The 41,231-nt window shown below is 50.2% G+C and carries 49 protein-coding genes and 3 pseudogenes; 2 read left to right on the forward strand and 50 right to left on the reverse strand.

All coding sequences use genetic code 11. The features are described from left to right. Nucleotides 1-268: 268 nt before the first annotated feature. From J3352_RS12315 to J3352_RS12340, 6 genes are all read right to left on the reverse strand, one after another. On the reverse strand, nt 269-2,647 hold the full coding sequence (locus J3352_RS12315; RefSeq protein WP_156066963.1) for an FtsX-like permease family protein: 2,379 nt from the start codon (nt 2,645-2,647) through the stop codon (nt 269-271). A 14-nt stretch (nt 2,648-2,661) separates the two neighbouring features. After that, nucleotides 2,662-3,327 (reverse strand): ABC transporter ATP-binding protein, encoded by a 666-nt coding sequence (locus tag J3352_RS12320; protein WP_005927557.1) that lies wholly within the window; start codon nt 3,325-3,327, stop codon nt 2,662-2,664. A gap of 5 nt (nt 3,328-3,332) precedes the next feature. Beyond that, a complete protein-coding gene (locus tag J3352_RS12325) occupies nt 3,333-3,593 on the reverse strand; it encodes a hypothetical protein (RefSeq protein WP_005927561.1) in 261 nt (86 codons plus the stop codon). Between the two features lie 129 nt (nt 3,594-3,722). Then, nucleotides 3,723-5,756, reverse strand: a complete 2,034-nt coding sequence (locus J3352_RS12330; protein ID WP_156066960.1) for an ABC transporter permease — start codon at nt 5,754-5,756, stop codon at nt 3,723-3,725. A 165-nt stretch (nt 5,757-5,921) separates the two neighbouring features. Continuing rightward, complete coding sequence (locus J3352_RS12335) at nt 5,922-6,953, reverse strand: sensor histidine kinase KdpD (RefSeq protein WP_005927720.1); 1,032 nt, start codon at nt 6,951-6,953, stop codon at nt 5,922-5,924. After that, nucleotides 6,950-7,642, reverse strand: coding sequence for a response regulator transcription factor (locus tag J3352_RS12340; RefSeq protein WP_148448617.1), 693 nt, complete (start codon nt 7,640-7,642; stop codon nt 6,950-6,952). The genes J3352_RS12335 and J3352_RS12340 overlap by 4 nt, the downstream gene beginning before the upstream one ends. A gap of 222 nt (nt 7,643-7,864) precedes the next feature. On the opposite strand from J3352_RS12340, the gene J3352_RS12345 reads away from it, so the two are divergent. Then, nucleotides 7,865-8,230, forward strand: coding sequence for a helix-turn-helix transcriptional regulator (locus tag J3352_RS12345; protein WP_004064252.1), 366 nt, complete (start codon nt 7,865-7,867; stop codon nt 8,228-8,230). A gap of 169 nt (nt 8,231-8,399) precedes the next feature. Here the strand turns inward: J3352_RS12345 and J3352_RS12350 are convergent, their stop codons facing one another. The 25 genes and pseudogenes from J3352_RS12350 to J3352_RS12470 all read right to left on the reverse strand — a co-directional run bounded on the left by J3352_RS12350 (nt 8,400) and on the right by J3352_RS12470 (nt 27,535). Next, nucleotides 8,400-9,815 carry a relaxase/mobilization nuclease domain-containing protein gene (locus J3352_RS12350; protein WP_156066957.1) on the reverse strand — a complete coding sequence of 472 codons (1,416 nt, stop codon included), beginning with the start codon at nt 9,813-9,815 and terminating at the stop codon, nt 8,400-8,402. Nucleotides 9,816-9,894: 79 nt separating this feature from the next. After that, entirely contained in the window at nt 9,895-10,185 is a 291-nt protein-coding gene (locus J3352_RS12355; protein ID WP_009901657.1) for a CD1845 family protein, read from the reverse strand. Nucleotides 10,186-10,360: 175 nt separating this feature from the next. Next, complete coding sequence (gene mobC / locus J3352_RS12360; RefSeq protein WP_156066954.1) at nt 10,361-10,702, reverse strand: plasmid mobilization relaxosome protein MobC; 342 nt, start codon at nt 10,700-10,702, stop codon at nt 10,361-10,363. After that, on the reverse strand, nt 10,702-10,884 hold the full coding sequence (locus J3352_RS12365; protein WP_003500078.1) for a DUF4316 domain-containing protein: 183 nt from the start codon (nt 10,882-10,884) through the stop codon (nt 10,702-10,704). The genes mobC (J3352_RS12360) and J3352_RS12365 overlap by 1 nt, the downstream gene beginning before the upstream one ends. A 12-nt stretch (nt 10,885-10,896) precedes the next feature. Then, the gene (locus J3352_RS12370) at nt 10,897-11,520 is read right to left on the reverse strand and encodes a hypothetical protein (protein ID WP_055194529.1); all 624 of its coding nucleotides are present in this window, start codon (nt 11,518-11,520) and stop codon (nt 10,897-10,899) included. Nucleotides 11,521-11,619: 99 nt separating this feature from the next. Next, the gene (locus J3352_RS12375; protein WP_012741674.1) at nt 11,620-12,021 is read right to left on the reverse strand and encodes a cysteine-rich VLP protein; all 402 of its coding nucleotides are present in this window, start codon (nt 12,019-12,021) and stop codon (nt 11,620-11,622) included. Then, on the reverse strand, nt 12,022-12,219 hold the full coding sequence (locus J3352_RS12380; RefSeq protein WP_015553880.1) for a hypothetical protein: 198 nt from the start codon (nt 12,217-12,219) through the stop codon (nt 12,022-12,024). It lies immediately after the preceding gene. Further along, on the reverse strand, nt 12,216-12,863 hold the full coding sequence (locus tag J3352_RS12385; protein WP_156066951.1) for a DUF4366 domain-containing protein: 648 nt from the start codon (nt 12,861-12,863) through the stop codon (nt 12,216-12,218). The genes J3352_RS12380 and J3352_RS12385 overlap by 4 nt, the downstream gene beginning before the upstream one ends. After that, a complete protein-coding gene (locus tag J3352_RS12390) occupies nt 12,850-13,116 on the reverse strand; it encodes a DUF4315 family protein (RefSeq protein ID WP_005927622.1) in 267 nt (88 codons plus the stop codon). The genes J3352_RS12385 and J3352_RS12390 overlap by 14 nt, the downstream gene beginning before the upstream one ends. Before the next feature lie 22 nt (nt 13,117-13,138). Next, a complete protein-coding gene (locus tag J3352_RS12395; protein ID WP_156066948.1) occupies nt 13,139-14,806 on the reverse strand; it encodes a CD1108 family mobile element protein in 1,668 nt (555 codons plus the stop codon). Nucleotides 14,807-15,085: 279 nt separating this feature from the next. Further along, complete coding sequence (locus J3352_RS12400) at nt 15,086-17,515, reverse strand: VirB4-like conjugal transfer ATPase, CD1110 family (RefSeq protein ID WP_370569105.1); 2,430 nt, start codon at nt 17,513-17,515, stop codon at nt 15,086-15,088. Continuing rightward, nucleotides 17,433-17,819 carry a PrgI family protein gene (locus J3352_RS12405; RefSeq protein ID WP_003500106.1) on the reverse strand — a complete coding sequence of 129 codons (387 nt, stop codon included), beginning with the start codon at nt 17,817-17,819 and terminating at the stop codon, nt 17,433-17,435. The genes J3352_RS12400 and J3352_RS12405 overlap by 83 nt, the downstream gene beginning before the upstream one ends. Before the next feature lie 44 nt (nt 17,820-17,863). After that, a complete protein-coding gene (locus tag J3352_RS12410) occupies nt 17,864-18,484 on the reverse strand; it encodes a hypothetical protein (RefSeq protein WP_370569106.1) in 621 nt (206 codons plus the stop codon). A gap of 42 nt (nt 18,485-18,526) precedes the next feature. After that, nucleotides 18,527-18,949 (reverse strand): SpoVG family protein, encoded by a 423-nt coding sequence (locus J3352_RS12415; RefSeq protein ID WP_117613993.1) that lies wholly within the window; start codon nt 18,947-18,949, stop codon nt 18,527-18,529. Between the two features lie 43 nt (nt 18,950-18,992). Further along, the gene (locus J3352_RS12420) at nt 18,993-19,859 is read right to left on the reverse strand and encodes a VirB6/TrbL-like conjugal transfer protein, CD1112 family (RefSeq protein WP_156066942.1); all 867 of its coding nucleotides are present in this window, start codon (nt 19,857-19,859) and stop codon (nt 18,993-18,995) included. Between the two features lie 40 nt (nt 19,860-19,899). After that, nucleotides 19,900-19,983, reverse strand: a pseudogene (locus J3352_RS12425) (Maff2 family mobile element protein); the annotation flags it as partial. A 91-nt stretch (nt 19,984-20,074) separates the two neighbouring features. Next, on the reverse strand, nt 20,075-21,745 hold the full coding sequence (locus J3352_RS12430) for a recombinase family protein (RefSeq protein ID WP_005335872.1): 1,671 nt from the start codon (nt 21,743-21,745) through the stop codon (nt 20,075-20,077). Next, nucleotides 21,746-21,943, reverse strand: a complete 198-nt coding sequence (locus J3352_RS12435; RefSeq protein WP_002595102.1) for a hypothetical protein — start codon at nt 21,941-21,943, stop codon at nt 21,746-21,748. A gap of 241 nt (nt 21,944-22,184) precedes the next feature. Further along, the gene (locus J3352_RS12440) at nt 22,185-23,522 is read right to left on the reverse strand and encodes a virulence-associated E family protein (protein WP_156067015.1); all 1,338 of its coding nucleotides are present in this window, start codon (nt 23,520-23,522) and stop codon (nt 22,185-22,187) included. Then, nucleotides 23,491-24,135, reverse strand: a complete 645-nt coding sequence (locus J3352_RS12445) for a CHC2 zinc finger domain-containing protein (protein ID WP_097777468.1) — start codon at nt 24,133-24,135, stop codon at nt 23,491-23,493. The genes J3352_RS12440 and J3352_RS12445 overlap by 32 nt, the downstream gene beginning before the upstream one ends. A gap of 65 nt (nt 24,136-24,200) precedes the next feature. Continuing rightward, the gene (mobQ, locus tag J3352_RS12450; protein WP_156066939.1) at nt 24,201-25,781 is read right to left on the reverse strand and encodes a MobQ family relaxase; all 1,581 of its coding nucleotides are present in this window, start codon (nt 25,779-25,781) and stop codon (nt 24,201-24,203) included. A 185-nt stretch (nt 25,782-25,966) separates the two neighbouring features. Continuing rightward, nucleotides 25,967-26,416 (reverse strand): hypothetical protein, encoded by a 450-nt coding sequence (locus J3352_RS12455; RefSeq protein ID WP_007886470.1) that lies wholly within the window; start codon nt 26,414-26,416, stop codon nt 25,967-25,969. A 303-nt stretch (nt 26,417-26,719) separates the two neighbouring features. After that, the gene (locus tag J3352_RS12460) at nt 26,720-27,016 is read right to left on the reverse strand and encodes a DUF3847 domain-containing protein (RefSeq protein ID WP_002594808.1); all 297 of its coding nucleotides are present in this window, start codon (nt 27,014-27,016) and stop codon (nt 26,720-26,722) included. Further along, nucleotides 27,009-27,350, reverse strand: a complete 342-nt coding sequence (locus tag J3352_RS12465; RefSeq protein WP_015524256.1) for a DeoR family transcriptional regulator — start codon at nt 27,348-27,350, stop codon at nt 27,009-27,011. Before J3352_RS12465 ends, J3352_RS12460 begins: the two co-directional genes overlap by 8 nt. Next, the gene (locus J3352_RS12470; protein ID WP_002304353.1) at nt 27,347-27,535 is read right to left on the reverse strand and encodes a hypothetical protein; all 189 of its coding nucleotides are present in this window, start codon (nt 27,533-27,535) and stop codon (nt 27,347-27,349) included. Before J3352_RS12470 ends, J3352_RS12465 begins: the two co-directional genes overlap by 4 nt. Before the next feature lie 482 nt (nt 27,536-28,017). On the opposite strand from J3352_RS12470, the gene J3352_RS12475 reads away from it, so the two are divergent. Further along, the gene (locus J3352_RS12475) at nt 28,018-28,824 is read left to right on the forward strand and encodes a helix-turn-helix domain-containing protein (RefSeq protein WP_008372835.1); all 807 of its coding nucleotides are present in this window, start codon (nt 28,018-28,020) and stop codon (nt 28,822-28,824) included. A 61-nt stretch (nt 28,825-28,885) separates the two neighbouring features. Here the strand turns inward: J3352_RS12475 and J3352_RS12480 are convergent, their stop codons facing one another. The 19 genes and pseudogenes from J3352_RS12480 to J3352_RS12565 form a co-directional block, all read right to left on the reverse strand. Further along, on the reverse strand, nt 28,886-29,848 hold the full coding sequence (locus tag J3352_RS12480) for a DUF3658 domain-containing protein (protein ID WP_005601707.1): 963 nt from the start codon (nt 29,846-29,848) through the stop codon (nt 28,886-28,888). Nucleotides 29,849-29,877: 29 nt separating this feature from the next. Then, the gene (locus tag J3352_RS12485; protein WP_005335912.1) at nt 29,878-30,255 is read right to left on the reverse strand and encodes a TnpV protein; all 378 of its coding nucleotides are present in this window, start codon (nt 30,253-30,255) and stop codon (nt 29,878-29,880) included. Beyond that, the gene (locus J3352_RS12490) at nt 30,215-30,577 is read right to left on the reverse strand and encodes a helix-turn-helix transcriptional regulator (RefSeq protein WP_005335920.1); all 363 of its coding nucleotides are present in this window, start codon (nt 30,575-30,577) and stop codon (nt 30,215-30,217) included. Before J3352_RS12490 ends, J3352_RS12485 begins: the two co-directional genes overlap by 41 nt. 190 nt (nt 30,578-30,767) lie before the next feature. Further along, nucleotides 30,768-32,381, reverse strand: coding sequence for a recombinase family protein (locus tag J3352_RS12495; RefSeq protein ID WP_009255332.1), 1,614 nt, complete (start codon nt 32,379-32,381; stop codon nt 30,768-30,770). A 110-nt stretch (nt 32,382-32,491) separates the two neighbouring features. Next, a complete protein-coding gene (locus J3352_RS12500; protein WP_009255333.1) occupies nt 32,492-32,686 on the reverse strand; it encodes a transposon-encoded TnpW family protein in 195 nt (64 codons plus the stop codon). A gap of 13 nt (nt 32,687-32,699) precedes the next feature. Continuing rightward, the gene (locus J3352_RS12505; RefSeq protein WP_055247163.1) at nt 32,700-33,542 is read right to left on the reverse strand and encodes an ATP-binding protein; all 843 of its coding nucleotides are present in this window, start codon (nt 33,540-33,542) and stop codon (nt 32,700-32,702) included. Then, nucleotides 33,539-34,285, reverse strand: coding sequence for a phage replisome organizer N-terminal domain-containing protein (locus tag J3352_RS12510; protein WP_009255335.1), 747 nt, complete (start codon nt 34,283-34,285; stop codon nt 33,539-33,541). The genes J3352_RS12505 and J3352_RS12510 overlap by 4 nt, the downstream gene beginning before the upstream one ends. Next, the gene (locus J3352_RS14350) at nt 34,275-34,481 is read right to left on the reverse strand and encodes a hypothetical protein (protein ID WP_009255336.1); all 207 of its coding nucleotides are present in this window, start codon (nt 34,479-34,481) and stop codon (nt 34,275-34,277) included. The genes J3352_RS12510 and J3352_RS14350 overlap by 11 nt, the downstream gene beginning before the upstream one ends. Before the next feature lie 188 nt (nt 34,482-34,669). Continuing rightward, nucleotides 34,670-36,292 (reverse strand): relaxase/mobilization nuclease domain-containing protein, encoded by a 1,623-nt coding sequence (locus J3352_RS12515; RefSeq protein WP_207700516.1) that lies wholly within the window; start codon nt 36,290-36,292, stop codon nt 34,670-34,672. Continuing rightward, nucleotides 36,264-36,659, reverse strand: coding sequence for a plasmid mobilization relaxosome protein MobC (gene mobC, locus J3352_RS12520; protein ID WP_009255338.1), 396 nt, complete (start codon nt 36,657-36,659; stop codon nt 36,264-36,266). Before mobC (J3352_RS12520) ends, J3352_RS12515 begins: the two co-directional genes overlap by 29 nt. Next, complete coding sequence (locus tag J3352_RS12525) at nt 36,646-37,125, reverse strand: hypothetical protein (protein WP_197036546.1); 480 nt, start codon at nt 37,123-37,125, stop codon at nt 36,646-36,648. Before J3352_RS12525 ends, mobC (J3352_RS12520) begins: the two co-directional genes overlap by 14 nt. A 68-nt stretch (nt 37,126-37,193) precedes the next feature. Beyond that, nucleotides 37,194-37,619 (reverse strand): hypothetical protein, encoded by a 426-nt coding sequence (locus tag J3352_RS12530; RefSeq protein WP_005921288.1) that lies wholly within the window; start codon nt 37,617-37,619, stop codon nt 37,194-37,196. A gap of 42 nt (nt 37,620-37,661) precedes the next feature. Then, complete coding sequence (locus J3352_RS12535) at nt 37,662-37,859, reverse strand: helix-turn-helix domain-containing protein (RefSeq protein WP_156066934.1); 198 nt, start codon at nt 37,857-37,859, stop codon at nt 37,662-37,664. Continuing rightward, a complete protein-coding gene (locus tag J3352_RS12540) occupies nt 37,837-38,337 on the reverse strand; it encodes an RNA polymerase sigma factor (protein ID WP_156066931.1) in 501 nt (166 codons plus the stop codon). The genes J3352_RS12535 and J3352_RS12540 overlap by 23 nt, the downstream gene beginning before the upstream one ends. Before the next feature lie 116 nt (nt 38,338-38,453). Then, on the reverse strand, nt 38,454-39,158 hold the full coding sequence (locus tag J3352_RS12545) for a zf-HC2 domain-containing protein (RefSeq protein WP_005946129.1): 705 nt from the start codon (nt 39,156-39,158) through the stop codon (nt 38,454-38,456). Beyond that, nucleotides 39,151-39,663, reverse strand: coding sequence for an RNA polymerase sigma factor (locus J3352_RS12550; protein ID WP_003533443.1), 513 nt, complete (start codon nt 39,661-39,663; stop codon nt 39,151-39,153). The genes J3352_RS12545 and J3352_RS12550 overlap by 8 nt, the downstream gene beginning before the upstream one ends. Before the next feature lie 257 nt (nt 39,664-39,920). Further along, a pseudogene (locus tag J3352_RS12555) lies at nt 39,921-40,049 on the reverse strand (Maff2 family mobile element protein); the annotation flags it as partial. Between the two features lie 89 nt (nt 40,050-40,138). After that, nucleotides 40,139-41,017 (reverse strand): annotated as a pseudogene (locus tag J3352_RS12560) (VirD4-like conjugal transfer protein, CD1115 family); the annotation flags it as partial. 41 nt (nt 41,018-41,058) lie between these two features. Further along, nucleotides 41,059-41,217: a transposon-encoded TnpW family protein gene (locus J3352_RS12565; protein ID WP_081731980.1), complete on the reverse strand. Its 159-nt coding sequence runs from the start codon at nt 41,215-41,217 to the stop codon at nt 41,059-41,061. Nucleotides 41,218-41,231: the final 14 nt, after the last annotated feature.

The following is a 41,231-nucleotide window of genomic DNA, read 5'->3' on the forward strand; positions in this document are numbered from 1 at the left end:
AAAACCGCCGTATCGTCAGTGATATAGGAAAGCACACGAAATCCTCTGCCCGTCAGCGGTTTTTTTCTTTTCCCCGCTGTGGGGGCAGATGTTTCTTAATTGATTTACCACAAGCATAAACTACAAATGTTACACAAATGTCCGAGGCGTCTTTGATTTCGACAGAAAAACAGGCTGAATTGTTACAAAGCTCGGACATTTCAAAAATTTCTTTGAGAAATGACGAAAAAAGCGGGGCAGCACACGCCGCCCCGCCGATCCCATACGGTTATTCCATTGCCCGCATTTGTTCAATCAGAGATTGTTTTTTCTGTCTGCGGATTGTCCATACAGACAAGATCAGCTCCATTCCGAACAATACCAGAATGAACAGCCCCATTTCCAAAACCGGGAATTGATAAGGCACTACATTTCCGGCAAAAGCACCTACACTCATTTTTCTGCAAGCAAAGATGGAAGCCGGAAGCCCAACGATCAGCGTTGCCAATGTTGCAAAGAGCGCATAGCACAGCCCCTCACAGATGTTCATTTTACATAGCTGTTTTTGTGTTAGGCCGATAGAACGCAGAATACTGTTTTCCTGCTTTCGGGCGATCTGGTTAGAGAGTGTCGTGTTAATCAGGTTGATAACGCCAAAGAGAAATACCAGCCATGACAGTACCTCCATACTGCCAAACGCAAAAGAATTTGTCATTTCTTCATATTCAATCACTGTATTGATTTCATCTAAGGCAATATTACTATGGCTGGCAACAATATTTTTCAATTCAGCTCCCACATAGTCCGTTTTTTTAGGGTCATTTACAATGCTCCATGAATAGTCAAAAGAGGTGATTTCCGGGTGCAGTTCGTGGAACAACGCTTCTGGTGCAAAAAGAGTTGCCCCATCTAAGTGCATCCTGCCATGTCCTGAATATACCTTTGCAGGAGCGTATAACCCCGATATGGTAACAGAAACGGATGGCTGTTCTTCTCCCAAAGAAATCTCAACCGTTGAACCAACACCCATATCCTCATTCTGCTTTAGCACATTATAGTCAATTACAATACTACGGGAATCTGTTGGCATGGTTCCCTCTGTCAGAGCCGCTTCAACTACCGCATAATTCTGGTCGGTCAGCATATCGCACATACCACCAGCTTGATGAATCTCTGTTTTATAAGTTGCATGGAGAGATTGCCTGCTTGGAATTATATCTGTAACGCCATCAATAGATAAGATTTCCTGCTTTAATTCCTCATTCAATGGATTTCCCGCTGCCATAACCTTTTCTTCTGTCATTTCAGAATCCAAATAAATTTTATAGTCGCCGTCTGGGAAAAACTGTCTTGCAAGCGCCTCTGGTGAGCGCAGCAAAACAATGGAGGATACCACAAGCAGGATAATTCCGCCCAAACTCAATGAGGCTACAATAGCAACGGTCTTTTTTCGGTCACGCCTAAAATTTGCAATTCCCATTGAAACAGGATTGAGCTTGATATTCTTTTTCCGGCTGCGGATGTCCTTTTGCGCCGGGGTAAAATGGACGGCTTCAATGGGGGAAATCCCTGCCGCAATTTTCACCGGCTTACGGATGGAAACAGATACCATGATCCAACTGCTTATAAGCGTTAAAATAACCGTTGCCACATAGGAAACAGCGTTAAAACCCTTGGAAAACAGGAGGAAACCGCCGCATACGCCCAGCACTGTGCCAATCAGAATCCCGATACTGCCGAGTTTGCGTCCCTCGTTCTTTACAATCCGCTTGATTTGCTTTGGTGTCGCACCAATCGTCCGAAGCTGCCCGTAGCTTTGGATTTTGTCATTGATGGAGATACGGAAGATACTCTGGATCACAATATAGCCGCCAATCAGAACAAGGGCAATCACACCTGCCATCAGTGCAAAATCAAAGGATTTAGAAGCATAGGCAAAATACTTACTGTTCATTTTGGGCATAGGAAGCTGATATTCCTCCGCAATCTCCCTGCAATAAGAGGTCATCAGTTCTTCGCCCAACTGGTCGCTGTTTTTGAAATGGACATAGGCGCGATAGCCAGTCGGGTCAAACCCTTTCCATTCTGTCAGGGCAGCGTTGGAAAGAATGATAGCGCAGGTATTCGCTTCTTTTTCATTTACGCTGTCCATAATGCCGGTAACGACATAATCACCATGAAAACTCTCTGTATCTAAGGTCACAGTGTCCCCAATTTTGGCATTGTTTCCATAGGTGGAAAGAAAGTATTCGCTTACGACAACTTCATTTGCTTTTTCAGGAACCCTCCCCTCTAACAACTCCATCTGCGCCTTGGTAATCTCCATCATTTGCGCGTCGCAATACACATAAGACGCATGATAGCCCTGTTCCGAAAGTTCCTCACCCAGCATATAGTAGCCGCCTACGCGCTCAAACTCCGGCAGTCCTTTCAGGGTTTCAATGTCGTTTTCCTCCACGCCCAGCCAGACCGCCTCATAAGTATCGACAACCTGATTGCGTTGCATTTGTGTCAGGGAAGTAGACACAATTCCCGTAAAGCAGATCAGAAACGCCGCCAGTGCAACGGCAATCACCACCATCAGATTCCGGCGCTTCTCGCTTTGCAAACTTTTCTTTGCCAGCTTCTTTGTAATGGCGCTGGTATCATTCTCAAAAGGCCATGTCATAGCCTGCCACCTCCTTACTCCACAATCTTGCCGTCCTCAATGCGGACAATCCGATCTGCAAGGCGGGCAATGTCGTTGTTGTGGGTAATCATCACAACAGTTTGCCGGAACTCTGCACTGGTGCGCTTGATAAGCCCCAGCACCTCGGCGCTGGTCTTGCTATCAAGGTTGCCGGTTGGCTCGTCGGCCAGAACAATAGCCGGTTTGGTAATCAAGGCGCGGGCGATAGCCACACGCTGCTGCTGGCCGCCGGAAAGATTGTTCGGCATATTTTTCAGTTTATCTTCCAGCCCCAGCAGGTGAACGATCTCGTCCAAAAACTTCTGATCCACCGTGTCCCCGTCCAGCTCCACCGGCAGGACGATGTTCTCATACACATTCAGGATAGGAACAAGGTTATAGTTCTGGAAGATAAAGCCGATGTTGCGGCGGCGGAAGATGGTAAGCTGTTCGTCGTTCATTTTCGACAGTTCTTTGTCCCGGACAATCACATTGCCGGAAGTAGGGGTGTCCAGCCCGCCCATCATGTGAAGCAGGGTGGACTTGCCGCTGCCGGAGGTTCCCACAACGGCCACAAATTCGCCGTCATTTACAGAGAAGTTCACGCCGTCAAGGGCGCGGGTGATATTCGGCTCTGTACCGTAATACTTTTTCAGGTCGATAGTCTGTAAAATTCTCATAAAATTCAATCCTTTCTTTGTTTGTTGTAAATGCGGAACGCTGCTGCGCCGGTGGCCGCCAACTGTACCAGAATCAGCACAGCGAACAGTCCGAAGCTCTCATAGTAGAACAGTTCATCCCAAAACAGGAGAACATCACAGAGGGCAGTCAAGGCAACCGTCCAGCGGATGTGCTGGGCCAGCCTTTGCCAGAACGCCAGCACAAGGGCAACGGGCGGGACGATCAGCAGCGCCAGATTCAAAATCATGGTCGGGGTCAGTTCCATTGCAACGCCTCCTCACTTTTGTTGATAAGGTCATTGCAAAACCCAAATGTCCGCGAAATGTTACAGCGGCCAAAAAATTTCATCGAAAATCGGGGTGAAATGTTACAACGCTCGGACATTTCAAAATTATTATTCAACTACCCTTAATCGAGCTACAATACTTGTTTTTCTAAAATAGCGAAACGAAACATGAGGAACTATAATCGCCACAACGCAAATAACAATTCCCTCTAATATCAACGGGAAAATCGTAGGCTGTATTGTAAACAGCCATAAGTCAGGTTGATTAAAGAAAGTAGGAAGAATTGTATTTGCAACAATAAGAGAGAGAGGTAAACCCATTACACAAATCAGAAATGCGTAAAACAATCCCTCCAATACGGTCAATTTGTTAATTTGTTTTTTCGTCATTCCGATGCTCTCTAATGTAGCAAATTCCCGTTGCCGGTTTATAATGCCCGTTATAATGATGTTGGAAAAATTCACAAGCCCGATACTTCCTAATAGAAACCCAATAAGGCCACCTATGATAAAAATAGTTTGTTTTAATCCATTCATAGTTTGTGCCAATGTTTCAGACGATGCGTATTCAACGGTAGGCAAAGAATTGATGTACTCGGTCGCTGGCAAAAAGTGTTCTTTTTCCACATCAAACACATAACTCATTATGGCTGGATTGTTATACAATTCCACAAACATCTCATTACTCATATAGAAAATAGGACAATCGCCGCCAACATCAGTGTAGCCAACATTCTTACCCGGAGATTCTACCAATGAAAAATCAACCACTGCACGCGCAATTACCGAAACCGTTTTATAAGGCAATCCATCTTTGTAAATGGTAACTTCCTGATTGAGCGGACAAAGAAATTCAGGAGATTCATTTGGGTTGATCGCTGAAATTTCTATAACAGAGTTTCCACTTTCCAAATATGAGGTTAGTTGCTGTATATCTGTTTCTCCCTCAATGAAATTCAATTTAGGAAGTATTGATTTTTCTACCCCGTAAATATTGCAAAGAGGTCGATAATCAACACCGAGTTTTACTGGATAAGTTCTGCCATCAACCATACCACTTCGTATAAGGTGATTATCTTCTGTGTATTCGTCTAATACTTCCGTGACCAAACTACCATAATCATAAGTAACACTGACATCATCCAAAGTGTTTTTATAAATTCGACTTCCGTTCAGCACAGGAATATTATTTTCAATATCAGATATGATTTCATTACTAACAGAATCATCTTTAAATCGAAAACCTTGCACATTAGAAAATGTGTTTGGGCTTGCCACAACAAAATCAAATGAGGTAACAGAAGATACATATTTTTTAACATCAACACTATTTCCGATTGCGATTGCACTGTTTAGGAGAATAATGCAGAGTATCATGGATAAGACGATAAATATGGTACGCTTTGAATTTCTTCTTAAATTTCTCCATGCCATTTCTGTTATTCTATTCTTAAACGAAAGACGATTCTTGTTGGCACTATGATAATTGTCTTTTTCATAGTATCTGGTTGCCTCAATGGGCGAAATCGTAGCTGCAATTTTGAATGGTTTCTTTATGCTCACCCAAACAGTAATCGCACTAAATATCCCGGCAACGACAAAAATAATAGGATTAAAACTCAAGTTCACAGAAAGATTGTGATACTCGCCTTTCATAAAATTAAGAATCCACGGAAGCATAAGTATTCCTACTATATATCCTAAAATCAACCCAATAGATATACCAATTATAGACAGCCAAAATGCTTGCTTATAAACAATTCGCTTGATTTGCTTCTCCGTTGTTCCGATTGTTCTTAATAAGCCATATTTCTTTATTTCTTGAACAACAGAAATCTCAAAAATATTGCGAATGAGCAAATAGCCCGTTATTACAAAAATCATAATAAAAAACAGGGCTGCTATTATGGCAATCCAATTTACAGATGTACCAGTGGATGGGCTGGTTCCCCTAATTTGCAAAATAGTTGTCTGTATAGACTGGATCGCTCCAACACATAAAGTCGTTACAGAAGTAAAAAGCATTGATGTTAAAACGATTGCTATTACAGCAACAATATTTCGTAATTTGTTGGCTTTGAAGCTTCTTTGCGCCAGCTTCTTTGTAATGGCGCTGGTGTCATTTTCAAAAGGCCATGTCATAGTTGTATCACCTCCATATTTGATAAGGGTATTGTAAAACCTAAATGTCCGCGAAATGTTACAGCGGCCAAAAAATTTCATTGAAAATCGAGGTGAAATGTTACAACGCTCGGACATTTCAAAAAAATTTACGGCGGGCAGCCGGAAATGGCCGTCCGCCGCGTTTTATTTTGTCGGCAGCATAATGGAAAATTCTGAACCCTTGCCCGGCTCCGAAACCACTTTGATATAGCCGCCTTGCCGCGTTACGATCTCGCGGGCCAGATACAGGCCAATGCCCACGCCCTGCTGTTCGTGTACTTCTTCCTCACGATAGAAGCGCCGGAAGATGGCAGCCTGATTGCTTTCGGAAATGCCCTTGCCGGTGTCGGTCACTTTGACCTCCACATACATTTCCCACAGCACCACTGACACGGCGATTTTCCCGCCTGCCGGGGTGTACTTCACTGCATTGTCCAGCAGGTTAAAGAGGGCTTCGGATGTCCACTTGCTGTCATGGAAAACGGTCAAATCCTCCGGGCAGTCCACGGACACAGCGATTTCCTTTTTCTCCGCTGCATACACAATCCCACTCATGGCCTGCGCCACGGTATCAAAGAGGCGACCCGGTTTCTTATCCAACTGGATCACGCCCGTTTCCAGCCGTGAGGTTTTCACAAGGGCCTGAAAGAGAAAGTCCAGCTTATCCGTCTGGCTGCGGATTCCCCGGATAAAGTCGGTGCGCTCCGCCTCGGTCATGGGCTTTTCCAGCAGGGTGTCCGTCGCCATTTTCAGATTGCTTACCGGCGTTTTCACCTGATGGGAAATATCCGATACAAGGGTCTGTAACTCCTGCCGTTCCTCGTCCACCCGGCGGCGGTTCTCCTGCATGATCTGGTAAAGCCTTGCCAGCCGGTGTCCGATTCTGGCAAGCTGGGTTTCGCTGTCCTCTGGCCGCTGGGGCGCTTCATTCCCGGCGATCATGTGGTCTAAGGTCTGGCACAGGTCAGCGGTAAACTGCGACAGCCGCTTTCCAAACGCCTGCGTCAGTACAAAAATTCCCACAAGGGCGCACAGCAGCAGCGCCCCGCCCGTCAGCAGCACCGCCGTCTGTTTTGTCACAAGAAACAGGGCTATGGTGATCCCGGACATGGAGAGGACAAGCCCCATTGCCACCCGGCCAAACAGCCGCTTTACCGAGAGGTTTTGAAACTTCATTTTGCCTCGCCTCCCGTCCATTGATAGCCCATGCCGTAAACGGTCTTAATGTAGGGCGCGCCGCCGTCGGATTCAATCTTGCTGCGAATCCGGCTGATGGAGGTTGTCAGGGTGTGTTCGTCTACAAACCTCTCGTCTATATCCCACAGCTTTTCCAAAAGCTGCCCACGGGTCAGCACTTGCCGGGGATTTTTACGGAACAGGTTCAGCATTTTGTACTCCATCGGGGATAGGGTCAGGGGCTTGCCGTTTAAGGAAGCCGTCTGCTCCGAAAAGTCCAGAAACAGCCGCCCGTCGTCGTAAATATCCTTGGCCGGTTTGTGGTGTTCCAGCATGGCGAACATGGCTTTGATTTTCCGCTGCAAGGCCCCAATCACAAAGGGCTTTGTGATGTAGTCCACCGCGCCCACCTCATAACCCCGTATCTGGTCGCTCTCCTGATCGTTGGCGGTCAGGAAAATCACGATGGTATCCGGGTGCTGGGGCTTTATCAGCTTGCACAGTTCAAAACCGTTCCCGTCCGGCAGGTTGATGTCCAGCAGCACTAAATTAAATTCCCGCTGGCGGATGGCGTCGGCTGCGGTTCTGGCATTTAGGGCAGAAGTCACGCCATAGCCGTCTGCGGTCAGGTTATAGGCCACCATCTTATTCAAAAAACTGTCGTCCTCGACAATTAAAATCTGCTTCATATCCTCACTTCCTTTGCTTTTTGCAGATAGTATAACAGGCAAATGTCCGCGAAATGTTACAGCGGACGGATTTTTCAAAAAATTATTTCTCCATAAATTATATAGCCTGTTGGCTTTTACATCAAGATTTTACAAGTGAATAGTGAAATGAAATACTACCTTACATAAAGTTTCATTACATTCTCATAATCCAGCCCGAAATGTACAATGATATAGGGTGATATGAGAATGAACCAAGATGAAAGAAGGTTTGACTTTCACGGCCTCGGGGCAGCTCTCAAAAGAGCCAGAGAAGAAAAGGGCTGGACACAAGCCTACGTTGCGGAATTAGTAGACCGTGACTCCCGTACCATTATGAATATTGAGAACAAAGGTCAGTATCCCAGCTTCGACCTTTTTGTTAAACTCATTACCATGTTTGACGTTTCAGTTGACCAGTTTATTCATGCGGACGGAGGGGCAAGGTCAAGTTCTTGCAGAAAGCACATTGATGTGCTCCTAAATTCTATGAATGAAAAAGAGCTTGTTGTAATAGAAGCCACAGCCGAGGGCATTAAGAAAGCCAGAGAAACGGAGGTTCCAGAATAAGGGCCTCTGTTTTTTTGCGCCATTTTAGGGGCTGTCGCTAAGTGGCAAGCAATGCCTCTGTGGCCACAAGTGGCACAAAGGCGGCTTGTTGGGGCTCGCCCCAAACCCGTATCTTCGGGCCAACATGGCCCGAAGTGTCAGCGTCGCTTTGCTCCTTATTTTCATAACCTTAACGCTCCTTTTCCTGCTTTCTTCCCGGCTCGGTGTAGCCCATCAGAGTGTCAATGTTCGCCTTGATCGTGACGAGCTCCTGCATATCCCGTCGTGCCTTCTGGTATTCTCCATAGAGCTGTTTTTTCTTTGCTGTGAGCTTGCGGCCTTCCTCCTTCAGCACATCCATTTTAGGGAGCTTCGCCCCGCCCAGCAGAGAGCGCATTTCCGCTTGTGCAGCCCGGTACAGTTCAAGGTCGGCCTCATGCTCCGCAAGGAATTTCCGGCTGTACTTCGTCGCCTTATACTGCTCAAAGACTGGGCGGATTTTGGCATACTGAACCGTTGCGGCCTTTAGCCCGGCATTGGTTTTCATGGCCTGTTCCGTCTGCTTGACCTGTTCGGAAATAACATGGAAACGGTCTGCCGCCTCGGTGGCTTTCTTCGCCAACTGCTCATAATCGGTCAGGTTATTGTCCTGTATATAGGCAAGAGCGGCGGCCATCTGCTTAATGTTAAATACCTTCGCCCAGCGTTCATATCCCGGCCCCTTACCGGCAGCCAGCTTTGCTTGAATATCCACCGCCAGACTGATTTTCCGCTCCGAGCGCCCGGGGCGTTTTTCTTTGCCCTCAATGGCGGACAGAACATCTTGCAAGTCGTAGCCGTCCCCCAGCGTGGAGGCACGCAGACGGGTGAAGCGTTCCTGTCCCTGCCCGGTCAGCCGGAAGCTGATACCGCCGCCCCGAACCGTCTTGACCTCATACCCGGCCCGCTTCATCAAATTGAGAAATTCGTCCAGATCAGCGGGGCGTTCCGCCAGCGCAGTATCAATAGCAAGGCGCAGTCGGTCCTGATAGGAAAGCGGCCCTTTCCGGTCTTTCTGCCACTCCCCATAGTTCCGATACTTGCTCTTGCTCCGGGGCTTCGGGTTCTCCACGATGGACAGCCCGTTTTCAAGGCACAGCCTGTCAGAGAGCCGCCGAAGGGCGAAGCTGGAGCCCCAAAAATTTCGGAATTTCCGGGTGCAGTCAAGGGTGGTGGAGTTGTAATAAATGTGACAATGGATGTGCTGCTTATCGGTGTGCGTGGTAACGATAAAAGCGTGCCGCCCCTTTGTCCAGCGCATAGCCAGCTCATAGCCGATACGGTTCGCCTCCTTCGGGGTGATCTCGCCCGGATAGAAGGATTGTCGTATCTGATAGCACAGCACATTATTTTCTTTCTTCTGTTCCCGGCCCGTCATAGCGGCATAGCTGGCCTTTGCCAAAAGGAACTCGTCCGCCACGGTGGCCGGATCACATTCATAAGCGGAGATATACTTTCCGCTTTCTGTTTTCTCCGGGTTTTTGCCATAGTCCAGACAATCCCGGATAGCCTCAGCAATCGTTTCGCCTTCGCCCGCATGGCGCTGTAACAAAGTTGTGGTAGCCAAAAATCATTCCTCCTTTCCATGAGAAAGGGGCGGCCCATTCAGACCGCCCCGACTTCGGGCCAGTATGGCCCGAGGCTGCTTAACTTGCCAGAAACCGGTACAGAGCGGATTTGCCTCCGTCCAGCGCCCAAAGAAGGGAGCCCGCCGCCGCTTGCAGTCCATACGGCGAAAGAAGGAAGGCAAGAAACAGAAATACAATCCCGCCTATGGGCGTCGGCGTGAAAAAGAGAGCGACACCCAGCACCGCCAGGATCACAGAGGCAATCGTCAGCAGGACGGCACAAATATCAAACAGGAACACCAGCAGAGCCGCCAGAAGGGACAACGCTAAAGCAAAGGGAGCAACCAATATTTTCAGCAGTATCTTCATCTTCAAAACCTCCTTTATCTATCCTTCCTACCTCTATTTTATCATGCCTGCCCGGGGACATAAATGTTGCGAAAGATTAGTAAATCCTGTCCCAAACCTTCGGGTCATACTGGCCCGAAGTGGTAAAAAAAGAGCAGGGCGGCAAGCCCCGCAACGGAAGCCTGCCGCCCTCGTCTTACTTTGCCACCAGCTCGGAGAGCTCCCGCAGCACCTTTGACACCTCGCCCCACAGCTTTTCATAGTCCCGCTTCAATCCGTCGATTTCCTCCGGGTACACGCCATAGGTATGTGCGTGTATGGCAACCTGATTGAGATTGTTAGAACAGCGCCGTTGCAGAGAGATCAGCTCTTTTACGGGCGCAAGGTCGAGGTGCAGGATATACCCATTCAGAGCCATTTTCCGTACATAAGCCCCGGCGTTGGAAATGCCCGCTTCAGCCATCCGTTCATGGATGGTTGCCAGCTCGTCCGGCGTTACCATGACGTGCAGATGGACATTCCGCTTGCGGTTCTCCATCAGCGTTCCAGCTCCCGGCCTTTCCGGCGCTCTTTGGGTTCCTTTACCTTATCAAGCGGTTTTGCGTCCAGCTCCGGGGGCGTGGGTGGGATGGGCGTGTTGTTGGGTACGCCGTCGATCATGTTGCAGTTCTGCTCCGTGGAGAGCTCGGCGGTTTTCAGATAGTTGTCTTTTTCGTGCATGGCGTTCCTCCTTTATCGTTCCTCATGGTTTTTATGGCTCCGCTTCTGGCCGGGCTCCTTCGGGGGTTCCTGCCCTCTGGTTCCTTCTTTGAGCCGGGCGGTAATGGATGGGCGCACCCGGTCAGGATTGCCCGGTGCTGGTTTCAGTTCATAATCCTCCATCTGCTTTTCGGTCAGCGGCTTTGCGTAGGTCAGTTCGCCCCATGCCATCAGACTGCCGTCTGCCACAGGACGCCGCCTGTCATCATCGTAGTTGACGATGGAAAGAGGCTGGTTATCCGGCAGCTTCGGGTAAGTTCCTATGTCCACGGGCCGCTGGGTGGAATAATAGCGGTAAACGCCCTCCGGTCCGAGCTCGGTATGCTTGACCGCCGCATGGTAAAGCTGCTGATAGTCGTCCACCCGGCGGTCAAAGTCCCTCTGCGCCCACGCCTGACTGGTTCCATAGCGACCCCAGTAGTAATCCCGATGGCCGTTTTCCCCCTCGGTAAACTGCCAGGTCACAAAGGGGCTCGGCGCTCCCGGATTATGCCCCAGCGCAAAGCCGTGTCCGGTTTCAAAGGTGGCAGCTTTCAAAATCACATATCCTTGTACTGTCTCCAAGAGATCCCTCCTTTCTGTGCCTCGGGTCAACATGACCCGAAGTGCTGGATGTTACGAAATAAGAGGGCAGACCGGGGAGAAATGTAATAAGATATTCCCACCCCGGAAACACCCTCAAAAAAGCCCGGAATGTCAAGCCTTTGGTGGCGGCAAATCGTAACAGCCGCCCGGCCTTTTCTCCCGCATTTTCCTCATGCGTTCCCGGCTTTTTCGGCGGTTCCCTTCGGCCTTGCAGGCGTCGGAACAGTAGGCTTGACGCCCCTCGGGCAAAAACGCCTTTCCGCAGACCGCACAGGCTCGCAGCTCCGGGGAGATGCCTTCCGTTGTCAATGACGCTTGAAGCTCCGGGTTAAGAGGCAGGACAGCCTCACGGAAATAACGGCAGTACGCCCCTGTCCAGCACTTGTGCAGCATATAGCAGGCACAGTCAAGAGGAAGGCACAGGCCGCTTTCCCGGTCATAGTTGGCGCACATCCCCGTGACAAGAGAACGGATTTTCTTCTTCTCGTCACGGGTCAGCTCCCGGGCGTCCATTTAAGACTTCGGGCCACGATGGCCCGAAGGGCGGGACTCCACGATCAGCGCCCGGAACTTCTTCCGGCACTGCTTTTTCTTTCCTTTGCACTCCTTGTAGTAACGGCATCCCTTACAAGGGTCGTCATTGTCCCAGCCGGGGTGCGGTACTTCCTTCATCATTCGTTCAAAAGGGCTGCTTGTAAAATTCATTCTCATTCCTCCGTATCTTCCTCCCACGGCGGGGTATCTTCGTCATCGGGTTCCTCTGCGATCTCCTCCAGCTCCCCGTCCTCATATTCGCAGTAATCATCTTCCAAATCCGGGGCCTCATGCTTCGGCTTGTAAATCTTGAAATAGTAACCAATCCCACCGCCGGCCAGCACCACCGCACCGATCAGGAGCAGAGAGAGAAGGGGGCTGTCCTTTTTCTCCGGCTCGGGTTCCGGTACTTCCTCCACAGGTTCGGTGGGCTTTGGCTCTGGCTCCGGGGGCACTTCTTTGGGCGGTTCCTTACCCTGTTCGGCAAGAGGCAGAAGGTCGTCTGTGGTAACGGTATTGAGGAAATAGACGTTCTCGCTGGTTTTCTGTTTGTCGATCACCAGATAAAACACGCTCTCGTCTGCTGTGGTAATGGTGTAAAACTCTTTACCGTCCTCGTCGGTGGCGTTGTCCACCACGGTTCCCGTCCCGTCCGGGGTAAAGGGGTTCTGTGTTTCCGGCTCCGCTTCGGTTTCCGCCGGGGCGGGAGCTGCCTCCGGCTGCGGCTCGCTGCTCTGGGCGTAGGCCGGGACCGTAAAGATCAGGCAACACAAAAGGCTGGCAGCCATCGCCGCCAGCCTGCGAAATTTAGTTTTCTTCATGGGCCGTGTCCTCCTTTTCGGGTGCCTCCGGCTTCGGGTCAGTATGGCCCGAAGCGGTAAGGCTGTTTTTGGGGTCATTCAGAAAAGCCATAAGCTGGGCGGGCGTCAGTTTAAGGGAGCGCACCGCCTGCACGATCTGGCTGTTTTCTTCCTCCTGTTTCTGCTTTTCCAGCTCCCGGATTTTGGCCTGCCATTCGGCGGCCTTCTCCCGGGCTTTTTCCAGTTCCTTATCGAGCTTGTCGATTTTGTTCATGCAAGGACTCCTTTCCTCTGGCTCACAAACGCCCGAAGGCATAGAAATGTGTCTGCCAGTAGCTTGAATTGATGTTTGCGTATTGGATGGGCGAACCACAATGGAGCATCATCCCGTCGCCCACATAAATCCCCACATGGGATACAGGGCCGGGGCTGTCATAGGTTCCCGTGAAAAAGATAATGTCGCCGGGCTTTGCCTCGGAGGGGGAAATGATAGCACAATGATTATAAATGCCCTGCGCCGTGGTACGGGGCAGGTTGTGGACGCCGCTGGCCGTGTACACCCAGCAGACAAAGCCCGAACAGTCAAAGGAGGTGGACGGGCTGGAGCCGCCCCACACATAGGGCCAGCCGATGTACTTTGTAGCTTCTTCCATGAGCGCCGCAAAAGCCGGGTCATCCAGCGCCTCGCCGGGTATCTCATAGCTGGGGCCGGTATCTTCGCCGCCGTTGTAAATCCCTTCCCACAGATAGGGTTTGTTGCCTTTGAGCTGCTGCATAACGGTGTAGATTTCCCGCTGCTGTTCGTTAAGCCTCGGCAGGATCACGGCGGGCAGCGTTTTGTTTGTGAGAGTCACATTGAGAATGTAATACTCATAGGGGACTTCCTCGGTGGTGGTTTCCCCGGTCTCCGGGTCAGTGCTGGTTTCGGTGCGGTAGCGTATCTCGACTTCCTCCGTCAAGGTCAGCTCATACTGTGCCTCGAAGATTTCCCGCAGTTCGTCCTGCACCTGTTCCCGGAAATACACATGGTACTTTGCCGAGAGATAGGACGCCAGCTCATAGGGGTTATGGCCGATCTCGTCCACCGAATAGCGGTACTCGTCATAGCCGGGATGGGTGCTTTCGATGTTTGCCACCGTCTGCGCCAGCTCGTTTTCCAGCGCCGTGTAGTCCTCGTCCACCCCCAGCAGATCCGTATCCTCCGAGGCGTAGGAGGTGCCGGATAACGCATTGGCAAGACCGCTGCCAAGCGTGGGAAAGATAGAGCTTACCGCCGACACAAGAAAACAGAGCAGCAACAGCAGGAGCAGGACCAGCACCGCCACGGGATGACGGGTCACAAACTGCGCCGCCCGACGGGTCGCAGTTCCCGAAGCGGCAGCGGTTTTCTTTGCGGCCTTTGCGCCCTGTTTTGTAGCCGCCTTTGCTTCTTTGGAATACCGGCGTTTCAGTTTCCATTTCTGCTGCACACGGGAAAGCGGATTGCTGGCAAGTTCCGGGTGCTCGGAGGCCATCTTCTGAAAATCCACATTGGCCCGGGCTTTTATGTCCTTCCGTTCCCACTTTGCCACCTTCCGGGCTGGGTGTTCCCGCCAGCGGCGTTTGGCATAGCGGGTCAGTTTCCGGGCTCCGGCCTCTGCGGCCAGCTCGGATTTATGGGCTCCTTCCACACCCACATTTTCATGCTCAACCTCGTGTATCTTGTTGTGGACATAGAACCACGCTTCTGTACGGGCTCCCCGGACTGCCTTTTTTGCAAGCCCCGGCGGCTTCTTCGCTGCCCGTTTTGCCTCGGTCTTGTCCAGTTTCTCCCGGGCCTTTCCCAGCTTTTCCCCGGTGTGTTCCGCTTTTGCCTGTGCTTTCTGGTACTTGTCCTTTTTGCTCCCGGCCTTCTCAGCGGAGCCCTCCGGCTCCTGTGCCTTGCCGGTATCCTGCGGCCCGCCCGCTTCATCTTCCTGCCTCATGCGGTCAGAAGGGCGGGCTTTCCGGCTGTCCTCTTGAAACTTGCCGCTTTTGGACTTCGGGCCATCATGGCCCGAAGGACTGTCCTGCCCGGCATCCTCGTCCTCAAACCGTAGACGTCGGGACGGTGCGGGGGAAGGTCCTTCCCGTTCTGCCGGTCCGGGGCGATTGTCCCCGGTATCCTCCGTCGGCCCCGGCCTTTGAAAATTCCGTTTGTCCGGTTTCTTTCCGATAATGTATCCCTCCTTTCCAAACCTCGGGCCATCATGGCCCGAAGTGTGTTACGCCCGGTTCATTTCCTGTTTTTTGTCCTCCGGGCGGGTGGTCATAATGGCGTACAGCTCGGTATTCTGCGGGAAGCGGTCAACAAACGGGATGGTGGTGTTCCCGAAGAACAGCAGCCCTTCGCCGGAATTGGTATGGGTCACATAGGAAAGCTGGTGGGGGCTGATCCCAAGCTGTTTGGCTAAAATCTGCCGGTCCCCCTGCGCCTGCGAGAGCAACACAAGGAAGTCCGAGTTTTCAAAGATGTTCTCGATCTCCGGGCTTGCCAGAAAATCCTTCACGTTCTGCGTTAAAGCACTGGGAACGCACCCTTTTTTCCGCAGCATTTTCCAGATCGCCACACAATAGCTTGCCGTCAGACGGTCACGGAGCAGCACATGAAATTCGTCGAAGTAACACCATGTGGCGATACCGCGGAGGAAATTCATGGACACCTGCGAGTTTACCAAGTCCTGCATAATGAGCATGGCAATCGTCCGAAGCCCGGCCCCCAGCTTTTTTAAGTCAAGGCATACCAGACGGCGGTTTAAGTCCACATTGGTTTCATGGTTGAACACGTTAAGGGAACCCGACACATAGATTTCAAGGGCAGTTGCCAGCCGTACCGCCTCGCCCTCCGGCTGGGAACAGAGCAGGTCATACAGGGTTTGGAGGATCGGCATTTTGCTTGTTTCCGGGTCCTGCAAATGTTCCCGGTACATCTGGCGTACACAGCGGTCAATGACGGTCCGCTCCACCGGCTGCAAGCCATCCTTGCCGCCAACGATCAGCTCCATCAGCGACAGGATAAAGTCGGCTTTCAGCGCCATCGGGTTTTCCTCGTCAAAGCTCAGGTCAATGTCCATCGGATTGATGTGGTGGGGGCTGTCCGGGGAAATCTCGATGACCTGTCCGCCCAGCCGCTTGATAAGGGGCGAGTATTCGCCCATCGGGTCCACCACAATGATCCGGTCACGGGTGGCAAGGAACACGTTCACAAGCTCCCGCTTTGCGGCAAAGGATTTGCCGGAGCCCGGCACGCCGAGGAACAGGCCGTTGGGGTTTTTGAGCTTTTTCCGGTTTGCCATGATGACGTTATGGGAAAGTGCGTTGAGCCCGTAATAGACGGCTTCGCCATCCATGCGGAGCTCCTGCGTCATAAAGGGAACGAAAATGGCCGTGGAGCTGGTGGTCATGCCGCGCTTGATCTCAATGCCGTTATGACCCAGCGGAAGGCTGGAAAGAAAACCGTCCTCCTGCTGGAAGTCCAGCCGCTTCAAGGTGCAGTTGTATTTCTGGACGATACCCGACACCGTGAACAGGTCATTGTCCAGCTCCCGGCGGGTCGGGGCCATGTTTACCACAAGGAAGGTCAGCAGGAACATTCTTTCATTCCGGCTCTGTAAATCTTCCAGAAGGGTCTTTGCGTCGTTGCTGTACGTTACAAGGTCGGGCGGAAGTATGTCCATGTCGTACCCTGACCGGGCTGCCTTCTTTTGTTCCTCCACCTTCATCTTGTCAATGTCGGAGACTTTGGCCTTGATAGATTTTACGGCGGCGGCCTGATCGACGGTTTGGATATGGAGAGTGATGGTCATTTCCGCATCCATTTCCAAAAGCTCCGCCAGCAGCTTGTCCGAGAGCTCTGAGGCCAAAATCTGTAAGTAGGAGGCAGCGCCCCAAGTCGTCCCCACCCGGAACAGACGGCTGAAACGAAAATCGAAGCTGTCCGGGGCGATAAAGTCTTTGGTGGAAAGCCCGGTTTTGGGGATCATATCCCATGAAAACCGGAAGGGGGAGCCGCTGCCGGGGTGGAGTTGCCCGTGAAGAAGCTCCAGCCGTTCCAGCCCCGAAAGGGAACGGCACTTGACGCCCAGCTTTTTGAAGTTCCCGCAAATGTCCGCCTCTACACGTTCCAGCCTTGCCCTGGCGGTGGGAAGGTCGTCCACGTTCACGCCGAAGGTCAGGAGCTTTGTGCGGACAATGCCGTTGTTGCTTTTGGCGATCTGGTTTTCCAGCATTTCCACATACTCACACCGGACGCTGTTGTAATCATCGTCCTGCATGGGGATGTTCACGCTGTACCGGCTGCCCGGGCGGCTCCGGTGGTTGAGGAAGGAAAGCTGGAACGGAAGGCTGCTGTCAAAGTAGTTGAGGCAGGCGCTCCACCCGTCAAAGATGGCTGCCTGATCTTCGGACTGTGCGAGCTGGTAGTTGATGTCCTCGTATTCAATGGTTTTGGTGTAATAGCGGTCCGCTACCCGGCACACCCCGTCCCGGTACATTTCCCGGTAAGGGAGGGTCTGCTGGGCGGTGGTGGGAATGTTCTTTCCTTTCGTGAACAGGCCGGTAAGGCCCTGCTTTTCAGGCTTTCTGCCTGCGGGCTTTCCGGCCCTTCTGCTGTTTCGCAATCGGCTGCGCCTCCTTTCTGGCGCTAAGCAGCGCATAGAAGTTTTCGGTTTTGTAAGGCCGCACACGGGGATAGAGGAACCGGGTGCGGATGATGTTTTTCAGCACTTTTTCCAGCGGCAGACCGTCTCGTTCATACATAGCCAGAAAGAAGAACGGGAGCATGAGGCCGATCATCAGGAACATGGCGGCACTGTTCCCGATACTGCCACGGGAAAACAGGTAAGCCGGGAGGCCCACCGCCGCCGCGCTGGAAAAACAAACAAGCTGGCGCTTCGTTAGGTTGAAGGCCAGCTTTGTTTTGATTTTGGAAAGGTCTTTTGGTACTGGCACATAGGCCATTTTGGTACACCTCCTTTATTGCTTCGGGCCAGCATGGCCCGAGGTTATCTTGCGGCCTCTTTGGCCGGGGCTGTGCTGCGGGCAGCTTCGACGGCTTCTCGTCCGCTCTGCCTTGCCCGCCAGTATTCGGGGTGATACTGCCGGATGGACTGATTGAGTTTTTCTTCAAACTGTCCTTTGTCCTTAATGCGGTCAGGGATTTTCCACAGCTTTTTGTCCAGCAGCTCCCGGAGCACTACGCTTTCCTGTGCGTCCTCCTCATAGCAAATATAGCCCTTGTCCTTGAAGCCGCATTTTTTGGCCGCTGGGGAGAGAACGGCGGCTACCTCGTTTGCCACCATCGTTCCGCCGTGGCTGGCGGTAGATACCAAAAACACCCCCGGACAGAGGGTTTCACAGCTCTGCACCTCGCCCCACGGGGAGCTTTTTGGCGCATGGAACATTCCGCCCGTCCGGCTCCGGTCCGCCTGCATGAGCGCCGCCTTTTCCAAGATGGCCTTCAGCTCCGGGGAAAAGTAGGCGTATTCCCGCAGGACACGGGCGGCCTCCCCGCCGCAGGCGTTCATCAACAGGGTATAGGCGTCGCTGTCCGCTTTGGTACAGCGGCCCAGCAGTCTTCCGTCGTAATAGCAGGCCGCGTCATAGCCCATCCGTTTACGTGGCATGGTTCCCGCCTCCTTTCTGCTTCGTGCCAGCATGGCCCGAGGTCAACGCTCTGCACTGCGGCTGGGCTTTTCCTTCGGAGGCCGCTCTGCCTTTGCCTGTTCGGCAGCCGCTTTTCCGGCTTTGAGTTGGTCGCTAATGGACGCACGCCCCACAGAGCCGCGCTCCGCCATCTGTTCCAGCTTTGCCTCATAGGCTTGCAGAACAGCAGTATTGAGCTGTTCCCGGAACTCCTTTGTGACAGGGTAGGCCATATCCCGATAGCCGCCTTTGCCGTCCGGCTGGCTGGGCATCCCAAGAAAGAGGCCCTTGCTGCCCTGTACGATTTTCAGATTTTCTACCACAAAACAATCATTGAATTTCACGCTGGCAAAGCCCATTAGATTTTTCACAGGTTCGATGACCCGCACGCTTACATCCAGTTTTATAGGGGCGGCTGGTGTCCCGCCCGCAGTTTTTTCCTGCATGGATTTCTCCTTTCCGCTTCGGGTCAGCATGGCCCGAAGTCTCTTAATGGCAGCCGAAGATGGATTTTGCAAGACTGCCTGTTTTGAATAAGGTAAAACACAGCAGCACCGTATATCCCACGCAGCCCCAGATCGCCCCGATGGGGTCGCCGTCGGTGGCGATACTCTGGATCAGCACCGCATAGATGGCGACACAGACTAAGATCAATAGACCTTGAAAGCCCACCGCAAAGAGGGAGCGGAAATAGTTCTGCCCCATGTGTCCGGTTTCCCTGTTGGGGACTGTGGCAAACGGGATAGGCGCTAAACTTGTGAGTAAATAAATTTCAATCATACGGCCATATACGATGACGAAGATCACGATGTTTAAGGCAATCATGGTAAGCTGGATCAGGAAGGACTGGAGCCAGAGTCCGAACAGAGGGCCTAACTCCATCGCCTCAAGCTCTGTCCGCAGACTGTCCAGCACATCCGGCGTGATCTCTGTCCCGTTCTGGATAATGCCCGCTGACTGCTGTATCACATGCTGGCTCACATCAAAGACCGCCAGCACGATATTGAAGGTATTCGTCAGGATCATCACAGCCACAAAGGTTTTGAACACCCACTTAAAAAACATCCATGTGTCAACTTCATGGAGGTTGTTGCGTTCTATGAGCATCTGTATCAGTTCATAGGTCATAACAAAAGTGAGGATGCCCCCGGCGATTGGCAGAATGGCAGTTTCGGAGATCTGTCGTATCATGGAAAAGACCCCGGCGTTCCAGTCCGCCGGGGTCGTGCCTACCTGTGTGGCGATCTCGCCAACGCTCTGATTGACGTTATCGAAAAGGCCATCCAGATTTCCCATGATACCATCGACGAGCAGACCTTTCAGCCATTCAACGATTGCGTCGATGATAAAGTCCATACATCAGCTCCTTTTCTGGAAAAGGGACAACGGGTGACACTTAGCTGAACAGGCCGGACAGCAGAGGGATAAGCTGAAGGCCGATCAGAACGACACCGCCGCCCGCCATGAGCTGTTTTATCCCCAATTAGGTGTAAAACTCTGCTCGATGGCGGGCGGCGGCGTACAAAAAATCTATATGGTATTTTTTAAGAGAACCGTCCCGGCGGGACAGGTCAGGCAGTGACCTGTTCCACCTCCGGGATGGGTTTGAGATTAAAATGAATTTCGATAGAAATGTGTCTTGTTTTATCTTCGTCAATGCGCTCATGCACGACGATTTCTTTGATTAAGCGGTTGAGGGTGGCTGCGTCCAGCTCTGTGATGTTGGCGTATTCCTGAATGGCTTCCACCCATTGTTTTGCGTCATTGGCAAGCTGGACTTCATCGGACAGCCGCTTTCTGCCCTCGGACACTTTTGTTTTAAGCTCCGTCTGCTCGGTCTGTGTCTTTTCCAGCATGGTGTTGAAATTCTGCTCACTGATACGCCCTGCAATCATATCCTCATAAAGCCGCATGACCATTTTGTCCAGAACCTCAATCCGTTCCTCGTCCCTTGTAAGGGAGCGTTCCATTGCTTCCCGCTGTTCCCGCTGCTCGGCTTCACAGGTATTGGTCAGGCGGTCAGCAACCGCTTCCCCGTCCATCAGGGCAGCTCTGGCACATTCCCGGATTTTCCGCAGCACATGGCTGTAAAGGGTGTCATAGTCAATCCGGTGCTGGGTGCAGTGGTTCTTTCCAAAGGCATTGTAGGTCTTGCAGGAGTAAATCCGCTGGGGATGTTTTGCGTTTGTGTAGCGTATCGTCAGCGACTTCCCACACTCGCCGCATTTTATCAGTCCGGCAAACAGGCTGATTTCATTGGTCTGCCCCGGACGCTGGCGGGATTTCAGCTTGTTCTGCACAATATCAAAGCTCATGCGGTCAATCAGCGGTTCGTGCTGTCCCTCAACCACAACCCAGTCCTCCGGTTTCTTTTCCCCAATCGTTCCGATTTTGAAGCGGTAGTCTTTTTTCTGGGAAGCAATCGCCCCGGTGTAGACGGGATTCATCAAAAGGTCTTTGATAACGGAGAAGTCCCACATATACCGCCCGTTTTCCGGGTCTTTCTTTTCCCATTTGGTGCGGGTATTGCGAAGCCCCCGTTCCCGGTTCCACCATGTGGGGCAGGGGATTTTTTCTTCCTCCAGCCGTCTGCGGATATAGTTCGGACCATGACCGTTTAGGGCATATCCGAAAATCAGCCGCACAATCGGGGCGGTTTCCTCGTCAATGAGCAGATGGTTTTTGTCCTCCGGGTCTTTCCGATACCCAAACGGGGCAAGACACCCGGTAAACTGTCCTTTCTGCGCTTTCAGAAGATAAGAGGAATGGACTTTCTTGGAAATATCCTTGCTGTACATCTCGTTCAGGATATTCTTGAACGGGGCAATGTCGTTGTTATCCCGTAAGGTGTCGATACCGTCATTCATGGCGATATAGCGCACCCCGTTTCTTGGGAAAAAGTCCTCAATCAAATGCCCGGTTTGCAGATAGTTACGCCCCAGTCGGCTGAGGTCTTTCGTGATAACAAGGTTGATTTGCCTGCGCTCAATGGATCTCAACATTCTCTGTAAATCAGGACGCTCCATATTAAGACCTGTGAAGCCATCGTCCTGATAGACTGCCACAACCTCCCATCCCTGCTTTTCGCAGTATTTTTCCAGCATATCACGCTGGTTTGCGATACTGGCACTTTCGCCTTGCAGGTCATCGTCCTTTGACAGTCTGCAATAGACCGCTGCACGATAGCCCCCGGCAAGTGCCGAACCGATTGTTCTGTATTCCATTTCGTTCATCATAGCCATTTACCCACACAATCCAGACGGTATCCGGCTCTTTTGAACCTCATCTTCATTATACTTCAATTCTTTCTTTTTAGCAAGATATTCTTTTGTATTTGTCTTGCCGTATTTCTGGGAAATCAGGCTGACGAACACATCGGTGGCGTCCAGCTCCCCGTCAAATACAGTGGTCACATGAATCTCTGTTTTGTTTTTTGCCATAGGCAGTTATCCTCCATACATGAAAATAGCCAGACAGAGGGTGTCGGCAACGAAGTCCGGCAACGGGCTTCAAAAGACCTTGCAAACAATCTCAATCTGGCGGTGGTTACTATTTATACTTTTCTTTTATTTTTCTGTTGTTTTGGTTGTCATAGGGGAGAAAAGCCCGCAGTTATGGGTTTTTCCCCGGCAACCGGCTCGGCAACGGGATAGCAACGAAGTCGGCAACGGGCTGTCATTTTCAGAATGGAAGCTCCATCTGCTCCGTGACCTCCACAAAACCGTCCATAGATTTTTCGGGCGGGTTGTCGGTGTCCGTTGCCGGGATTTCACGCTCCCAGCCCTTTTGTCTGCCATATTCCGCAAACATTCTTGGATTGGAAAAGTAGTTCCACCCGGTAATGCACTGGTTCATTATCTCGTTGATTTCCCGGATTTCCCATTGCTTCGGCTCGTCAAAGGTGTGATTTAAGGCTTCCTTGTAGAGCTGCTTGGAACAGACCGTTTCCCCGGTGTACTTATCAAGGTAAGCCTGTATCATCCCGGCTTTGGTGTCCTCCGGCATAAAATCCCGCTGGTGTTCTTTGAGATACCGCTGCATGGCTGGGCTGAATGACAGCTTGTACCTGCCGCTTCGGTAAATCTCCATTGCTTCCGCCCACATCTGGCTGATATAGGCTCTGGAAGCGGCTTCGTCCTCCAAAATGTGAACCTCGGCTTGCTCCGGGTACACCATGACCGGGATAAATCGGCGGTTGCCGGAACGGTCAAGGGGGAGAAAGTCAAGGGCGTTGGAAGTACCGCCGAACACGCACTGACGGGGACGGTCTGCCGGGTGGGTTTCATAGGGTATCTTATAAACCTCTTTCTGTCGGCTTAGAAAAGACTTGATTTCCTCAATGCTCTTGGCATTGGCGGTTGCCATCATTTCCGACATTTCAATTATCCAGTGACCTTGCAGCTTGCGGTACACGTTATCATCGTCCAGCTTCCGCAAATCATCGGAAAACCACTCGTCCCGGACTGCCAGCAGACGGAAGAAGGTGGACTTGCCAGCCCCCTGACCGCCTACCAGACACAGCATGATTTCAAACTTGCTTCCGGGCTTAAATGCCCTTGTAATCGCCCCCAAAAGAAACAGCTTTAGGGCTTCATAGGTGTAATCGTCCACATCCGCCCCCAGAAAGTGCCGCAGACAGAAGCGGATGCGCTCCGTCCCGTCCCATGCAAGGCTGTTCAGAAAATCCCGGATGGGGTGGTACTTATTCTCATTCGCCACAATCCCGATGGCGGTTTCAATCTTTTTCTCACTGGTCAGCCCGTAGGTTTCCTCCAGATAAAGAAGCAGATACTTCATGTCCGTATCGTTCAGGGCGGTGCTTTCTCTGTGAAAACCGATGGGCTTTATGATGTCCTTGCGGTCGGTCAGGATGTTGTATGCGATAGCCCCGGAAAGCAGAGGGTCACGCTGGAATACGGTCAGGCAGTTCCGTATGCTCTGACGGACAGCGCCTTTCTCGGTAGTTTCCAGCCCCGCCTTGATTTCCTCAACGCTCTGTGGCGGCTGCATGGCGTTCATGGTGTTTTTTAGTTCTTGCTGTGTCTGCGGCTGCAAGCTCTGCCATTCGCTGTTCAAGCTGTATCACATCCTTTCCGTAGTCCGTAATCAAAGCCGCTTTTTCCTCTGTCTCCCCGAACAGCAGCACATCCAGCAGATATTCCACTTGGTCTTGCTTCTGTAAGGCTTCCACAAACCGGGGATGAAAGGCTTCCTCTGGGGAGTGCGGGGCATATTCCGTTCTCCATGCCCGAAGCAGGTGGAGATAATCGGCAAGGATACGGAAGCAGCGGTTCTTTGCTTCCTGAAACTGTTCCTCCGGGGATTTCTGCCGGGGCTTGGGCTTTTTTGCCTTTCCCGGCGGTTTCCAGTCCTCATAGGAAAGCCCAAAGTCATTTGCCAGTTGTACGGCGGCTTCTTTCTTTGCCAGCCCATACAGGGCGGCGGCAAAATCAATCACATCCCCATCCGCACCGCAGCCGAAGCAGTGGTAACGCCGATCCAGCTTCATGCTTGGGGTTTTATCATTATGGAACGGGCAGCAAGCCATCCCGTTCCGACCTACATGGATTCCATAATGCTCCGCAGCCTGTCTTGTTGTGACGGACTGCTTCACAGCTTCAAATACATTCAAATCTATCCCTCCTTGAAAATAAGAAAAGCACCTGACATTCTCTGATTGAAAATGGCAAGTGCCTGTTAAAGTTCCATATCCTGTTGTCTGTGTTTCGCCTGTGCCGGGGCGGTTCTTTGAGCCTTTTTCTCGTCTGCCTTATCCTGCAAGACTTCCTTGATGGGCTGCTTCTTAGGCGGCTCTTTACTTTCCTCTGTGCCGGGTGTGGCTTTCCGTACCCAGTAGCGGATGTCCCGCAGCTTCTTCAAATCCTCCTGTACCTCGGTCAGTGGTACTTTCAACTCTGCGATTTCTTCCAGAAGCGTTTCCTGCTCCTCTTGCAGCTCCTTTTGGGTACTGTCCTTATCATCTGGGTGCTTGGCAAGGTAGGCGGCGGCTTTTTCATACCGGGCAACCTCCGAGTGTTCCTGTTTGAATTTCTCCTTTGTTTTCTTAAAAAATATCTTCTGGTACTTCTCATAGACAGGCTTACATTCCTTGCAGTCTGTCCGGCTGGCAAGAATCCCGTCAATCACTTTGCTTCGGGCTTCCTTTGGCTTCATCTGATTGCGGTAATCTGCGGCTGATTTCCCGGAAGATTCCAGAAACGCTTCTAAGTCCTCCACAGTGGAAAGCCCCTTTTGCCGGAGATAGGACAGGGCTTCGCTGACTGCCTTTAAGTCCTGTGAAGTCCCCCGGTTCTGTCCAGCCCTCGTCCAGTCCTTCCGTTCTTCCTTTCGTATCTCCATGTACTTCATCAGCAGATTGGGAAGAAGTGTCGCTTCCTCCGCCGCTTTTTGTGCAAGCAGCTCTTTCCGTTTTTCTCCCAGCTCGGTAATCCAGCCTTTGAGGTTTTGGATAAGCTGCCGGATGGACTTCATCAGGCGGTTGGCGGCTCTGATTTCCCGGTTCAGGTTTCCGATATTCGTCTGGATACCACGCTTTTCCATCTGCCGGACAGCAGCCCCCTCATGGACAGTGGGGACAATATCAAGCCCCTGTCTGGCATAGGAACGCAAGTCCACACGCTCCGGACGGTCATTGGCTTCCAGATAGCGGTTCTGGATGACCTCCCATTCATGCCGCCAGATTTCGCAATACTTCTGGTCGTTCCAATCCACCGTATCCTCCTTGTGGCTTTTCCATCTGCCGGACGGAAGTTTTATCCGTTCCCCGTTTTCGTCAAGGTCATAAACCTTGCGGCTCTTGGGAAGCCATTTTCCATGTTCGTCCATTGCCCTCATAGTGAGCATGACATGGGCGTGGGGATTGTGTCCCGGCGGATGGGGGTCATGGATTGCAAAATCAGCAATCATGCCTTTGGAAACAAACTGCTGCTCACAAAACTCCCGGACAAGGACAGCATACTGGTCGGGTGGTATCTCTCTTGGGATGGTAAGCACCCACCGCCTTGCAAGCTGGGAGTTCCATTGCTTTTCCACCGCTTCGGCGGCGTTCCATAAGGTATTGCGGTCTGCATACGACCGTGGGGCGTTTGCCGGGAGCAGAATTTCATTGTGGATAATACCACGCTTTTCCGGGTAGTGCTTCACTTGCTGGTCGTATTCACAGAACAGCTTTTCGCCGCTTTGGTAAGCAGCGGCGGCAACCGCAGACTGCCGCTGGCTGCGCTGAACAATCGTGATTTCGTTGTGTGGGCAGGGCATTTCGTGTCCCTCCTTTCGGTAATTGGTGGATGGGGTGGCGTTTTACCACCTCATTTTGGCAGAAAAAAAGCAGGAGACCTTTTTCAGATTTCCTGCTCGGTGTGCCGCTATGTGGGCGGCGGGTATTTAATTGTAAAAGTTCGGGGCAAGTTGACCCGATGTGAAGCTGACAAACTTGAATTGATTTACTTTGTTTGTAAATCTTCCAGAAAGAAAATTCCCTCTGTTAGGTTGATAAACATTTCCTTGTCCTTGATTACATGAATTTTATTGTTCCACCAGACAGTAGTGTTATTAGCGGAGATGGTTTTGCTTGTTCCATCTTTAAGAAAATAAGTAATTGTAATAGCAGGTTCTTCTTCGCTATTCACTTCCCCAAATAAATCATATTTCAGAAATCCCGTTAGCTTTAAGGCTAACTCAATATCCTCACGGCTCGAAATTTCTTTAACATCATCCGTGACACTCGGATACGTGATATTTACAGACTGAATATCATTTATGCGGGGCAATCCCCAAAGATACATACCATTCATAAATATGTTGATTCCAACAATCAAAACTGTCATAACTATCACTTCTATCAAAAATCGAATAAGACATTTGAAAATCTTGTTCACCAATTTATCCTCCAATCTCGATTTCTCCTGCTCCCAAAATCCCGATTTGTTGTCATCTCCATTATACTTCATCGCCTATCGAAAAGATAGCGTATTTTATGAAACTTGTCGGCTGGGAACAGCTTGCACCGCAAGGTGTCCCCAACAGGCAAGTCCACAAAAGGGTAGCTGGCGGCAGCCAGCGCAGGGGAAGTGTAGCGTCCCCTGTATGATTTGGAGCAGACCATGACTGCGGAAAATCACAGCCCTCCGGCGAGGAGCCTTCGGAGAACGCAATGCACCAACCTCTGGGTGGTGTATAATTGCGCCCTTAGTAAACTAAGGGGTTTCCGGCTTCTCCCGTTCCAGCAGTTTTTTCAATAGTTCCTGCGTGTCCTGCCTGTGAAAAATGAGTTTCAACAACAGCATGACATCATCATCTGTCAGGCGTTCCGGCTCTTGCAGAAAACTTTCCAGCATACCGCCACGAGTACAGAGCCGGTGCGTCCGTTCCTTTCGGGTAAGCTGCTTTAACTGGTGCTGCAATGCCTTTTCATCATTGATGGCTTTCCGCAGTTTCTTTTCGCTTTTCTCCAACTCCCGATTGAGTTTTTCCAGCTTTGAGGTATCAGGCAAGGGCAGCGTCCTCCTTTCCCGGTATCAGCACATAAATCCTGTTTGGTTCTCCAACGCCCTGACGCACCCGCATGATAAGTCCGGCGTTTTCCAGTTCATTCAAAGAACGCTTGACCGTCATAGAGCTGCGGGACAGGACTGCGGCAATGGCTGTGACAGGGAAGCAGACAAACAGGATTCCGTTCTCGTCCTCCTGCCCATTGGAGAGCATAGCGTCCAACATCCGGCAGTACATGATCTTTGCGGTGCTGCTGACTGGAAACCCTGTCAACGCTCTTGGAAAAGCCATACAGGGCGGCAATGGTGTGTCTATCGTCATAAATTCAAAAATCATTCGGTGTGTTCCTCCTTTTTCTTTGCTCGTTTGGATAAATAACGGGGGCAGTCAATCACAACCGCCCGGAAGCTCTGCTTGCACCCATGCTGGCATTTCCGGCATAATTCGTTGTAAGTGACACGCCCCCGGTCATTGAGGTAAAAAGAAAGCTCATGCTTCCTCTTTTTGCTCATTCTCGGCATATTGCGCTTCCTCCCGTTTTTGTGTATGGTTTCGGGGCGATTTTCGGCAAAATTACGGTCATAGAGCCGCTTAAAATCTCCCGAAGTATCAGCGATAGGGTAGACTATCCCCCTATCAGATTGTCGTGTTTCGGTATCATTTCGGTGTCAGTTCGCCAGTTCTCCCCGGTGTCGTTCCTCCCCTGAATCTCACAGCGGCGTATCGCTCCCTTTGGTACGCTCGTTTCGGTCAGGGTTCCTCCATATCCCTGCCAAAAGTCATGGCGCTACATCGCCGGGGAAGCATATCCCACACAGGCTGGTCATTCGATTGGAATAATCCATCGATGAACTACCTGTATCATAGAACATTTTTGTGCCCTGTGCCGTATATCCACAAAGTAGGAATCAGGGGGAAAATCAGAAATTTCCACGATTGCGGAAAGTGTGATATAATCCAGTTAAACGGCAGAAATAAAACCACCGGAAAGGAGCGTGCGCCCATGAAAGTTGCAACAAGCATACAGGAACGCCTTTGGGAACTCCGCAAAGACAAAGGCTTAAATCTGGAAGAACTATCAAAGCTGACGGGCATTTCTAAATCAGCCCTTGGCAGTTATGAAAAAGAGGATTATAAGGAAATCAATCATGGCAACCTTATCACGCTGGCAGACTTCTATGGGGTTTCCGTCGATTATCTGCTGTGCCGGACAGAGAACAGGGAGCAGATCAACACGCCACTGACGGAGCTGCATTTGAACGATGAGATGGTGGCACTGCTGAAAAGCGGTCGGATTAACAACCGTCTGCTCTGCGAACTTGCCACCCATAAGGACTTTATCAAGTTTCTTGCGGACATTGAGATTTATGTGGACGGGATTGCCACCATGCAAATCCAAAATCTCAACTCCCTTGTTGATACCGTCCGGCATGAAATTATTGAACGGTATCGCCCCGGCGAAGATGACCCGCATTTGAAGGTGCTGCAAGCCGCACATATCAGTGATGATGAGTATTTCAGTCACATGGTTCTGGATGACCTCAACCTGATTATCCGGGATATTCGGGAATTCCACAAAAAGGACAGCGAGAGTGCGCCCCAAACTACCGTTGCCGATGAACTGAAAGAAAATCTGGAAGCGGTCGAAAATTTCAAGGGCAGTCGAGATGAAAAACTGGTTATCCTTTACTGCAAGCAGCTTGGTATCAACTATAAAAACCTGTCAGAAGAAGAATTTCGCTGGTTCATTCGTATTCTCAAAAAATCAAAGAAAATGGGAACGCCTATCAGCCAGAGGAAAAAACGGTAAAGGAAAACCGCTGTTGCATGGTTTGTTGGATTCCATGTAGCAGCGGTTTGTGCTGTGGTTATTATTTCATTCGTTTTCTTAATATTCGGCGATAATTTGTTTCTCCCTTTGGTGCGTCCTGTATAATTTCCAACACACCATCTTCAAGCATTTTATCAATGCGATTGGAAATCCATACATCACTAATTCCAAGTTGATATTTTCCTAAAACATTACCTATGACAATAGCCATTTTGAATTGCTCTGGCTGTTCCGCAATTTCACGAAGAATGAAACTATCATATATATCTTCTGAAACGCTTTGCAATTTACCATTTAACATTGCACGCAAAGGTGCATTTTCATTTTGAAGTTGATTCCATTTCATAGTACAAGCTGAAAGAAATACAGGATTAGCTTTCTCTTGTAGAGTTATATAGTTTCCCCATTCGCCAGGAGACACCTCGCCCCATGCTATTTTGGATGTCATAGTATTTTCTTTTCCATATTCCCATGTAGGTAACTTAACCAAATAAATTGTTGTCTGGCAGTTTAATGGTTGAAGTTGTTTCATAAGCCAATACATACCACAAAGCTCATCTGGATTATAGCTATACCAAATGCGAATTTCTTCCCCAGCTACATATCGTTCAATCACTGAGGTCAATGTAGTTTTAATTTTCTGTATTTTTTCTTCAACCTGATAATCTAAATCCTCTACAAAGCAGACAGACAGCATTTTCTTGAAAATATTTTTCCGCTGTTCGCCAATTCCATTATCAGAAATATCTCCCACACTAAGAACCATATCAAAACAATAAACATCACTGCTCTTGCCTCCCAATGGAATAGCATTCTCCCAAGCAATGCGTTCTTGTTCCTGTGCTTGAAGCTGTGCCTTTTTCATTTCATCTGAAGATGGAACACTCCCGTCTTCGTGCCTCATAAATATTGAAACAGCACTTCCTCTATACTTTCCCTTGCCGTAAGTTTGGGCAATTTTCAAACTTCCACAGGCACTTTCACCAAATACAATTTCAATCATCTTATATACCTCCGATTTAATTGCTCCCGTTATGAATAAATCATCTCATACAAAACAATTTCTTCTGCCCTGTTGTGAATGTTATTGCAACGCTGCACCCATTCCATTTGTCGGGTACACTTCAATTCCTCTGTCACGCCCTCGGTAGCTTTCATCTGCTCCATGATAGTGTCTAACCGTTTTTGTGCCTGTTCATTCAGGTCTGCAAGATATGTCAACAATTCTCCGGTCAGTATCAATGTATTCAATCTGGCTGGGTGGACTTCTCTTAAATATTCCCGGTGCATTCGTCCGTACTTTCCGATAGGGCGGTGTTCCTCCGGCAGTTTCAAGCCTGGAATGTAGTAATCTCCGACAAGGATATAATCAATTCCGTTTTCCGTTATTCTTGGTTTCAATTCGCTCATGTTCCTTACCTCCTGTGGAAGCAGGCTCGTCTGGTACTAACTCAATCACATCAGTAATCTCACAATTCAGAGTTTCACAGATACGGGCTAATGTATCCATGCTGATGTGCTTTCCCTCTTTGCTCATGTTGGCAATCATATTTGTTGTCATACCAGCAGCAAGCCTTAAATCCTCTTTTCTCATATCACGCTCTAACAGTGTGTGCCAGAGTGGTTTATAGCTGATGTGCATATTGTTTTCCTGCCTTTCTATCCATACCACCGGGGCGGTTGCCCCGGCAGGAACTTTTCTCTTATTATAACACCAATCTTGTGAAATCACAATTTATTCTTGTAGCCTGCCGCTGATACCGTCTGGATTGTGCATTCCCTTTCTTTTTGTTCCCTTTAATTAGCCATGAACTGCTTAATGCCCTGTGATTTTGCTTATGTGAGATAAAGAAGTAAAAGAAGTGTAAAAAATTTTGCCGTTCCTATCCGCCACTTGCGCAGGGTGTCGGATAGGTCGGGCTTTATTCTTCGGGCAAGTCAATCTTGCCTACAAAGCTGTAATAAATATCAATGCGCTGGCGGCGTACTTCGTTCTCGTCATACTCACATTCATAAACAACGATTTTCTCCACCATTTCACGCAAAAGAGTGTGTGTCAGTTCTTCGATAGAAAGGTACTTGCGGACAACGCTCATAAACTTTTCAGCGTTTACCGTGGCTTCCTGTGCCTTGTCCAGCTCGCCCTGCAAAGCGGCGGCTCTGTCTTTCAGTTCCCGCTGCTCGGCTTCGTAGTCTGCGGACATTTCCATGAAACGCTCATCACTGATTTTCCCGTTTACATTGTCCTCATACAGACGCTTGATGTAGCGGGAAAGTTCTGCAATGCGGCTCTGCACCTGTTCAAGCTGCTTGGCTGCCGCCGCCAGCTTCCGCTTGCCGCCCATTTCATTCTGCTGGATAAGCAGCTTCACGAACCGGGCTTCGTGCTTCTGTGCATAGGCGGTCACTTTCCGCAGATTGTCCAGCACACCCGCCGTCAAAAGGTCGGTGCGAATGAAGTGCGCCGTACAGTCGGCGGTGCGCTTCTTATAGCTGCCGCAGATGTAGCAATCCTGCTTTCTCTTGTCGGTCTGATACCGCTGCTGGTACATCACATGACCGCAGTCGGCGCAGAACAGCAAGCCGGAGAACAAGCCCACATCATCGTAGCGGTTGGGGCGTTTGCGCTGCTTGCGTAACTCCTGCACCCGTTCCCATGTCTGCAAGTCGATGATTGGCTCATGGTGGTTCTCGAAAATCGCCTGTTTCTCAATGGGATTGTCTATGCTGTGCTTCATCTTGTAGGACGGTTTTTCCGTCTTGAAGTTCACAAGACAGCCTGTGTACTCCCGGTTTTCCAGAAGATGAACAACAGTATTGGTCGCCCACTTACATTCATAGCCGGGGTGGTAGCGGCGTGTGCTGCCTGTGCGCTGGTATTCCAGCGTCCCCGGCGTGGGGATTTGCTGCTCGGTCAGCATACGGGCTATCTTGGTAGGCCCGTTTCCGGCAAGGCAAAGCTGGTAAATCTGCTTGACTACCGGGGCGGCTTCCTCGTCAATGATGAAATTCTCGTCATCGTCCATGAGGTAGCCGTACACGGGCTTGCTGGTAACAGGCTTTCCGCTTAGACCTTTTGCTTTCTTAACTGCCTTGATTTTTTTGCTCGTATCTCTCACCATCCATTCGTTGAAAAGATTACGCAGCGGGGTAAAATCGTTGTCGCCCATTGCGCTGTCCACTCCGTCATTGATAGCGATAAAGCGGACGCCTTTCTGTGGGAAAAGCATTTCTGTGTACATTCCCACTTGGAGATAATTTCGCCCTAAACGTGACATATCCTTGACTATGACTGTGCCGACTTTTCCGGCTTCAATGTCTGCAAGCATGGCTTGAAACCCGGGTCTTTGGAAGTTCGCACCACTATAACCATCGTCCGTGTACCAGCAGAGATTGGTAAAGCCGTTCTGCTTGGCGTAGGTTTCTAAAATGCGCTTTTGGTTGGATATAGAGTTGCTCTCCCCCTGCAATTCATCTTCATGGGATAATCTCGGATAAAGGGCGGTAATAAGGTTTTGGGTTGTCTGTCTTAACATGGTTTCCTCCGTTTCTGACAGCCAGCCCCACTATTCCGTACTTCGATTGTACCACATGGCGGGGCGGCGTGTATAGCGGCAAAATGTGAAAAATGCTTCTTTACCGCCCGTCATATTGCCGATTTTTGTGTAGCAGCTTCCGCTTCCAGCACCTTAGCCATTTTGTCGGCTGCGGTTTCCGTGGCACTCTGCTTGAAAAAGCCGGACACCACAAGAACAGAGTTCCCTATGCGGATTTCCGTCACGCAGTCGGCGGGTGCGGTGCTTTTCATGCTGTGTTTGATATGCTCTTTTTTATCGGTCATAGGCAAACTCCTTTCAATCGTTCATCAGCTTTTTCAGCCGTTCCATTTTCTCCTGTGCCTTTTCCCTGCGGAAATTCACGCCGGAGCAGCAGACAGGGGTACACATCTCTGTTACCCGGTCATAAATCCGCTTGTGGGCTGTGTCCAGGGGATTGTTCAGCTCGTCAAGGCTTAGATTGGTCGTGACGATCAGCGGCTTTTCGCTTCGGTAACGACTGTCAATCACATTGTAGACCTGCTCTAAGCCGTACTCTGTTCCACGCTCCATTCCAAAATCATCAAGAATAAGCAGCGGATAGCGGCAGAGCTTGGAAATATATTCGTTCCTGCCCTCAAAGGTGGCGGCAAGGTCATTGAGGACAGCGGCGAAGTTCGTCATTTTTACGGAGATTTCCTGCTCCATGAGGGCGTTTGCAATGCACCCGGCAAGGTAGCTTTTGCCTGTGCCGACGCTGCCCCAGAGCAGATAGCCGATGTTCCCGGCTTTCATGTCCTCCCAATGCTCCACATAGAAACGGGCGGTTTTCATCTGCGGGTTTCTGCCGTTGTCATTGGCAAAAGTCCATTCCCGCATAGCCGGGTCGGTAAAGCCCAGGCGTTTCAGTTCTTCTACCTTGTCCCGGTGCTTTCTCTGCTGTTCGGCGGCTTCACGCTCCATGCGCTGCGCCCGCTGGCAGTCACACTCTGCCGGGTGTCGGTCACGCCCGAACAGGGCAACCTTATCAGCCGGAAAATAGGCTTCTTTCGGTGTCCGGCACTTGCCGCAGTAGAGTAGACCGTCCTCACCTGTGTAGTCCTCCGGCTCGGCGGTGGCTGCTGGTATCTGTAAACTCATATCTTCAAAAGCTGGTTTCATAGACTTTCTCCCTCCTTGTAGCTGTAATCGGGTATGCCCTTTTTCGGGGCAGCTTTAGCGGTATCGTCAGCCGCCCATCTGCGGATAGTGGCGGCATGGTTCTTGTATTTCCTCCCGGTAGAAGCGATATAGCCGGATAGCCGGTCAATGTAATACTCCCATTTGTCGGGCAGTTCTGCTTTCAGTTCAGAAAGCTCTGTATCTGTCAAAATCACATTTTTATATCTGCCGTAAGCTGCGGGGGCGGCTCGTCCCGGTTTTAACTCTCTCTCTTTTTCTATCTCTATATCTATCTCTTTCTTTATCTCTATCTCTGGTGGACAAATGTCCGCTTTTGCTTCGGACACTTGTCCACTAAGCCGTTTTTGCTCTGAAATCTTCATTCTTGCCCTGCGCTTACGCTCCCCCTCGGTAGAGGACTGACCGATGAAAAGCTCGATATTGCTCATATACAAAGCCCCGTTGTCCAGCGGTTCAACAAGCCCCAGTTTCATAAAGATTTGCAAAGCCCTCTCGACTGTGCCGACCTGCTGGCGGGTAATGGTGGCTATCATTTGGGCGGTGTAGGGGATATTTTCGTCAAGCTGCAAAGTGCCGCCGTATTTCAGCGATTTTAAGTACAGCTTCAAGAGGATATTGGAATACAGCATACCGTCCTGCATACTTTCCAGCAGCACGATAGCGTCATCGTCAAAATAGCTTTCTTTCAGTTTGAGGTAATAATATTTGCGGTTATCTGACATAATCTTGGTTCTCCTTATCTGTGGGGCGGGCTTTCCATCTCTTTGAATAATACCGGGGGCAGAGTACCACGATAGCCCTAAAACTCTGCTTGCAGTCATGGGTACAGCCCCGGCAAAGGGCATTGAAAGTAATGCGGTTTCGCTCATTGAGGAAGAACGCCCATTCCAGCCGCCGCTTCTTGCTCATTCTCGGCATGAAAAAACGCTCCTTTCTTCGGTTTGGTCGGGTATGAGGGGACAGGGGCAAAATCTGTATGTTCCCGGTGCCATTTTCGGGAAAAATCTGCCCTGTAAGCCCCGTTGGAAAGGTCAGGGGTATTGCGGATAGGGTATGGCATACCCCCCTGCCTTTTGTATGGTTTCGGTATCATTTCGGGGCGGTTTTTAACGCTCCTGTTCATGCTTTTTCTGTCGGCTCGGTGTGCCGTGTAGTATCTGCTCTGCGTTCCGTTTGGCGGTGGCAAGCTGCTCATACTCGGCTTTTGCGGTGCGGTAGGTGTTGTAAGCTGCGTTTTTCTCGGAAATGAGGGCTTCAATCTCCGTATTCAGCTTGGAAGTGGCGGGCAGCTTCTTTCCCGGTGCAAGCACCTTTAGCTGGCGCAGGGCAGCTTCATAGATGATAAATTCCGCTTCGTGGGACTGGCGGTAGTTCTCCGCTTTTCTGCCGGACAGCTTTTTATGAGCGTCAATGGTGGGGCGGGTGCGGCGGTAATCGTTGACAACCTTTCGCAGACTTTTCTTGTCGGAAATGCTCTGCTCAATGCCCCGCAGACTTTCCCTTGCTTCGGAAAGAGCTTTCCGGCTGCTCTCCACGGCTGCGTCCAGCTTGTCAAGGTCAAGCAGTTCGTTCTCCATGAGGAAGTTGTGGGTAGCCGCCATCTGTTTGAGGTTGTGCAGGGAAGCCCAACGGTCATAGCCCACGCCCTTGCCCTCAGCTCGCTTGGCTTCCCGGTCAACCATGCGCTGCAAGGTGTTGTCTGCCGGGGCGGTTTTTGCGGTTTTTTCCTCTCGCAAGCGTTCCTTTTGGGTGTGGGGGTATTCGGGTATGGCTGTGGTCTGTTCGGCGGCTCTGTGGGCGTTCTGCGTGAGCAGGGCAAGGACAGCAGCCTTGTCAAAATCGTCCCCCAGCTTCCGGGCTGTGATAGGCTTTGTCCTGTCCGGCGTGAGGTAGGAAAGCCGCCCCCGGCTCTCCTTGACAGTTACGCCCTCCCGCAAAAGCAGGGAAGCAAACTCGTCAAAGCTGCCAGCTTGGGAAAGTGCCTGCCGTATCGTCCGGCGCAGCTTCGCCTTGTCCGTTTCAAACTTGGTGGGCTTGGTCGGCTGTCCGGTGGCTTCTCTGGCGGCGTTCTCTTTATCAAGGGCAAGCTGCCCTTTCTTCTGCGCCCAGTATTCACGCTCGGTCACTCGGTTCTTGCTGCCATGCAAAAGGTCAATCTGATACAGATTTTCCCGGTGGCACATCTCCATGACTTCGGACTTGAAATATTCCATAGCTGCGTCTGTGCAGCGGTGCTTGCAGCCGTCCTTCGTGTCCGCTGGTCTGTCCATGTAGGGCAGAAGCGGGACGGCTTCAATCCGCAAGCTGTTTATGACGATATGCACATGAATGTTGCCAGAGTGATTGTGCCCGTCCGGGTGGGTGCAGACAATGGCTTGGTGTCCGGGGAAATTCTCGTTGCAAAATTCCTCGCCCAGCGACTGCGCCTTATCAACGGTCAGACCGTTGTCCGTTCCGTCCCGTGGGTCAAAGCTGATGATATAGTGGTGGGATTTCACATCTTCCCGTTTTTGGTTCTTGCCATAGCGGAGATTGGAGCGCAGACAGGCAACAGCAAAATCTTCTTCGCCGCAGTTCAGCGTGGCAAGGCGGTAGCCCTCACGGGGAACAAGCCGCCCGTTTTCATCAAGGGTGGGTTTCATGGTAAACTCGTCATGCTCAAAAGTGAGGTAGGCTTCCGCTGCTCCGTAGTCGGCATTTTTAGAGCTGATATGTTTGAATGTTGCCAACAGCTTCACCCACTTTCTGCAAGACTTCAAACTTCAAGGCTGCAAGGTCGGAAATGGCGGCTCGGACTTCGCCGGACAGGGCGTTATACGGTACGCCGTATTCGTTCAGATACCGGGCAATCTGATTGAGGTTGCCGCCGATCCTGCCGTATTCGGCGGTCAGCTTCCCGACAGCGGCAAGCAATTCATCATTGACCGGGGAAACGGTAACAATGGGGCGTATGGTTGCCCGTGTAATGGCTTGCCGGATAAATTCGGACTGGCTCATACCATAAGGGGCAAGCCGGGCGGTAAAGTCGGCGTATTCTTCATCGGTCAGCCGGGTCTTGACTACCCTGCTGCGGTGGGGCATGTTATATCGTTTCATAGGTGGTTGACCTCCTTTCTGTGCGTGGTGTCCTCTCACTAATAGGAGAAAAACGGGGTGTGTAGCGGAACTGTTTTTGAAATAATCCGAAAAGAATTTGCGGGAATTTTTCAAGCGGCGTAAGCCGCATAAGCAGGGTTTGGGGAAGGCACTCCCCAACAAGATTCCCGCAAGGACAAAATGAGCGATAAGCGAAATTTGGTACTGCGGTAGAATCTTGCTCTAAAAAACTACCGCTTTCCTCGGCGGCTCTGGTTTGCGGATATACTGGCTTGCTCCACCAATATAGCGATTGCGGCGGCGTGTTCTGCCCGCTTTTCACCACTACAACGGTGAAAAGGGGGCGTTTTGGCAAACGCAGCGAAAATTTTTTTATTTTCCCTGTCTGCTCCCTACAACAATCCGGCGGTGTGGTTTGCCAAAGATTTTTGAAAATGGGCGCAAAAAAAGCAGTAAACCTTTTCAAGATTTACTGCTTATCTGCCGCTGTGATGGGCGGCGGTATTAAATTGTCAGCCGTTTTTCAAATGGAATTTATCTGCAATCGCTTTCTTTCCGCTTTCCAATTCCTTTTCTGTAATCTTCCATAATCCTAACGCAATGATCTGCTATCTTTTGCATTCCGAGTTCTTCAAAAAAGGCAATTTGTATTTTCATCAGTTCTTCACAAACAGTCAACTTCTGCTCATCCATATTGCTAATAGCAAGCCATGGGAACGCTTTATATTTCTTAGTGTCCCCAATGAGAAAATTGTACCCTATCAACTCATTTTCACGGAAAACGAAATAGAATTGTGGGCCTGAACCTGGAACTGACTTTTCCATAATTTGCTGCATTGTTCTCACGCCGCCGTATGCCGGAAAAAAACCTATTCGCTCAAGAGCATTTAATATGTCAATCCTTTTATCTGTGGGTATGTCTCTATAATTGATAATCTGTTCCATTTGCTCTACCCTCATTGAAGTTTAATTTGTCAGGCTCTAATTATACAACTTTTCTGTTTAGCGGTCAAAGCGGAACTTCAACAGGCTTTCTATCAGTTGCCTGACGATATGCTCCTGCATATCCGTGTTAATCTGTCCGTCCATTTTCGCACAAGAGCGGACATATCCCGCATAATGGGATAGGACGGCGGCAACAGCTTCCGGGTCGCCCCCGCTTGCCTTAACGATTGTCTCATAGGGAAGTAGCTGGCTCATAGGACAAACCCTCCAACTCTGCCCGTAGCCGCCGTAAAATCATCTGAATACGCCGCCCGGTTGTGTTGCCAGCCCGTCCATATCTCCGTCCAATCTCCCTATGCGTCAATCGTTGGAAGTAGTACAAGAAAATGATTTCCTGTTCCATCTGTGATAGTGCGGACAGGGCTGCGGCAAGCTCTGGACTTTCCAAAAGCACCATCTGACCACAGACGAAAAGCGGATAGCTGGTCATGCCGGATTGCTCCGCAAAGTATTTATCTGTGGTACTGAATGGATAGTGTTTTTCTTCTATCAGATATTCAAGCGAGATTTCCCGCTTGCGGCGGCTCCGTATGCTCCGGGCTGCGTCTATGGCAGCGTGGCGAATAACAGTCTTGCAAAAGGCATCATATGTATGCCGGATATGTTCTTGATACTTTTCGTGTTCGGTCATGGAAAATCCCCATTTCTGAATAATGGCAGAGGGCGGCAGCATCTTGTGCTGTCGCCCTCTTGATTACCGAACAGCAAAGACGGGCGGGGCTGTCAACGGCGGCGCATTTGCGCCGTTCATCTTGACCGTTGACAGGCTCGGCTGGGTTTGCTATCTGCTCACGGCAATTCACTCTCATTGATAGGAATTGCCTCAAGTTCCGTATTCAAATTGTTCCAATAAGAGCCGATATCCGCACTTGTGAAATACTTAAAACCGCCTGCTGCTGACTTCAATTCGCCGTTTTTAACCCCATAGCAGGCGTAAATCAAATCGTAGCTTGTTCCATCTGAGAGGTTAAATCTAAAGCTGGTCACATCTGCTCCGGCAGTTTCCTCAGTCGTTTTGTCTTTTAGGGATAAGCCCTTGAACTTATCATACAGGGTCTTTATATCATTTTCAGCAACAACTACTTTCTTTTCTGCTGATGCAGGCACTCCGTCATAGTGGTACATTTCAACGTTTTCGACATCTTCAACCTCAAATGGGAAGTCGATTTTGACAGGCTCATAAGCAATGTTTATAGGTAACAGAAAGAGAGCTGTAAAAATTGCAATGATACAAAGAGCGATGGAAACGAGAACAGCAATCGTTATCTTTTTTCTGCCTCTCTGCTTTTCTTTTGCCTCATGGCGCATAATAACGCTTTCGCTTTCTTCGTGAAGAACATCTTCGCTCGTGTGAGAAAGCAATTTCTGATAAATTGCGTTACAGTCAGCACAGGCGTTCAAATGCTCTTTTACCATCTCTGCGCTTGCTTCGCTGCAAGCACCGTCAACATACAGCGGAAGAATATCTCGAACAATATCGCATTGTTTACTCATGCTTTTCATCCATCCTTTCTTGAATTTTTAGCTTTGCACGATGATAAGTAACTCTCGCCCATGATTCTGTTTTTCCAAAAATTGCAGCGATTTGTGAAAAAGATAGTTCCCCGAATACGCGAAGCTGAAAGACTTCTTTGTATGGTTCTTCCAAACGGTGAAGAACGAGGTGTATGCGGAACGCCATGTCAGAATCTGCAACTGAGTTCTCAACATTTTCATTTGATGGCAAGTCATTGATTTCACTCACATCAGCTACTCGCTGACGGCTTCGCATTTCATCATGGTAAAGGTTTTTTGCTATGGAGCAGAGCCATGTCAATTCATCTGACTTACCTTTGAATTGTGATGTTGTAGAAACAGCCTTATAGAATGTGTTCTGCGTGATTTCCTCTGCTATCTCACGATTTTTGGCAAGAGAAATAGTATACGAGTATACCTGTAAATAGTAGGCTTTATAGAGCTTTTCATAGTCCATACTTGTCATCACCTCCTTCAGCTTCATAGGTTAGACGGAGAAATCGGAATTTCGTTACAAAGAAGTTTGAAATTTTTATACCTTTACGCTACTCTTGCTTTCTGCGGACTATTGGTAGACGCGCATTAACGGCAAGCAAAGAGATTGCTGTGTCAGCTTGATATGTTCAAATGCTAATTAAGTATAGCATACAGCTATGAATTTTTCTATTGCGTTCCCCTGACTTCGGAATAGTGGCAGGACTGGCTGTCTTTGTTTTGCTTTGTGCTTCTCTACCGTACATGAGCATTTGCCGCAGGGTTATCCGACCCGTAACCTTCCAGAAGGTTGATGACGCCCCATACCGCCAGACCAGCGCCAAGAGCCATGACCAGAATTTTAAGAATGTCGATTGCCTGATTGAAAAATTCCATATACGTTCCTCCATTTTGTTTGTTTGATGGTTTTGGGTACAAAAAAAGCCGCCCACATCGGCGGCGCTTCGGGTCATCATGGCCCGAAGTTACACAAACTCGTCGCTGTCCAGATCATCGAAATTCAACAGGTCAGCTTCTTCGTCCGTGTCGGAGCCGTCCACTTCGTACACCGTGTATTCGTCCTCCGGCTTTAGTCTCAATGGCCGGTGGCGGAACAGGCTTTCCAAGCGGAAGGCGTTTTTCTTTTTATCAAATTCGGCTGTGTACTTGTAATTCGGGTGCTTTTTCAAGTCATACTTCGGGGACAGGAAGGGCGGGAGCCCCCGAAGCTGCAAGATACATTTATCCCCGGGCATGGTGGTGATCTCGCTGGTGGTCATCAGCTCCCGGCCAAGCCGCTGCATATTCTGGCTGTAACTTTCAGACTGTCCACGGCTTCGGCCCTCGGTCTGCATGGAAATGGTGGCCTTGCCCAGCCAGTTTTCCGAAATATCCTTTAGGGTGGAAGCCTCCCGGCCGCCGAGGAATACGATACTGTCCATGTTGCCCATGATGGTTTCGGAATGGTCTTTGTACAATGCCTTGCACTGGCTCATTGCCTGATAAAAAAGCGTCAGGCTGATCTCACGGGAGCGGATGACGGCCACGATCTTTTCCAGCCCCGGCACCTGTCCGGTGTTGGCTGCCTCGTCCCACAGCACCCGCACATGGTAGGGCAGACGCCCGCCATAGGTGTTATCAGCCCGTTCACACAGAAGGTTGAACATCTGCGAAAAAGCGAGGGCAACCAAAAAGTTGTAGGTGGTGTCCGTGTCGCTGATAAGAAAGAACAGCGCTGATTTTTCATCCCCCAGCTTATCCAGCTCCAGTTCGTCATAAGACATGATCTCCCGAAGTTGGGGAATATCAAAGGGAGCCAGTCTTGCACCGCAGGAAATCAAAATGCTTTTGGCTGTCTTGCCAGAGACGAAAAGTCAAGGACTTTTTCATCAAATTCAAAAAGAAGTCACATTTTGCGGACTTCCTCACGGAGCAGACGCTTGATTTTGTCCTCCATCGTTTCTTTTGCGGTCTGGCTGAAATGCACACGGACGATATAGGTGGTCTTGCCGATCTGCTTTCTGACAGTCGGGCAAGGGGTACTGTTGGTTGCGGTATTGTTCATTCAAAATCCTCCTG

This window comes from Faecalibacterium sp. Marseille-Q4164 (assembly GCF_017377545.1).
Taxonomy (GTDB): Bacteria; Bacillota; Clostridia; order Oscillospirales; family Ruminococcaceae; genus Faecalibacterium; species Faecalibacterium duncaniae.

Bases quoted from the DNA above. Each gene is read 5' to 3' on its own strand.
- J3352_RS12315 (WP_156066963.1), bottom strand. From the start codon at position 2,647: ATGACATGGCCTTTTGAGAATGATACCAGCGCCATTACAAAGAAGCTG.
- J3352_RS12320 (WP_005927557.1), bottom strand. From the start codon at position 3,327: ATGAGAATTTTACAGACTATCGACCTGAAAAAGTATTACGGTACAGAG.
- J3352_RS12325 (WP_005927561.1), bottom strand. From the start codon at position 3,593: ATGGAACTGACCCCGACCATGATTTTGAATCTGGCGCTGCTGATCGTC.
- J3352_RS12330 (WP_156066960.1), bottom strand. From the start codon at position 5,756: ATGACATGGCCTTTTGAAAATGACACCAGCGCCATTACAAAGAAGCTG.
- J3352_RS12335 (WP_005927720.1), bottom strand. From the start codon at position 6,953: ATGAAGTTTCAAAACCTCTCGGTAAAGCGGCTGTTTGGCCGGGTGGCA.
- J3352_RS12340 (WP_148448617.1), bottom strand. From the start codon at position 7,642: ATGAAGCAGATTTTAATTGTCGAGGACGACAGTTTTTTGAATAAGATG.
- J3352_RS12345 (WP_004064252.1), top strand. From the start codon at position 7,865: ATGAGAATGAACCAAGATGAAAGAAGGTTTGACTTTCACGGCCTCGGG.
- J3352_RS12355 (WP_009901657.1), bottom strand. From the start codon at position 10,185: ATGAAGATACTGCTGAAAATATTGGTTGCTCCCTTTGCTTTAGCGTTG.
- mobC (WP_156066954.1), bottom strand. From the start codon at position 10,702: ATGGAGAACCGCAAGCGGAATGTCCATCTGCACGTCATGGTAACGCCG.
- J3352_RS12365 (WP_003500078.1), bottom strand. From the start codon at position 10,884: ATGCACGAAAAAGACAACTATCTGAAAACCGCCGAGCTCTCCACGGAG.
- J3352_RS12370 (WP_055194529.1), bottom strand. From the start codon at position 11,520: ATGTTGACCCGAGGCACAGAAAGGAGGGATCTCTTGGAGACAGTACAA.
- J3352_RS12375 (WP_012741674.1), bottom strand. From the start codon at position 12,021: ATGGACGCCCGGGAGCTGACCCGTGACGAGAAGAAGAAAATCCGTTCT.
- J3352_RS12380 (WP_015553880.1), bottom strand. From the start codon at position 12,219: ATGAGAATGAATTTTACAAGCAGCCCTTTTGAACGAATGATGAAGGAA.
- J3352_RS12385 (WP_156066951.1), bottom strand. From the start codon at position 12,863: ATGAAGAAAACTAAATTTCGCAGGCTGGCGGCGATGGCTGCCAGCCTT.
- J3352_RS12390 (WP_005927622.1), bottom strand. From the start codon at position 13,116: ATGAACAAAATCGACAAGCTCGATAAGGAACTGGAAAAAGCCCGGGAG.
- J3352_RS12395 (WP_156066948.1), bottom strand. From the start codon at position 14,806: ATGAGGCAGGAAGATGAAGCGGGCGGGCCGCAGGATACCGGCAAGGCA.
- J3352_RS12400 (WP_370569105.1), bottom strand. From the start codon at position 17,515: ATGCGCTGCTTAGCGCCAGAAAGGAGGCGCAGCCGATTGCGAAACAGC.
- J3352_RS12405 (WP_003500106.1), bottom strand. From the start codon at position 17,819: ATGGCCTATGTGCCAGTACCAAAAGACCTTTCCAAAATCAAAACAAAG.
- J3352_RS12410 (WP_370569106.1), bottom strand. From the start codon at position 18,484: ATGCCACGTAAACGGATGGGCTATGACGCGGCCTGCTATTACGACGGA.
- J3352_RS12415 (WP_117613993.1), bottom strand. From the start codon at position 18,949: ATGCAGGAAAAAACTGCGGGCGGGACACCAGCCGCCCCTATAAAACTG.
- J3352_RS12420 (WP_156066942.1), bottom strand. From the start codon at position 19,859: ATGGACTTTATCATCGACGCAATCGTTGAATGGCTGAAAGGTCTGCTC.
- J3352_RS12430 (WP_005335872.1), bottom strand. From the start codon at position 21,745: ATGGCTATGATGAACGAAATGGAATACAGAACAATCGGTTCGGCACTT.
- J3352_RS12435 (WP_002595102.1), bottom strand. From the start codon at position 21,943: ATGGCAAAAAACAAAACAGAGATTCATGTGACCACTGTATTTGACGGG.
- J3352_RS12440 (WP_156067015.1), bottom strand. From the start codon at position 23,522: ATGAACGCCATGCAGCCGCCACAGAGCGTTGAGGAAATCAAGGCGGGG.
- mobQ (WP_156066939.1), bottom strand. From the start codon at position 25,781: ATGCCCTGCCCACACAACGAAATCACGATTGTTCAGCGCAGCCAGCGG.
- J3352_RS12465 (WP_015524256.1), bottom strand. From the start codon at position 27,350: ATGATTTTTGAATTTATGACGATAGACACACCATTGCCGCCCTGTATG.
- J3352_RS12470 (WP_002304353.1), bottom strand. From the start codon at position 27,535: ATGCCGAGAATGAGCAAAAAGAGGAAGCATGAGCTTTCTTTTTACCTC.
- J3352_RS12475 (WP_008372835.1), top strand. From the start codon at position 28,018: ATGAAAGTTGCAACAAGCATACAGGAACGCCTTTGGGAACTCCGCAAA.
- J3352_RS12480 (WP_005601707.1), bottom strand. From the start codon at position 29,848: ATGATTGAAATTGTATTTGGTGAAAGTGCCTGTGGAAGTTTGAAAATT.
- J3352_RS12485 (WP_005335912.1), bottom strand. From the start codon at position 30,255: ATGAGCGAATTGAAACCAAGAATAACGGAAAACGGAATTGATTATATC.
- J3352_RS12495 (WP_009255332.1), bottom strand. From the start codon at position 32,381: ATGTTAAGACAGACAACCCAAAACCTTATTACCGCCCTTTATCCGAGA.
- J3352_RS12500 (WP_009255333.1), bottom strand. From the start codon at position 32,686: ATGACCGATAAAAAAGAGCATATCAAACACAGCATGAAAAGCACCGCA.
- J3352_RS12505 (WP_055247163.1), bottom strand. From the start codon at position 33,542: ATGAAACCAGCTTTTGAAGATATGAGTTTACAGATACCAGCAGCCACC.
- J3352_RS12510 (WP_009255335.1), bottom strand. From the start codon at position 34,285: ATGTCAGATAACCGCAAATATTATTACCTCAAACTGAAAGAAAGCTAT.
- J3352_RS14350 (WP_009255336.1), bottom strand. From the start codon at position 34,481: ATGCCGAGAATGAGCAAGAAGCGGCGGCTGGAATGGGCGTTCTTCCTC.
- mobC (WP_009255338.1), bottom strand. From the start codon at position 36,659: ATGAAACGATATAACATGCCCCACCGCAGCAGGGTAGTCAAGACCCGG.
- J3352_RS12530 (WP_005921288.1), bottom strand. From the start codon at position 37,619: ATGAGGGTAGAGCAAATGGAACAGATTATCAATTATAGAGACATACCC.
- J3352_RS12535 (WP_156066934.1), bottom strand. From the start codon at position 37,859: ATGAGCCAGCTACTTCCCTATGAGACAATCGTTAAGGCAAGCGGGGGC.
- J3352_RS12540 (WP_156066931.1), bottom strand. From the start codon at position 38,337: ATGCTGCCGCCCTCTGCCATTATTCAGAAATGGGGATTTTCCATGACC.
- J3352_RS12545 (WP_005946129.1), bottom strand. From the start codon at position 39,158: ATGAGTAAACAATGCGATATTGTTCGAGATATTCTTCCGCTGTATGTT.
- J3352_RS12550 (WP_003533443.1), bottom strand. From the start codon at position 39,663: ATGAAGCTGAAGGAGGTGATGACAAGTATGGACTATGAAAAGCTCTAT.
- J3352_RS12565 (WP_081731980.1), bottom strand. From the start codon at position 41,217: ATGAACAATACCGCAACCAACAGTACCCCTTGCCCGACTGTCAGAAAG.